This is a genomic window from Bradyrhizobium neotropicale (assembly GCF_001641695.1).
GTDB lineage: Bacteria > Pseudomonadota > Alphaproteobacteria > Rhizobiales > Xanthobacteraceae > Bradyrhizobium > Bradyrhizobium neotropicale.
The window spans coordinates 1-44,873 of sequence record NZ_LSEF01000125.1 but is presented as its reverse complement, the minus strand read 5'-3'; the positions used below and the strand labels follow the sequence as shown (position 1 = coordinate 44,873).

General features: G+C 63.6%; 48 protein-coding genes and 1 pseudogene. 24 read left to right on the top strand and 25 right to left on the bottom strand.

Translation table 11 applies throughout. The features are described from left to right. Window positions 1-11 precede the first annotated feature (11 nt). Entirely contained in the window at window positions 12-1,142 is a 1,131-nt protein-coding gene (locus AXW67_RS39920) for an IS630 family transposase (RefSeq protein WP_063675747.1), read from the bottom strand. A 38-nt stretch (window positions 1,143-1,180) separates the two neighbouring features. On the opposite strand from AXW67_RS39920, the gene AXW67_RS39915 reads away from it, so the two are divergent. Continuing rightward, window positions 1,181-1,462, top strand: a complete 282-nt coding sequence (locus AXW67_RS39915) for a LexA family protein (protein WP_063675745.1) — start codon at window positions 1,181-1,183, stop codon at window positions 1,460-1,462. 315 nt (window positions 1,463-1,777) lie between these two features. Continuing rightward, window positions 1,778-4,441 carry a bifunctional diguanylate cyclase/phosphodiesterase gene (locus tag AXW67_RS39910; protein WP_063682307.1) on the top strand — a complete coding sequence of 888 codons (2,664 nt, stop codon included), beginning with the start codon at window positions 1,778-1,780 and terminating at the stop codon, window positions 4,439-4,441. Window positions 4,442-4,629: 188 nt separating this feature from the next. On the opposite strand, the gene AXW67_RS43460 is transcribed toward AXW67_RS39910, so the two are convergent. Continuing rightward, the gene (locus AXW67_RS43460) at window positions 4,630-4,974 is read right to left on the bottom strand and encodes a hypothetical protein (RefSeq protein ID WP_198024803.1); all 345 of its coding nucleotides are present in this window, start codon (window positions 4,972-4,974) and stop codon (window positions 4,630-4,632) included. 341 nt (window positions 4,975-5,315) lie between these two features. On the opposite strand from AXW67_RS43460, the pseudogene AXW67_RS39900 reads away from it, so the two are divergent. The 3 genes and pseudogenes from AXW67_RS39900 (at window position 5,316) to AXW67_RS39890 (ending at window position 6,269) form a co-directional block, all read left to right on the top strand. After that, window positions 5,316-5,571 (top strand): annotated as a pseudogene (locus AXW67_RS39900) (hypothetical protein). Further along, the gene (locus AXW67_RS39895; protein WP_027554956.1) at window positions 5,564-5,860 is read left to right on the top strand and encodes a hypothetical protein; all 297 of its coding nucleotides are present in this window, start codon (window positions 5,564-5,566) and stop codon (window positions 5,858-5,860) included. The pseudogene AXW67_RS39900 and the gene AXW67_RS39895 overlap by 8 nt, the downstream one beginning before the upstream one ends. Before the next feature lie 130 nt (window positions 5,861-5,990). Further along, on the top strand, window positions 5,991-6,269 hold the full coding sequence (locus AXW67_RS39890; protein ID WP_063682306.1) for a DUF1488 family protein: 279 nt from the start codon (window positions 5,991-5,993) through the stop codon (window positions 6,267-6,269). A 247-nt stretch (window positions 6,270-6,516) separates the two neighbouring features. Here the strand turns inward: AXW67_RS39890 and rpsU are convergent, their stop codons facing one another. After that, on the bottom strand, window positions 6,517-6,792 hold the full coding sequence (gene rpsU, locus AXW67_RS39885) for a 30S ribosomal protein S21 (RefSeq protein WP_027554954.1): 276 nt from the start codon (window positions 6,790-6,792) through the stop codon (window positions 6,517-6,519). A gap of 437 nt (window positions 6,793-7,229) precedes the next feature. Here rpsU and AXW67_RS39880 point away from each other — a divergent pair, with 437 nt between their 5' ends. From AXW67_RS39880 to AXW67_RS44700, 3 genes are all read left to right on the top strand, one after another. Continuing rightward, window positions 7,230-7,439 (top strand): cold-shock protein, encoded by a 210-nt coding sequence (locus tag AXW67_RS39880; RefSeq protein WP_063682311.1) that lies wholly within the window; start codon window positions 7,230-7,232, stop codon window positions 7,437-7,439. Between the two features lie 97 nt (window positions 7,440-7,536). Then, a complete protein-coding gene (locus tag AXW67_RS44705; protein WP_082908239.1) occupies window positions 7,537-7,779 on the top strand; it encodes a transcriptional regulator in 243 nt (80 codons plus the stop codon). Between the two features lie 58 nt (window positions 7,780-7,837). After that, window positions 7,838-8,050, top strand: a complete 213-nt coding sequence (locus AXW67_RS44700) for a hypothetical protein (RefSeq protein ID WP_027554951.1) — start codon at window positions 7,838-7,840, stop codon at window positions 8,048-8,050. A 39-nt stretch (window positions 8,051-8,089) separates the two neighbouring features. On the opposite strand, the gene AXW67_RS45175 is transcribed toward AXW67_RS44700, so the two are convergent. Beyond that, window positions 8,090-8,305 (bottom strand): DUF6894 family protein, encoded by a 216-nt coding sequence (locus AXW67_RS45175; protein WP_430648755.1) that lies wholly within the window; start codon window positions 8,303-8,305, stop codon window positions 8,090-8,092. A 220-nt stretch (window positions 8,306-8,525) separates the two neighbouring features. Continuing rightward, complete coding sequence (locus AXW67_RS39865; protein WP_063682304.1) at window positions 8,526-8,735, bottom strand: hypothetical protein; 210 nt, start codon at window positions 8,733-8,735, stop codon at window positions 8,526-8,528. A 402-nt stretch (window positions 8,736-9,137) separates the two neighbouring features. Between AXW67_RS39865 and AXW67_RS43455 the strand changes: the two genes are divergently transcribed. Together AXW67_RS43455 and AXW67_RS42970 are read left to right on the top strand one after the other, a co-directional pair. Continuing rightward, window positions 9,138-9,308 carry a hypothetical protein gene (locus AXW67_RS43455; RefSeq protein WP_198024801.1) on the top strand — a complete coding sequence of 57 codons (171 nt, stop codon included), beginning with the start codon at window positions 9,138-9,140 and terminating at the stop codon, window positions 9,306-9,308. A 307-nt stretch (window positions 9,309-9,615) separates the two neighbouring features. Beyond that, complete coding sequence (locus tag AXW67_RS42970) at window positions 9,616-9,837, top strand: hypothetical protein (RefSeq protein ID WP_161491345.1); 222 nt, start codon at window positions 9,616-9,618, stop codon at window positions 9,835-9,837. Window positions 9,838-10,029: 192 nt separating this feature from the next. Here AXW67_RS42970 and AXW67_RS39850 read toward each other — a convergent pair whose 3' ends face one another. From AXW67_RS39850 to AXW67_RS39830, 5 genes are all read right to left on the bottom strand, one after another. Beyond that, entirely contained in the window at window positions 10,030-10,269 is a 240-nt protein-coding gene (locus AXW67_RS39850; RefSeq protein ID WP_145928179.1) for a hypothetical protein, read from the bottom strand. Window positions 10,270-10,380: 111 nt separating this feature from the next. After that, a complete protein-coding gene (locus tag AXW67_RS42565; protein ID WP_145928178.1) occupies window positions 10,381-10,626 on the bottom strand; it encodes a hypothetical protein in 246 nt (81 codons plus the stop codon). Window positions 10,627-10,999: 373 nt separating this feature from the next. Next, window positions 11,000-12,103 (bottom strand): transglycosylase SLT domain-containing protein, encoded by a 1,104-nt coding sequence (locus AXW67_RS39840; RefSeq protein WP_245315900.1) that lies wholly within the window; start codon window positions 12,101-12,103, stop codon window positions 11,000-11,002. 217 nt (window positions 12,104-12,320) lie between these two features. After that, window positions 12,321-13,010, bottom strand: coding sequence for a dienelactone hydrolase family protein (locus tag AXW67_RS39835; RefSeq protein ID WP_245315898.1), 690 nt, complete (start codon window positions 13,008-13,010; stop codon window positions 12,321-12,323). Window positions 13,011-13,488: 478 nt separating this feature from the next. Continuing rightward, a complete protein-coding gene (locus tag AXW67_RS39830) occupies window positions 13,489-14,244 on the bottom strand; it encodes a DUF4336 domain-containing protein (RefSeq protein WP_063682301.1) in 756 nt (251 codons plus the stop codon). A 267-nt stretch (window positions 14,245-14,511) separates the two neighbouring features. Here AXW67_RS39830 and AXW67_RS39825 point away from each other — a divergent pair, with 267 nt between their 5' ends. Both AXW67_RS39825 and AXW67_RS39820 read left to right on the top strand, forming a co-directional pair. Beyond that, window positions 14,512-14,973, top strand: a complete 462-nt coding sequence (locus AXW67_RS39825) for a nuclear transport factor 2 family protein (RefSeq protein ID WP_063682300.1) — start codon at window positions 14,512-14,514, stop codon at window positions 14,971-14,973. 35 nt (window positions 14,974-15,008) lie between these two features. Further along, complete coding sequence (locus tag AXW67_RS39820) at window positions 15,009-15,599, top strand: TetR/AcrR family transcriptional regulator (protein ID WP_063682299.1); 591 nt, start codon at window positions 15,009-15,011, stop codon at window positions 15,597-15,599. A gap of 237 nt (window positions 15,600-15,836) precedes the next feature. On the opposite strand, the gene AXW67_RS44840 is transcribed toward AXW67_RS39820, so the two are convergent. Continuing rightward, the gene (locus AXW67_RS44840) at window positions 15,837-15,959 is read right to left on the bottom strand and encodes a hypothetical protein (RefSeq protein ID WP_256380022.1); all 123 of its coding nucleotides are present in this window, start codon (window positions 15,957-15,959) and stop codon (window positions 15,837-15,839) included. 141 nt (window positions 15,960-16,100) lie between these two features. Between AXW67_RS44840 and AXW67_RS43450 the strand changes: the two genes are divergently transcribed. The 4 genes from AXW67_RS43450 to AXW67_RS39805 all read left to right on the top strand — a co-directional run bounded on the left by AXW67_RS43450 (window position 16,101) and on the right by AXW67_RS39805 (window position 19,022). After that, complete coding sequence (locus tag AXW67_RS43450) at window positions 16,101-16,286, top strand: hypothetical protein (RefSeq protein WP_201723775.1); 186 nt, start codon at window positions 16,101-16,103, stop codon at window positions 16,284-16,286. A gap of 105 nt (window positions 16,287-16,391) precedes the next feature. Further along, a complete protein-coding gene (locus AXW67_RS42960; RefSeq protein WP_161491343.1) occupies window positions 16,392-16,529 on the top strand; it encodes a hypothetical protein in 138 nt (45 codons plus the stop codon). 147 nt (window positions 16,530-16,676) lie between these two features. After that, complete coding sequence (locus AXW67_RS39810) at window positions 16,677-17,816, top strand: lactonase family protein (RefSeq protein WP_063682297.1); 1,140 nt, start codon at window positions 16,677-16,679, stop codon at window positions 17,814-17,816. A gap of 318 nt (window positions 17,817-18,134) precedes the next feature. Continuing rightward, window positions 18,135-19,022 (top strand): efflux RND transporter periplasmic adaptor subunit, encoded by an 888-nt coding sequence (locus AXW67_RS39805; protein ID WP_063682296.1) that lies wholly within the window; start codon window positions 18,135-18,137, stop codon window positions 19,020-19,022. Between the two features lie 113 nt (window positions 19,023-19,135). Here the strand turns inward: AXW67_RS39805 and AXW67_RS39800 are convergent, their stop codons facing one another. Continuing rightward, window positions 19,136-19,984 (bottom strand): caspase family protein, encoded by an 849-nt coding sequence (locus tag AXW67_RS39800; RefSeq protein ID WP_063682295.1) that lies wholly within the window; start codon window positions 19,982-19,984, stop codon window positions 19,136-19,138. Between the two features lie 428 nt (window positions 19,985-20,412). Between AXW67_RS39800 and AXW67_RS39795 the strand changes: the two genes are divergently transcribed. The 4 genes from AXW67_RS39795 to AXW67_RS39780 all read left to right on the top strand — a co-directional run bounded on the left by AXW67_RS39795 (window position 20,413) and on the right by AXW67_RS39780 (window position 26,640). Then, the gene (locus tag AXW67_RS39795; protein WP_063682294.1) at window positions 20,413-22,143 is read left to right on the top strand and encodes a hypothetical protein; all 1,731 of its coding nucleotides are present in this window, start codon (window positions 20,413-20,415) and stop codon (window positions 22,141-22,143) included. Between the two features lie 237 nt (window positions 22,144-22,380). Then, window positions 22,381-23,106, top strand: coding sequence for a thermonuclease family protein (locus tag AXW67_RS39790; RefSeq protein WP_063682293.1), 726 nt, complete (start codon window positions 22,381-22,383; stop codon window positions 23,104-23,106). A 106-nt stretch (window positions 23,107-23,212) separates the two neighbouring features. Next, window positions 23,213-24,400, top strand: coding sequence for a pyridoxal-phosphate-dependent aminotransferase family protein (locus AXW67_RS39785; RefSeq protein WP_063682292.1), 1,188 nt, complete (start codon window positions 23,213-23,215; stop codon window positions 24,398-24,400). 125 nt (window positions 24,401-24,525) lie between these two features. Further along, window positions 24,526-26,640 (top strand): S9 family peptidase, encoded by a 2,115-nt coding sequence (locus AXW67_RS39780; RefSeq protein ID WP_063682291.1) that lies wholly within the window; start codon window positions 24,526-24,528, stop codon window positions 26,638-26,640. A 96-nt stretch (window positions 26,641-26,736) separates the two neighbouring features. Here the strand turns inward: AXW67_RS39780 and AXW67_RS39775 are convergent, their stop codons facing one another. The 6 genes from AXW67_RS39775 to AXW67_RS39750 form a co-directional block, all read right to left on the bottom strand. Continuing rightward, the gene (locus AXW67_RS39775; RefSeq protein WP_063682290.1) at window positions 26,737-27,828 is read right to left on the bottom strand and encodes an SMP-30/gluconolactonase/LRE family protein; all 1,092 of its coding nucleotides are present in this window, start codon (window positions 27,826-27,828) and stop codon (window positions 26,737-26,739) included. Window positions 27,829-27,913: 85 nt separating this feature from the next. After that, window positions 27,914-28,633 carry a ribonuclease activity regulator RraA gene (locus AXW67_RS39770; protein WP_063682289.1) on the bottom strand — a complete coding sequence of 240 codons (720 nt, stop codon included), beginning with the start codon at window positions 28,631-28,633 and terminating at the stop codon, window positions 27,914-27,916. 132 nt (window positions 28,634-28,765) lie between these two features. Further along, window positions 28,766-30,505 (bottom strand): L-arabinonate dehydratase, encoded by a 1,740-nt coding sequence (araD, locus tag AXW67_RS39765; RefSeq protein ID WP_063682288.1) that lies wholly within the window; start codon window positions 30,503-30,505, stop codon window positions 28,766-28,768. Beyond that, window positions 30,502-31,365 carry an ABC transporter permease gene (locus tag AXW67_RS39760; RefSeq protein WP_063682287.1) on the bottom strand — a complete coding sequence of 288 codons (864 nt, stop codon included), beginning with the start codon at window positions 31,363-31,365 and terminating at the stop codon, window positions 30,502-30,504. The genes araD and AXW67_RS39760 overlap by 4 nt, the downstream gene beginning before the upstream one ends. Before the next feature lie 11 nt (window positions 31,366-31,376). Continuing rightward, on the bottom strand, window positions 31,377-32,138 hold the full coding sequence (locus tag AXW67_RS39755) for an ABC transporter ATP-binding protein (RefSeq protein ID WP_063682286.1): 762 nt from the start codon (window positions 32,136-32,138) through the stop codon (window positions 31,377-31,379). Further along, a complete protein-coding gene (locus AXW67_RS39750) occupies window positions 32,138-33,154 on the bottom strand; it encodes an ABC transporter substrate-binding protein (protein ID WP_063682285.1) in 1,017 nt (338 codons plus the stop codon). Before AXW67_RS39750 ends, AXW67_RS39755 begins: the two co-directional genes overlap by 1 nt. A gap of 96 nt (window positions 33,155-33,250) precedes the next feature. Between AXW67_RS39750 and AXW67_RS39745 the strand changes: the two genes are divergently transcribed. From AXW67_RS39745 to AXW67_RS39735, 3 genes are all read left to right on the top strand, one after another. After that, window positions 33,251-33,967: a GntR family transcriptional regulator gene (locus AXW67_RS39745; protein WP_063682284.1), complete on the top strand. Its 717-nt coding sequence runs from the start codon at window positions 33,251-33,253 to the stop codon at window positions 33,965-33,967. 217 nt (window positions 33,968-34,184) lie between these two features. After that, entirely contained in the window at window positions 34,185-34,337 is a 153-nt protein-coding gene (locus AXW67_RS39740) for a hypothetical protein (protein ID WP_245315896.1), read from the top strand. Further along, window positions 34,315-37,905 (top strand): PAS domain S-box protein, encoded by a 3,591-nt coding sequence (locus AXW67_RS39735; protein ID WP_063682283.1) that lies wholly within the window; start codon window positions 34,315-34,317, stop codon window positions 37,903-37,905. The genes AXW67_RS39740 and AXW67_RS39735 overlap by 23 nt, the downstream gene beginning before the upstream one ends. Window positions 37,906-38,069: 164 nt before the next feature. On the opposite strand, the gene AXW67_RS39730 is transcribed toward AXW67_RS39735, so the two are convergent. Then, window positions 38,070-38,705 (bottom strand): response regulator transcription factor, encoded by a 636-nt coding sequence (locus AXW67_RS39730; protein WP_027554932.1) that lies wholly within the window; start codon window positions 38,703-38,705, stop codon window positions 38,070-38,072. A 150-nt stretch (window positions 38,706-38,855) separates the two neighbouring features. Here AXW67_RS39730 and AXW67_RS39725 point away from each other — a divergent pair, with 150 nt between their 5' ends. Further along, window positions 38,856-39,185: a hypothetical protein gene (locus tag AXW67_RS39725; protein WP_063682282.1), complete on the top strand. Its 330-nt coding sequence runs from the start codon at window positions 38,856-38,858 to the stop codon at window positions 39,183-39,185. Between the two features lie 12 nt (window positions 39,186-39,197). On the opposite strand, the gene AXW67_RS39720 is transcribed toward AXW67_RS39725, so the two are convergent. The 6 genes from AXW67_RS39720 to AXW67_RS39695 all read right to left on the bottom strand — a co-directional run bounded on the left by AXW67_RS39720 (window position 39,198) and on the right by AXW67_RS39695 (window position 44,871). Continuing rightward, window positions 39,198-39,701 (bottom strand): response regulator, encoded by a 504-nt coding sequence (locus AXW67_RS39720; RefSeq protein WP_027554931.1) that lies wholly within the window; start codon window positions 39,699-39,701, stop codon window positions 39,198-39,200. A gap of 135 nt (window positions 39,702-39,836) precedes the next feature. Further along, window positions 39,837-40,154, bottom strand: a complete 318-nt coding sequence (locus tag AXW67_RS39715; protein ID WP_027554930.1) for a hypothetical protein — start codon at window positions 40,152-40,154, stop codon at window positions 39,837-39,839. A gap of 2 nt (window positions 40,155-40,156) precedes the next feature. Further along, the gene (locus AXW67_RS39710; protein ID WP_063682281.1) at window positions 40,157-41,038 is read right to left on the bottom strand and encodes a CheR family methyltransferase; all 882 of its coding nucleotides are present in this window, start codon (window positions 41,036-41,038) and stop codon (window positions 40,157-40,159) included. Between the two features lie 47 nt (window positions 41,039-41,085). Next, complete coding sequence (locus AXW67_RS39705) at window positions 41,086-41,472, bottom strand: response regulator (protein WP_027554928.1); 387 nt, start codon at window positions 41,470-41,472, stop codon at window positions 41,086-41,088. Between the two features lie 31 nt (window positions 41,473-41,503). After that, window positions 41,504-41,977: a chemotaxis protein CheW gene (locus tag AXW67_RS39700; protein ID WP_063682280.1), complete on the bottom strand. Its 474-nt coding sequence runs from the start codon at window positions 41,975-41,977 to the stop codon at window positions 41,504-41,506. An 80-nt stretch (window positions 41,978-42,057) separates the two neighbouring features. Then, complete coding sequence (locus tag AXW67_RS39695; protein WP_063678485.1) at window positions 42,058-44,871, bottom strand: hybrid sensor histidine kinase/response regulator; 2,814 nt, start codon at window positions 44,869-44,871, stop codon at window positions 42,058-42,060. Window positions 44,872-44,873 lie beyond the last annotated feature (2 nt).

Sequence of the window (44,873 nt, the reverse complement as noted above, 5' to 3'; positions counted from 1 at the left end):
CTAGTGGTTCATCACAGTGGTTTTGACTCTTTGGCGGCAACTGGATAGGCGCGACCGAGTTTGGCGCGGGCTTTGTCGGTTGTGAACATCCATTTGATGCGGTCTCGCGCCTTGTTTCGCTGCCGTTGCCATGCTGCGATTTCTTTTCGAAGCCTTTTGGGATCGTCGATGCGACGGCCGAGACACTGGCGCTGCAGCACGCTGATCTCGCACTCGACCATATTGAGCCAGCTGGCGTGTTTCGGGGTGTAGTGGAACTCGAGGCGGCGCAGGATGCGACGGGCCTCGGCAGGCGCAAATGCCTGATATAGCGCGCCGGCCGTATGAATCGACAGATTGTCCTGCACCACACGGATGCAGGCGGCATTGGGATAGTGGACGTCGACGAGTTCGCGCATGCAGTGCGCGTAGTCGACCGCGGCGCGGTGGTCTGTAACCTTGACATTGCGCCAGCCGCGATGCGGATCGAAGGTGACGAAGAGATTGACGGTACCGTTGCGGCGATATTCGTAATCGTAGCGCTCGCGCTGTCCCGGTTGGGCAGGGATCGGCTGGCGTACCTCGCCGATCAGCTGGACTGGGGTCTCGTCGAAGCAAACCAGGGGCCGCTCGGGATCCGGCGCCTCGGCGTAGAGATCGAGCACATCCTCCATCCGGGCGACGTATTCGCCGTCGACATGAGGAATGCACCACATATCCCGGCGCCACGGCTTGAGGTCGTTGTCGGCCAGCCGGCGGCGCACGGTCTCGCCCGACAGGCTGGCGTGATCGGTGAGCTTGACCATCGCGTCGGCCAGCAATGTCAGCGTCCAGCGTTTGCGGCCGGCGGGCGGCTTGGCGCATGCCGTCGCCACCAGCAGGGCCTCTTCCTTGCCTGTCAGCTTGCGTTCCGCGCCCGGACGCGGCTCCTCACTCAAGGCCCGCTCCAGATTGCCTTCTACGAAACGGCGTTTGGTCCGGCCGACGGTGGAAAGGCTGACCCGGACGGTTCGGGCAATCTCCGCGTCGCAGCTGCCTGAATCGGCCGCCAGCACAATCTGAGCCCGTTTGAGTTTGCGGGCGGAATGCGTGCCGCCGCCGAGCATTGCCGTCAGTTCGTCCCGCTCGGCTTGGCTCAATTCGACCCGATAACGTACATTCATGCTTCGCCTCCTTGTCGGAGGCCGGGACGAATCCAGCTATGAGTCAAAAATCAGGCGCGCACTTCACCGAGAAGCAGGGACACTATCTCGCTTTCATCCATACCTACTCGTACATGTTCGGACAGCCGCCCGCCGAGGCCGACATCCAGCGGCATTTCCGCGTCAGCCCGCCGTCAGTCCACCAGATGATCCTCACCCTCGAACGCAACGGGTTCATTCGTCGCCAGCCCGGCGTCGCTCGAAGCATCGAGATCCTCTTGCCACCCGAAAAGTTGCCTATCCTCGGATGGCTCGGTATCAAAACGTCAAAATCACTGTGATGAACCACTAGCCCTCGCCCGCCGACCCGCTCCCGCAAAATATCGAAAACAACCCCATGCAAAGTAGGGTGGGTTAGCGCGGCTGCGCGGAGCGCAGTCCGCTCGGCGTAACCCACCACTGTCCGTCTCCGCGGAAGCGAAAGAGGTGGGTTACGCCAGCGGACTGCGCTTCGCGCAGCCGCGGGCTAACCCACCCTACGGACCAGTCCGCCGGAACCAACCCTCTGATTCCGCTCCGATTCATACTTTCCTAACCGTTGCTAGTAACGGCCTCTTGTCGGTTTTGAGGCATCTTGCATCCCACGGGAGGGCTGCATGGGTACATCAATCCGATGGAGCGCGCGGATGCGCGCGCTGCTTCGCCGTTGGCGCGGCGCGCCGCTGACGTGGCTGATCATCGGTGGCTTCGTGCTGATGGCGGCAACTGCCCTCGGGACCGCCCTTACCGTCGATCGCTTCCGGCAGAACGCGATCGAGAGCGGCCGCGACAGCCTCGAAAGCGCGGTGCGACTGCTAGCCAGGCATTTCGACCGCGAATTCGAGGATTTCGCGGTGCTGCAGAAGAGCGTCATCGCCGAGCTCGAAAGCCACGGCATCCAATCCGCCGATGTGTTCCGCAGCGAGATGGGCACCCTTGCAATGCACGAGGTGCTGCGCAGCAAGGCCAGCGGCTGGTCCGACGTCGCCGGCGCCAACGTGTTCGATGCGAGCGGCGTGCTGATCAATTCCTCGAAGCACTGGCCGGTCGCCGATATCTCGATTGGCGACCGCGGCTATTTCAATCGGCTCAAGAATGATCCGGCCTCGCAGGAAGAGGTCGAGGTGGTGCCGGGACGGTTCGGCAACGGGCCGGCGATCGTGTTCGCGCGGCGCGTGTCCGGTCCGCACGGTGAATTCCTCGGCATGGTCTCGCGCGCGATCACGCCGGACCAGCTCGAATCCTTCTTCGGCTCGACCGGGCTCGGCGAGGAATCCTCGATCTCGATGCACCACCAGAACGGCCAGCTGCTCGCGCGCATTCCGCATGTCGACGGGATGATCGGGCAGAATTACCGCAACGGTCCGCCCGAGCAGATCGCCGTGTTCGAGCGCACCTTCGTCACGACGCAGCTCTCAAGCCCGATCGACGGCAAGGACCGCATCGTCGCCTCGCGTCTTCTGACCGGTGAGCCGCTGGTCGTGGTCGCGACCAAGTCGCTCGACGCGACGCTCGCGACCTGGCGCACGCAGACGAAGTTTTTCGTCGCGGTGGCAACGCTGTCGATCGCACTGCTCGTGCTCACGCTGTTCCTGATCTTCCGCCAAATGACGAACAGGCTCTCGCTGGAGAAGCAGCGGCTCGACACCGCGATGAACACCATGACACAGGGCCTCTTGATGTTCGACCAGGACGAGCGGCTCATCGTCTGTAACCGACGCTATGTCGAGATGTACCGGCTATCGACCGACGTGGTGAAGCCCGGCGCCTATTTCCGCGACGTGATCCAGCATCGCTACGACACCGGCTCGTTCCACGGTGACGTCGACACTTATTGCGACCACATCTTGAGCAATGCCGGACGCACCCAGAGCTCCATTGGGGAGACCTCCGACGGCCGCCTGATCGAGATCAAGAACCAGCCCGGCGCCGCCGGCGGCTGGCTCGCGACCCATGAAGACGTTACCGATCGCATCCGCGCCGACGAGCGCATCGCGCATATGGCGCACTACGACGCGCTGACCGACCTGCCGAACCGCGTGCTGATGCGGGGACATCTGGAACGCCGCGTGGCGGAGCTTGCCGAGGGCAAGCCGTTCGCGATCCTCTATATCGATGTCGACGAGTTCAAGGGCGTCAACGACGCGCTCGGCCACGAGGTCGGTGACGAGCTGCTCCGCCAGGTCGCGAACCGCCTGCGCGCCTGCGTCAGCGGCAACGATCTCGTCGCACGGCTCGGCGGCGACGAATTCGCCATCATCAAGGCCGGCACCAGCGACCAGGCCGAGCTGACCGCGCTGGCCGAGCAGATCCTCAAAGCCCTGCGTACGCCCGTGGACTGCAAGGGCCAGGAGGTCCCGACCGACGCCAGCATCGGCATCGCGATCGCGCCCGACCACGGCGACAATCTCGACGACCTGCTCAAGCGTGCCGACCTCGCGATGTATGCGGCGAAAACCGAGGGCCGCCGCACCTTCCGCTTCTTCGTGCCGGAATACGACGCCAAGGCCAGACAGCGCCGACAGCTCGAACTCGATCTGCGTCAGGCGCTCGCCCGCGGCGAGTTCGAGGTGCATTACCAGCCGCTGGTCGATCTCGCCGCCAATGTGGTGACCGGCTGCGAGGCGCTGCTGCGCTGGCGCCATCCGGAGCGCGGCATGGTTTCGCCGGCCGAGTTCATCCCCGTCGCCGAGGACACCGGCTTGATCGGCGAGATCGGCGAATGGGTGCTGAAGCAGGCCTGCCTCGAAGCCGCCGGCTGGCCCGGCCAGATCCACGTCGCGGTCAACGTCTCGCCGGTGCAGTTCCGATCCAAGACGCTGGCACTGAAGGTCGCCGCGGCGCTCGCGGAGTCAGGCCTTGCGCCCGAGCGGCTCGAACTCGAGATCACCGAAACCGTCCTGATCCGCGACGACGAGGAGGCGCTGACGATCCTGCAGCAGCTCCGCGAGCTCGGCGTGCGCATCGCGCTCGACGATTTCGGCACCGGCTATTCGTCGCTCAGCTATCTGCATCGCTTCCCCTTCGACAAGATCAAGATCGACCGCAGCTTCATCAGCGACATCGGCGAACCCGAGGATTCCTCCCCGATCGTCCAGGCGGTGGTGCACATGGCCGCCGCCCGCCACATGGCGACGACGGCGGAAGGCGTCGAGACCGAGGCGCAGCGCGAGGTGCTGCGGCAGCTCGGATGCAGCCAGATGCAGGGCTGGCTGTTCAGCCCGGCGGTGCCGGCATCCAAATTGAAGCAGTTGCTGTCGGCGCAGGCTGTGGCGGCCTAGTGCGCGTACTCGTCCCCAAGCCTCGATTAGCTGTATCCGCATCCCGTTAGGAAGCGGACATCGGCCTGTCCCTTCAGCTCGTCTGGCTTGGGCGAACAGGCGACATCGGAGCCGCCGGCTGAGAGTGCCAATTCAGGCGCGTTCGGCGCCTCGAACTCTCGCGTTGCCTGTTCGGCGTCGGCTCCTCGCTACTTCTTCTTCGCCGGTCCGAAATCCGGCTGCCAGGCGGCTTCCTTGCGGCTCGGGGCCGCGGCGATCACCTTGGCTTTTTCCTTCTTCGGCTTCTTGGCTTCGCGATTACTGCGTTGCTGGCCCTTCGCCATGTCGCTCTCCTTTGGTGCCTTGAGTTCGTCGAGTTCGTCCGATTGCAGCACGCGTCCGCGCGGGGTGCAGACGCGCACGTCCATGTAGCCTTCGCGCAGCAGTTTTCGCGCGAGGCGCAGCGCGACCGTCGCAGTGCCGCGGCCGAGATTGGAGCTGCCGTATTCGTTGGTCCCGCTGACCAGATACGGCACGCGTGTTGCCCTAGCCATTGCGGACAGCGGCTCCGCACACGAGAAGCAGAAGAAGCAGCGGAACGATCACCGGCGACACGACCCATTCCGAGATACAAAAACGCTCCTGCGAAGCTTTTGGCGGGAGCGCACGTGACCCTCAGTCACCGGTCGATGCCGTTGGAGATGCGGTGACAGCGGCAAGCCTACGCCTGCCTCACACCAATAGCGAGCGTTAAAGCGCCTCGTTTACGAGAGCCGTGCTGCGGCATCGTCGCGAGCCGGCACGGTGAGGATAGTGCTGGCTATTGCCGCGCCAAGGGCGCATGGTCGTCATAGCCGGCGTCGGTTGGGGCCCCACTTGCGAAAGGCAGGCGTGCATGACCATCCGCTCGCGTCGAGAAGCCATGACGTTCAGGCACCCGTTCCGCATCCGTGGCATCGAACGGCCTGCAGGCGCCTATGAGGTCGTCACCGACGAGGAGAAGATCGAGGCCCTGTCCTTCGCGCACTGGCGCCGCGTTGCCGCCATGATCAGTACCCAGCGAAGGCGTGCGCGGCTCAACGGAGCTGCTGTCGATCGGATCCGTCGACCTAGCGGTCCAACGCATGGATGCGAGTGTCGCTAATGACTGACCACACCGTCGATCTCGACAAGCACCGCGGCATGGCCGCGCAGAAGGCGACCGACCTGCGCCGCGCACTGGCCGAGGTCGAGACCCATGTCAGGGAGCTGCGCGAGCGCGAGGCCGATCTCGAAAACCGCATGATGACGGTGCCCGCCGCATCCTGGCCGGAGGCCGCGGTGAAGGCGCGCCATCTGCTGAACCTCTATGCTGCGAGCCTGCCCGCCGAGGACACGCGGCACCGCGCGCTCGTGGCAGCGCTGTTCGACGATTTCGCCCGGCTGTCGGGGGAGGGCTGAGGCGAACGACGGCCGCCTGCATTCTCAACACGTGCCATGCTCGGCGCGACCGGAAGCGGGTGGCCGGTCGCGGGGGCGATGAGTCGAGGGCGCGATCGTGCCAAGAAGCAATCACGTGAAGGAGTAAGCCATGACATTGACCAGCGGCCGCTTTATCGGTCACGAGTACGACCGGATGATCGTCCGGTTCTCGATGCATGACGGAGCCAGAGAGATTCCTTGCGCGATCTCGACCTCTGCGATGGACTATCTCGAGCGCGGCCAGCAAGTTGGGCCCGAGCAGCGGGAAGCTCAGTTCACTCGCCTGCGCGACCGCATCGAAGCATGCGCGGCAAGCAAATATCGCGCGACGGAGTTCGAAGGCACGCCGCCAGGGATCGTGCTACGAGGCATCGATTTCAGGCCATAGTGATGACAGCAACCGGCCAGCTAGATGCATAGCCGGCACGGGACCCGGTCGTCGTCCCGGTCCCATGATCGTAGCTAACAGCGCTGCTGTTCGTCGCGACCCGACTTCTGGCCGCCCTGACCGGGACTGTTCTGACTTCTGATCTGCGTCCTTTTTCGCTGCGTCACAAGTGACGCAACCACCATGGCGCTAGATCCGAGAGCATAACGTTCCTCGACGTGTGGCATTCTCCTGAACAAGGGACTCACTACTCTGCCCGTGCTTTGATCTCCGGCAAGGGCGGCTTGCGCTCAAAAGGCTTCTTTTTCGGCGGCGCGGGCAGCAATCCTTCTCGGATCGCCTGCTTCCGAGCGAGCTTGCGGGCCCGGCGAACAGCTTCAGATTTCTCGCGAGTCTTTTTTTCCGACGGCTTTTCATAGGAACGCCGCTGTTTCATTTCTCGGAAGACGCCCTCGCGTTGCATCTTTTTCTTGAGAACACGGAGTGCCTGCTCGACATTGTTGTCTCGCACAAGTACCTGCAATTGATCCTCCTCGATGGGGCTGCGAATTGCGACACGCCCTGCATGGCAGCCAATTGCGCAGGAGCTTCATTGCGATTTTGAGGATGGTGGCGGTGACATTCGTCGCCGGCTTCGGACAAACCGGTCTTGTCACAACGCTGCAACGTAGCGGTATCGACAGTGACCACTGTCGTGCGGCCCTGTCAATCGATAAAGCCCTGCTTGCACGTCGACGGCCCCAGTTGAAACCTCTCGATCGGGCACCACAGCAGCCTGGCTGAAACAAAAAGCTCCGTTCCTTGCAAAAACGTGAAGTTGATGTGTATATTGAGGAAGTTCGATTTGCCGCTGTGCCTTGTTGAATGCGCCCGCGGGCTCCTTTTCCAAAGACATCGACGAAGTTGAAGGGCACCGCGTGATTGTCGCGCGGCATACGCTTGTGCACTTTGGAGAAGAAAATGACGACAGGTACTGTTAAGTGGTTCAATGCCCAAAAGGGCTTTGGATTTATTCAGCCCGACGACGGCGGCAATGATGTATTCGTTCACATCAGCGCGGTCGAACGAGCCGGTCTTACGGGTCTTGGAGAGGATCAAAAGGTCAGTTTCGAGATCAAGACCGACAAGATGCGAGGGAAAGTCAGCGCCGAGAACCTCTCGCTGGCTTGATGTCGTGGCGCCGTTTCACGGATGTACTGAAACGGCCATTCTGCCCGCTCGATGCTCAGATTGAGCGGGTTTTGTCGGCTGCGAAGGGGGGTGAAGGATGAACGCCAAGAAAACGGCAGAGCCGTCACCCGAACACATCGCGCGTTCCGATCGTAAGCGCTTGGCCGCTGAAGAGGGAGCGCGGGCATTGGCGGACGTCGAGAGGCAGGCCATCGCGGTTCGCGCGAACATGACGCGGCTTCGAGAAGTGCGCGAAGCCAAGGAAGCGGCTGACGCAGCTCTTCGAACAACTTTGCCAGCGCACGCGCCCAAGAAACGCCCGAGAAAACCACCGCGATAGCCGTCTCAAAGTCGTAAACGGAACTTCGAGGGCCGTCACATTCTGGGGAGAGCGGGTCGTGCCTAGAGTCAAATCGGACGACGGAACCATCACTTTCTTTCTGGCGTTCGGCGCAAATCGACAGATGTGCCGGCTTACGACGACGTTTAACACGCAGAAGCAGGCCTTCAGCTACTTGCAGAAGCATCGAACGGAGTTCGAGCGTATGGCGCGAACGCGCCTTGCTTCAGGGGAGCTCGAAGACGGGATTGTCGTCCTTTCGATGCTCTAGTCAGACCTACCAAGTTGGCATGAGTAATTTCGGCGACGCTCAGTTGATCGGGCGAACTCTTTCGCAGACGAATGTCGCTCTCAAGATGAGACCGCTTGCGTCCCGAATTCCGATGGCCAAGCCATCGATGCTCGCGAACGTTTCAAGCTCTTTGGCAATGTCGGCTAAAGATAGTGCCGCCTCAAGCTCTGCGGCCCGTTGACTGGTCAAATCCAGGCCTTCTTCGTCTACGACGAGCGCCTTGCCGTCCCAGATATTAGAAATGCGACACCTAAGACGCCCTATCGGGTTGGCTTCGTCGTTCGATCGGGCTGGCTTCGTCGTTCGGCTTCTCTGGCCAACCGTTCAGCTTTCAGCCGTTCCCGATTTGCGTGGAAGGCTTGTTGCGCTTTTTCGTAGTCAGTCGTGGCTTTCTCTGCGACGCGCTTGAACAGATTGTTTGCCTCATTCACCGCAGGCGATCGGAAATGCTGTCTCATCGCTTGTCCTCGTTTGTCTTTGAAGTCGCGCGTGTTGGCGGCTTCTCGTTGCTCAGGTTATTTTGGATCGACTTGCCGCGCTTGGGCCGATCAATTCGCACGCGGTCGAACTCCGCGGGTCCATCGAGCAGATCCCGCTTGCGAGTTGCCCGATCATCTGCTGTCGCCGTTGTGTCGCCCATGCGGTCAATCGCATCGCCATCCATTTTGCGAGCGCGCCGCTTCTGTCGATCTTGATCGGCGCGCAGCGTAAGTCCCAGTTCGACGAGCGACTTATCGCCTCGGACAAGCTAGGCTTATCATTCTGGGAGCCATCCATGATACGATGGCTCTCAGCAGAGATTCCGAAGGTCGAAAGCCTGCAACTGGCGAGGGTGGAACGGCTTGCCGATTTTCTCATCGGGCCTTTCAGTTTGCAAACAGAATGTCGGTGGTGGCCCGCCCCTCGGCAGAAGTCTGAAGACCAACGGGCAGTCGCCCGATTGGTTCCGACCGACTAGGGAAGCAAGAGCTATTCTTTGGAATGGTGCGTGATGAGCGACCTTTAGGAACATCGGTGGTCAGCTCTGGTTGGCGGTTGAAGCTACCGCCCATTCGAGACCCCGACCATGTCAGCCGTGACGAACTTGCTTGCTCGACGGCAGCAATTGCTCAGGCAGCTTGAGAGCGGCCCAACAGGGATTGAGCGCGACGAAATTGAGCGTCAGCTTGCGCAAATAGATACCGCGCTGGACGTGTTGGAGTGGTTGGATACGAACAAGGGTCACAGCAAACCATGATGTCGATGCGACGCGCGTCGCCCTTTAGCAGAGCCGGTCAGTTCTTACGCGGCCTTACCGGACCGCCAGTTCTTCGATGGCGCGAGCGGCTATCTGTGCTGGTTCAATGATGCCGGTTTGCACGACTTTTATGACTTTCCTTGCGACCGCTTTGGGTTGAGGATCATCGCGATCCTTAATGCAGAGCATCCGCAGCCCCATTCGTAAGCCGCTGTGGCACAGCTGATCTGCTCCGGCTCCAGACCAGAGCCTTGAAGCAGCCGGTAAATGGCCGTCACAATTCTAGCTCGCTGAGGATATGGTCCCGGTGCGCCAGGTGCTGGGCTTGCAGCTCTCGGAAGGTCTTAAGCAGGTCTATGGCCTCGCCAGTATTGAGGCCAGCGCTACGCATATCTGCAATCCGCCGCTCTTGCGCCGCAATATGCCGTTCGCCTTGGGCCACATGCCGTTCAGCTTCCTCAAGGTGTCGCAGCTGCATTGCCCGGTCCATAACGCAGCCTACTCCCGAGCGGGCGCCGCGTCTCGTTAAAATGGAACCGTCTTCCCTAAACTCCAGGGCCGGATGCCCCCCCGGCGACATCATTCGGCCTTTTTTGCGCTTAACTGGCGCTGGCTCCCCGTCAAGCGCAGTGCTGGTGTCGACTACACGCCGTCGGTCTGATTGGGTTTCCAGTCGTACTTGGACCGTGCTCCACGCCAAACAGGCGCGCCCATCACCGGCTCAAGCCCGACTAAAGCCGTCCACCGCCAGCGTGATCTTGTGCGCGGTATGGTCAATGGTGATGCAGTTTATCTTCGTCAGGGCGCCGCTGGTCCTGAAGAACAGTTTGTGGTGGAGCTTTAGCTCGGCGTCGATTTGGTGGTGCCCTTTGATAAGCGTGCCGTCGAGGGTGGTCTGGCCCACTTCATCGCCGGCTTCGTTCACGATTGTTCGGATCATTTCGTCTTTGATGGGTTTCATCTCCGCCTCCTACAACGTTGCGCCGGTCGGGGCGTTCGAACCAGACGTACCCAAACACGATACGATGGGCGGGCGCATCAAGCTCTATGTGCAGGAGAACTTCCCGGAGGCTTAGAGCCTGACGGCCTGCACCGCTCCGGGCTCGCCTGACATGGCGCGCTGCGGACTACCGAACCGGTCTATCGTGATCCATTCGCGGTCAAATGTCGGCTCATACAAAGCGAAGCCGTCAGGACTGGACGTGACGACCAGCGTCTCCGGATCGAGCTTCTGCAGCTCATCTATTAGGTCTTTGATTTTCATGGCCGTGCTCGTTGCATGCGCCGCGGTGCCGGCGCGTTCGAGAGCCTTGGCCATTATAGCCTCGCAGTCCTGCGCTGTCAGGACAGTGCCCCAGTCCCGCAGCTTCTGCTGGAGGGCAGCGACCATCAGCCTCACGGCGCTCGTTGCGGCTTCCTCCCTCGAGAGAGACCGCCCAGAGAGAGCGAACCAAAGGGACGCTAGACGCAACTCACGGGTATCCCCGGGGCAGAAAATCACCCGCTGTCCCACCACCAAACCACTGCGGCACAAGTCCGCTTTACCCCGATAGGCGGACACCGCCGCGGGCCCTCAATGAGGTCTGCGTCGGGACACAAACCTACCCGGTGCCGGAAACTAGATTGCCGACACACCTTCTCGACGAAAAATGTGGGCCAGGACGTGTGCGTGCGGGCAGTCGCAAACCGTTCTATCTCGAGCGTTCGGCCGCCGCAGTTAGCACTGGATAGCGGGCATAGAGCGTGTCGACGCGATCCCGCCACATCGCCACGAACGCGCCCGAGGTGAGATTATCGACCGACTTCCATTCGCGTTTGACCGCCGGCAGCGTGTTGCCCCAGATGGCGCGCTTGCACCATCGCTCGCCCTTCGCCGAGCCCTCCTGGGTTGCGCACATCGACTTCCAGGCAATCCGCTGCGGATGGCTGATGTGTTCGGCGGCTCCTTCCCCGCCCTGCTGGTGGATCAGGTAGAGATCGGAAAACGTCGGCTGCTTGTGCGTCATGACTTCGAATAGCGCAGCCTCGGTGAGGAACTTGTAGGCGGCACCCATAGCGTTGTCGCGAGGATTGAGGATGTCGCCCGATCCGTATTTGCTGAATTCAAACTTGCTCAGCTGGAACAGACCGATATAGGAGCCGGTGCGTTGCCTGGGATTGAAATCGGATTCGATTTTGGCGACCGCCTTCATGAAATTGGCATCGACGCCGAACGCTTTGGCCGCGCGTTCGATCTCCTGGACGGGCGTTCCGAGCGGAACGCCGCTCAACGCCGACAAGGCAATCTTCGCGGGTTTCTCCGGCGGCGGAATTTCCGAGTAGACGTAGTACTTCAGATACGCCGGTTCGCCTTCGTCCGGATTGGGCGGAGCAGCGGGCGGACGGTCCTGCTGTGGCGCTGCCTCGTTCTCGGGCGGCGCTGCTTCAAGGCTGGCGACCTGCGACATTCGCCCTAGCCGCAGCGAACTGGTTACATCGGACGGCATCGCCGCGTCCGGCGCGGCGGCGCTGAATTCCGCCGCGACGATCGCATTAGCCGATGAGCTTGGATCGAATTTCGACTCAATGACCGGGGTCTGAAACGCTGCTTGGGCATTTGTCAGGACCATCGTCACATTCAGCGGGACGGCGCTGAATGCACCAGCAACTCTCGCATTCGGCGTTGCGACGCTCGGGCGCCATACCGCGATCTGATGAATCGCGGCAAGCGAAGTCGCGGTCAGCGCACCGGCAATGCAGCTTGCTCGCCAAATCTTCAATGTCGCCAGCCGCGCGGCCGCGGTTCCCCCATTCATGCCCCCAACTTGGCACACGAATTAAGGAGGCGAAGAGGAGACAATAGGGCGCACCTGTGGCGCAGGTGCGGTCAGTCTCGGCCGCCTCGCCAAGAGATCGCCTAAATTGGAAGTTGCGGTCTTGATGGGCCTCCGACCGAGGAAAAGGGCACCATGTCGCGCAACCACCGCTAAACAAGGCATCTTCGTGCATTAGCGTGTCGGCGGCCTGTTTTGCTTATTTTTGAAGGTTTGCGGCAAAGAACTTGGCTGCTTCGGCCTTCGCTTCCTGATCAGCTTTGGCGTCGTATCTGAGCGGCAAGTTGAACTTCTTGCCGAGTTCGGTGGCTTCGGGGTTCGTGAACGCGTGCACAGCACCGGGATACTCGATGATACGATAATCGGCCTTCGCTGCGTCGAAATCCTTCTTGAGCGCATCGTACTGCTCGCGCTTCACGAACGGGTCGTCCGCGCCGTTCAGAATGAGGATTTTCGCTTTGACGGCTCCCGGCGCCGGCGCGGGGGTGTTGAGACCAAGTGATGCGTGAAAGCCGGCAACGGCGGCGAGATCAGCGCCGGCGCGCGCCATGTTCAGCACCACCGCGCCGCCGAAGCAGTAACCAACGGCGCCGATCCGCCCGGGATTGACCGAGGCCTGCTTGGCGAGTTCTTGCCACGCGGCGTTGAAGCGCTGCTCCATCACCTTCGGGTTCTTCATCACTGATCCCGAGAGCGCGCCGGCATCCTTCGGGTTGTCGGCGGTCTTGCCGTCGCCGTACATATCCGCGATGAATGCAGCATAACCCTGCTGCGCGAATTTTCGTGCCTCGTTATGAATGTGATCGGTGATGCCCCACCATTCAGGCACCATCACGATCCCGGGCCGCTTCGCTTGACTAGCGTCATCGTATACGAGGAAGCCCTTCATCGTGGTTTCGCCGTCCGTATACGTGACCGGCTGTTCCTTTACAGCAGCGTTTGCGCTCGCGATGACCGCGACGGCGCACAGTGCTCCCACTATATTCGTTCGCATGTTGAACTCCTGCAGGTTTGGCACCGCACTACATTGGCATGCCAGCGATCCCTACGCTAGGCGGGGCAAGGGGTCCTTCGATTCGAAATCCGCAACGGAGTCGTTTGCCAACATTGCGCGAGCGACGGGGGATGGCGTCGAGACCGAGGCATAGCGCGGGATGCTGCTGCAGCTCGGATGCAGCCACATGCAGGGCTGGCTGTTCAGCCCGGCGGTACCGGCCGCCAAATTGAAGCAGTTGCTGTCGGCGCAAGCCGCGGCGGCTTAGCGCGCGTGTTCGTCCCCGGCGCCCGGCGCGCCGCCGACAAGCCTGATGACTTCGCGTCGTTTCATCGGAACATTGGCTCTCGGCGCGGCCGAACGAGTTTTACTTTCAAGGCGCCGGCTCGCCAAATATCCTTCTGATAACTTCGTTGCCATGAGACTCGAAACACCGGCCATGGCTGAGCACAATGCGCTCCGGCCGCCATGAGTGGATTTTTGCGAATGCTGCTTTAGCCTTTCGCTGCTGCAGCAATAGCGGCAGCCGCATGCCCAAGAATATTTGCCCGCGGGGATGGTACATCCCGCTGAGCTTTGTCGCGGTTCGCCAAGGCTCGGGCATCTTATCCAACTCGATGTTGATAATCGTGTCCGCGAGAACCAGCGTCTTCGATTTCTTGTGAAAGAAAATGAACTCTTTGAAGTACCCACCGGGAAATAGCGTCTGGTCGATGTCTTGCCGCCATTCTTCCGGGGGATTGAAGTCGAGGTCGCGCGCAAACGTGACGGCGATGTGCCGATCGCGCGCTCTTTGGCGTACACGCGGTGAGGCCCATGGGATCGCATCGGGAAAGGCTTTCGACCACTCCCCGATGTGAGCGTAGTGAAACTGGTTGGGTGACACGAGATGTCGGATTGTGCCCATCCGCTGCAGCTCGCCTGCCAGCCCCCCATCAAATTTGATCGGCGACTGCAGGAAGAGATCACCATTCGAGAGGCGCACCACCGTCATCCGCGTCGTGAAAGGTAGCGGTAACGTGACGCCACCCACGGTCAAGTACTCGAATGGCCCATCGACTATTCCGATGTCCGGCCCCATCGGCTTGAATGCGTTGATTGGTTCGTAGAGAGAGGCACCCACAGTCATCCACCGGATAGCTTCTTGGACGGAGTATTTCTGATCGCGGGATGTCTGCAACAGGTCTCACTTGCTGACATGGCAAGAGCGGCGGTCCACGTCCGGCTTGGGCCGTCAGGCGACGTCAGCGCGGTCCGAGTCATTTCAGTGCTTCGGTTGGGTGATCGGCTTCCGTGAAGTTGTCTGAACGCGCTTCAAGCGATCGTTATCGGACGCTGTTGACATACTGTACCGATCAGTCTAATTTGTACCTATCGGTACAACGGAGATGCAGACATGACTAAGATTGCCCCGCCCTTCACACTGGAAAGCGCCAAGCAGAAGGTCCGCCTCGCGGAAGATGGATGGAACAGCCGGGACCCGGAAAAGGTGTCCCTCGCGTACACGCCGGACAGCCAATGGCGGAATCGCGCCGAATTCGTCAGCGGGCGGGGTCCGATTGTCGCGTTCCTTTCCCGGAAGTGGGCGAAGGAACTGGACTACCGCCTGGTGAAGGAACTATTTGCCTTCACCGACAACCGAATTGCCGTCCGCTACGCTTATGAGTGGCATGACGACAGCGGCAACTGGTTTCGCTCATACGGCAACGAGAATTGGGAATACGATAGCGAGGGACTGATGCAGCGGCGCTTCTCCTGCATCAATGACGTCCCCATCAAGGAAGAAGATCGCAAGTTCGATTGGCCTCTCGGCCGCCGTCCGGATGACCATCCGGGACTGTCGGATTTGGGCCTCTAAACTAGATTTGGGCCTCTAAACCAGAAAGGCATCGCATGCGGACGCTCAATGAGCGCCCTGACGTCATCCCCCTCGTAGCCGAAGTCTTCCGGGAATTCGGCTACGAGGGCGCGTCATTGAGCCGGATCACTGAAAAAACCGGCCTGGGAAAGGGCAGCCTCTATCATTTCTTTCCCGGCGGCAAAGAAGACATGGCCAAGGCCGTGCTGGACGAAGTTGGTGCCTGGTTCGAGCGTGAAGTCTTCGCCCCCTTGCGCGACGACGCACCTGAGGCGGCCATCACTCGCATGTGGGATACCGTCATTTCATATTTCCGCTCAGGACGACGCATTTGTCTCGTCGGAGCATTTGCCCTCGACGGCACGCGCGATCGTTTTGCCGATGCAATTTCAAGGTATTTTGTCCGATGGATCGCATCATTGCGTGATGCACTCGTCCGACTGGGATGGGACCCTGCGGACGCCAACCAATCCGCCGAAGAAGTCGTACTTGGAATTCAGGGCGCCTTGGTGTTGGCACGCGCAACCAATGACGAGAGCCTTTTCGTGCGAACCATAGACCGGCTCAGGTTGCGTCTGGAGCCCCGAAAAGGAGCTCAACGGCCTCGAGCGCGCCGCGGTGCCTAGCCGTCCTTGAAAGACGCCGAGGCGAAGCCTCGGCTTTGGCGTAGCGCCGGGTGGGGCTCTCTCCACGCGGGGAGTGTCTCTATCGTGGAAGCACCCCCACCCGTAGCCGATGCTGCGCGTCGGCGTTCTTATTAAAGAACGGCGGGCGTAGGCCACCTCTCCCCCGCAAGCGGGAGAGGGAGCGCACCTCCTTCGTGGCAATCATCTTGCTCTAGGCGAGGTCCGGAAACGGGACGCTCACATCTGTCGTCGGGCGGCGTGCACCTCGACAAATTCGGAGTCGGGATGGCTGACGATGGTGGCGACCATGATGCCACTGATGATCAGCGACCAGGCGGTGTCCCAATAAATCCAAAACATGTCCCAGCCTCCGTTTCGACATCCTCAGCCAACGGGAATCAGGGTAACGGCAGAGCGCTGCCACCGTTCCCGGCGCAAGGCTCGGCACAGCGACGCGCGGGCGCAGCCCTATTTGTTGGTCGACGGGACATCACCGCCGGTTTGACCGGTGTGGCGCTTTGCCACGACATCCTCGTCGCGCTGCCCCTTTTGTGGGCGTGGCGACGATTTGGGCTGGCCGGCCTGACCGCCATGCTTGCAGCCCATGTCGGGCTTTCCTTCGAGATCATTTTCGTTGGGCATACCGCTTCAATGCGCTGGCACGGCATTGGTTCGCAATTTGCTTGAGCGGTGCCGGATGTGAACGATTTCATAGGGACGTTGCCGTTTGCGGTGCACGATCGCCAGCGCGCCTCTCGCGCATCACATCTTCGACGCACGGATTTTGGCTTGATGCGCAAGCAACTCGTCGCCTGGACCATCCTGACCTCCGCGCTGGTCGCGGTCGCCGTCTGGACCTTGCTTGGGCCGCCCGAACATCCGGGAGCGCCGAACCTGCCCTCGCGCAGTCTCCACGCGGCGGTGCGGTAGCGATCGCTCGCCCGCGCGCGGTGACCGCGACCGATACAATTTCGGCATCGATCAATCCCAATTGGAATTTGGTGCCGCCGCGCCCCGCCCGCTATCCTCCCGCAAAACGATAGCGCCGCATCCGGCACGACCGATCAGGAGGAGCCCATGTCCAGACCGAAATTCAGACTTGCCCGCCGCCCTGCGTTCGCAGCCCCACGCGCTGCGATCGCCAAAATCCTCGTCGCTTCCTTAAGCCTCATTTCCGGAGCCGGCGCCAGCATGGCCGACACCTACGCCTATATCGGCAATGCCGACAGCAACGACATCAGCGTGTTCAAGGCGACCGAGAACGGCGAGATGACGCCGGTGCAGACCGCCGCTTTCAAGGGCGTCGAGAAGCCCGGCTCGTCGACGCCGCTCGCGATCACGCCCGATCGACGCGTATTGATCGCTGGCGTGCGCTCGCAGCCCTACCTCGCGGTGAGCTTCGCGATCGATCCGAAGACCGGGCAGCTCAGCCACATCGGCAACGGACCGCTCGCCGACAGCATGGCCAACATCGCCATCGACCGCTCCGGGAAATTCCTGTTCAGCGCCTCCTATGGCGGCAACAAGGTCGCGCTCAATCCGCTGCTCGCGAACGGCGTCGTCGGCGAGCCGAAGCAGGTGATCCCGACCGGGCTGAACGCGCACGCCTTCCTGCCCTCGCCCGACAACCGCTTTGCGTTCGCGACCAATCTCGGCTCCGATCAGGTGCTGAGCTTCGCGTTCGATGCAGCGACCGGCGCGCTGGCGCCGAGCGAGCCGCCGGCGATCAAGGTGCCGGAAAAGTCGGGACCGCGGCACTTCGTATTCCATCCGAGCGGCAAGTTCGTCTATCTCGTCCACGAGCTGAACGGCGACGTTGCGGCGTTCGCGTATGAGGCAAAGAGTGGCGCATGGAGCGAGATCCAGCGCACCACTGCGCTGCCCGAAGGTTTTAACGGCAAACCCTGGGCCGCCGACATCCACATCACCCCGGACGGCCGCTTCCTCTACGCCTCCGAGCGCACCACCAATACGCTCGCCGCGTACAAGGTCGACGCGGCGACCGGCAAGCTGACCACGATCGGCAGCGTGCCGACCGAGAAGCAGCCGCGCGGCTTCAACATCGATCCCACCGGCCACTATCTCGCCGCCGTCGGCGAACTCTCCGACGGCATGACGGTCTATGCCATCGACCAGACCAGCGGCACGCTGAGCAAGCTGAAATCCTATCCCACCGGCAAGAAGCCGAACTGGGTGGAGTTTTTGAGCCTGCCGTGAGCTTACCCTCCCCTGGAGGGGGAGGGTAAGCTCATATTGAGCGCGGCGAAATATGAGACGGGGTGGGGTGACGGTCTCTCCGCATCGAACACTGCCCGAGTGGAGAGATCACCCCACCCCGCTCGCGCTTCGCGCGATCGACCCTCCCCCTCCAGGGGAGGGTGGGAAGCAGCGAACCTCCTCTTCATTCCGGTGACTAATTGAACGGCGGCATCGCGCCGCCGGCGCGGCCGCGGCAATCTCGTCACGGGGGCGGCCCATGGCCCGCCGTGCGTGCTTCTGCTATCGATGGGCGCCAACGCCCAACCGGAATGATCTATGCGTCCATTGCCTGCGCGTTCCTTTTCCAGAAAGCTCATAGCCCTCGCCGGACTGCTGGTGCTGTCCACCCAGGCCGCGCCGGCCGCCGATGACGATGCGCCCAAGGGACCGGCCGTCACGGTGCTGAAGGTGGCCAAATCCTGCTTCTCCGACATCGTCGAGGCCACCGGCACGATCATGGCGCGCGAGGAGACCTCGGTGCGGCCCGAACGTCCCGGGCTGAAGGTGACGGAGGTGATGGCGGAGGCCGGCGACACCATTACCGCCGGCCAGGTGATCGCACGTCTCGCGCTGCCCGAAGGCGGCACGGTTCAGGTCACCGCGCCGGTTGCCGGGGTGATCGCCACGTCAACCGCCCAGATCGGCGGGCTCGCCTCGGCCAAGGGCGAAGCGCTGTTCACGATCGTGGCGCGCGGCGAATACGATCTCGTCGCCCTGGTGGCCACCAGCGACATCAAGAAGCTCGCGGTCAGTCAGCCGGCGACGGTGAAGGTCGCCGGCGCCGGCGACCTCGACGGCAAGGTGCGCCGCATCGGGCCGACGGTCGAGCCGAACATCCAGCAGGGCATGGTCTATATCGGCATCTCGTCGCAAAAGCGGCTGTTGCTGAACGCGAGCGGGCGCGCGCTAATCAAGACCGGGCAGAGCTGCAACATCGCAGTGCCCCTGACCGCCGTGCAGTATTCCTCCGCCGGCACCGTGGTGCAGGTGATCCGGCGCAACCGCGTCGAGACCAAGCGTGTCGAGATCGGACTGATGTCGGGCGGCAATATCGAGGTCCGCGACGGCCTCAACGAAGGCGACATCGTCGTCGCCCGCGCCGGCGCGTTGCTGCGCGAAGGCGATCCCGTGCGCCCGGTGATGGCAAGCGCGGACGCGAAGTGACGAACTTCGTAGGGTGGGCAAAGCGAAGCGTGCCCACCTCTTCTATCGAAATCCGGGAAAGATGGTGGGCACGGCGCTTTTGCGCCTTTGCCCACCCTACAATTTTCTGAGAACTAGCCGCCGGCTTCGTTGAACTGAACGTCTTCGAGCAGCGACGAGGACACGGTCGGGACCTGATCGCCTTCGGAGGCGCGGGAGATGGCGACGCGAGTCTTGTTGAAGACGGCTTCGGCGCTCGCCTTCGTGTCGAGATTGTTGAGGAGCTCGCTGACCAGCACGCTGTGCTCGCCCTTGCCGTCGTCGGCGACCTTGCCGGGCGAGGCGGAGGAGAGGATCAGCGCATTGTCGGGCGCGCTGATCGGCGCAAGGCCGTGCGAGTAGGAGCGGAAGCGGCGCTCATAGGGGTTGCGGCGAGAGGCATCGACGACGACGAGCTTGGCCTTGGCGCCCTGCTCCTTCATCATCTCGATGACGCCATCGATGGAGACACCGTGGCGGCGAACGTCGCTCTCCTTCCAGATCACGGCATCGACCGGCAGCATGTAGCTCTCGCGGCCGGCCTGCACGCCATAGCCGCCGAAGAACAGCATGACGACGCTGTCGCGCTTGATCCTGGACTTCAGGCGGTTGACGGCGCGGACCATGTCGTCCTTGCTGGCGTCCTCCACCATGTCGACGTCAAAGCCGTTCTTGCGCAGGGCCGAGGACAGCGCGCGGGCGTCGTTGATCGACTGCGTCAGCGGCGCGCTGGCGTCGGGATAGTGACCATTGCCGATGACGAGCGCCAGGCGCGAGGTCTGGCCGATCGAGCCCGTGACCTGGTCGGTCGAGACTGCCTTGGCGGCGTCGAGCGAACGCATGTTGAGGGCAGCATGAGCGCCGATCACCAGCGACACCGTGCCGATGAGGGCTGCGGCGACCGCAATCGTGCGTCGGGAAATGTCGAGCTGCCTTACATTCATCTCGGTTCATTCCTGTCAGTGCCAAAGAGCGTCCAAGCGCGCGCACACCTGTTTGAGTAGCGCGATGGCGTCTTTAGGTTTGAGGGATTGGCCGGGGATGTGTCCCCGAATTGCGCGCAATTTGCGGCGCCGCACCAAACAAACCCTTAACCGGATATAGTCCTCCCGGCAATAGATTGCCAAAAATTTGAGCTAAGCCGCTGAGGGTGTTAGTTAATTTCAAGAGGCGGCTTGGCGCATTTTTTCACCGTCCGAGCCCTTCCAACGACTTGAACATGCATCCGCCGTGCCGGGCTTTTCCGTGACCTCCATCACATTTGTTTTTCCTGCGAATCCGGGTAGCTTTTTCAATCACTTGCAGGGGGTTTGGCGGGCGACTGGAGCGCGCTCGCCGAAAGCCCAGGTAAGGCCCGCGACCCAGGTATTTCATGAGCTTTCATTATTTTGCCGGCGCCGCCTGCCGGGCGCTGACGGCGCGAAAGGACGGTCCCTCGCTCTATGACGTCTGCGATCCCGTGCTGGCGGGGCCCGCCAGCGGCGATCCGCATCTGGCAAAATTCTACAAGACCGCGCTCGGCAATCCTGCACTACGGATCCTGCTCCGCCGCGCCGGCCTGCCTGAGCTCAGCGACGCGACCCGTCTCACCCGGCTCCGCGAAGCGCTCACCCGCGCCCGCGACGATGCCGAGCCCGACTGGGCTGCGCTCGGCCGGCCCCTCGCCGACCTCGTCGACACCATCCCGCTCGAGCATCCCAAGCCGCCGCCGGTGCCGTTCGCCGGCACCATGCCACGGCAAGCACAGATCGACGGTGCGATCCGCGACTGCGCGCAGCACCTGTTGCGCTCGTTCCGCCAGAACGGTTTTCTGCCGACCTATGCCGCCTTCAACCTGATCGGCGATCCCGACGTCCGCGGACGCGAATTGATCATGGCGCTGACCGGCCTGAATTCGCGCGGCTACAAGAATTCGTCGCTGCTGTTCAACCTCGCCCGCGTCTTCATCGCGCGATCGCAGGCGCGCGGTGTCATCAATCCGCCCTGGACCGGCATTGCCGAGCCGATGTGGGAGCCGGTGCAGATCCGGCACCGCTCGGCCTATTACGACGCGTTCTTCATCGAGGCGCTGCTGAGCTACGTCGAGACAGGCCTCGCCTCGTCGACTGATGCGACGGCTGCAAAGCGCGCGATCGCCGACATGGTCGATTTCTGCATCAACATCAGCCGCGAGGAGGTTCGCGGCACCGACGGCGCACGCTTCGACGTCATCACAGCGCTGGCGCCGGCGCCGCATCCGCGCTTTTCCCGCTTCTTCGCGCAAATCAAGCAGGATCTCGGCTTCGGCGTCTACGTGCCGGACTGCGACACCACGGCCTGCTCGATCTCCGCGGCGATGCAGGCAGGCAGCAATGATCCGATCCTCGACCAGCCGCTGCTGGATTTCTACGCCGGCTACCAGGTGCGCGCGGGCATCAACGAACCGCGCGTAACCGTGCCGCTCAACGACAATATCGACTACGAAGGCGGCGTTGCGACCTGGATCGACAATCTCAAGGGTGAGCGGCCCTATGGCAACGATCTCGATCCGACGCTCAATCTCGACATTCTCGAGGTGAGCTTCCGCAATCTGGCGCGCTGGAAGATTCTGGAGACGCCGGCGCGGCTCGCGACCGTCCATCGCATCATCGGCTTCCAGAAGCGGCTGGCCGCCAGCGGCGCCTTCGCCAATCCGCGCTCGCACATCTATTATCTGCCCGAGCTCTACAGCGCCTATTTCGGCCGCTGCTATGCGGCCTTCCTGTCGTTGCCGCTGGCCGCGCAGGCCGCGATCGATCCCGATGGCGATTTCGATTTCATCCGCCACCGCGTGCTCTCCTACGTCCAGGGCGAGCTGATGGCCGCCGAGATGAACGTGTTCGACGCCGCCCTGGCGCTGATCGCGCTCGGCCATCTCGGTGCCGATCCGCGCGCTTTTGCACCGGCGCTGAACGTCATCATCGCGCAGCTCGGCGAAGGCGGTCGTCGCGGCCCGTTCCGCGCCTATGAATGGAACAAGATGAAGACGCCGACGCGGATTCTGGTCGGCGGGCCGGAGGTGACGTCGGCGTTCGTGCTGATGGGACTGGCAGTGGCACGGCGGGCGATGGTGGGACGGGGGTGAGATATCGTGCCCCCGGGCAAAGAGGCGTAGGCTGGGCAAAGGCGCGCACTTCGCGCGCCGTGCCCACCATTCATCCGCGATGGACATGGCGGGCACGCTTCGCTTTGCCCACCCTGCGGGACCGAAACATGATGACAGGAAGTTGAAAGCCTATCTCTTAGGCAGACGCTGGCCGGACGGTCAAAAGCCGACCACAATTGCCCGGCCTATCGAAATTTTCCTCAAGCGCGGACCGGCATGTTGCGAAAATTCCTGATTGCATTGTCCCTGATCGTCATCCCGTCGCTGGCGCAAGCCGCCGACATCACCGGAACGGCAAAAGTCCGCGACGGCGATTCCATCCTGATCGGGAACACGCGGATCCGGCTCGGAGGCATCGACGCGCCCTCGTCCGACCAGCTCTGCCTCAACACCAAGGGCGAGCGCTGGACCTGCGGCGTTGCCGCGCGCGACGAGCTTGCCAAATACACCGAGGGCAAGAGCTGGGTCTGCCACAGCAGATCGGTGGACCGGCGCGGCCGCACGGTGGCGCGCTGCGAGGTCGGCGGCGAGGACATCCAGAAATGGCTGGTGCGCAGCGGCTGGGCGCTGGCCTACACCCGCATCTCGCACGACTATGATGCCGACGAGGCGGCGGCGCGCGAGGCCAGGGCCGGAATGTGGCAGGGCGCCTTCATCGCGCCCTGGGACTGGCGCGTACGTAACAAGAAGACCCCCATCCTGGGCGCCACCAAGCCGCCCGAGGGCGCGCATTCGGTGTTGCTCGCCTCAGCCTCGGGGCCGGTCGCGCCTTCGCCGGATTGCACCATCAAGGGCAACGTCAACACCGCGGGCGAATGCATCTACCATACCCCGACCAGCCGCTGGTACACCCAGATCAAGATGAAGATCAGCAAGGGCACCCGCTGGTTCTGCTCGGTCGAGGAAGCGGAAGCCGCCGGCTGCCGCGAAACCAAGAGATAAGAACCCCAGACCTGCATTTTACGTGCTTTTCCTCACTCCCTGCGGCGCGTAAAAGCGTGATCGAGCAACCCATCAGCCTGTTCTCAAGCAACAAGGACAAACGACAATGACCGTTCGCGCGGGCCGGGAATTTCTGGCCATCCCCGGGCCCACTTCAATGCCCGACGAGGTGCTGCGGGCGATGCACCGTCCGGCGATCGACATCTACTCCAAGCAGATGACGGATCTGACCGAAAGCCTGATCGGCGACCTCTCGAAGCTGTTTGCGACCAAGGGCAAGTCCTACATCTACATCTCCAACGGTCACGGCGCCTGGGAAGCGGCGCTCAGCAACGTGCTGTCGCGCGGCGACAAGGTGCTGGTGCTGGAAAGCGGCCGCTTCGCGGTCGGCTGGGGCAATGCCGCCGCGCTGATGGGCGCCGAGGTCGAGGTGCTCAAGGGCGACTGGCGCCGCGCGGTGCGCCCGCACGAGGTCGAGGAGCGCCTGCGCCGCGACAGGGAGCACACCATCAAGGCGGTCGTCGTCGTCCAGGTCGATACCGCTTCGGGCGTGCAGAACGACATCGAGGCGATCGGCAAGGCGATCAAGGCGAGCGGCCATCCTGCGCTGTACATGGTCGACACCGTCGCTTCCCTCGGCTGCATGCCGTTCGAGATGGACAAATGGGGCATCGACGTTGCGATGTCCGGCTCGCAGAAGGGCCTGATGACGCCGCCCGGCCTCGGCTTCGTCGCCGCCAACGATCGCGCGCTCGAGGCGCACAAGAAGGCCAATATGAGCACGCCCTATTGGAGCTGGAGCGAGCGCGAGGGCACCGAGCATTATCGCAAATATGCCGGCACCGCGCCGGTGCATCTGTTGTTCGCGCTGCGCCAGGCGATCGATCTGCTGCACGAGGAAGGGCTCGAGCACGCATTCCGCCGGCATAGCCTGCTCGGCGAAGCCGCGCGCCGCGCGGTGGCGTCATGGTCGGAAGGCCAGGTCCTCGGCTTCAACGTCACAGAGGCCAATGAACGCTCCAACACCGTGACCACGGTGACCATGGGTGGCGGCCATGATCCCGCGGTGCTGCAGCGCTATTGCAAGGACAAGTGCGGCGTGGTGCTCGGGACCGGCATCGGCGACCTCTCCGGCCAGGCCTTCCGCATCGCCCATATGGGCCATGTCAATGCACCGATGCTGCTTGGCACCCTCGGCGTGATCGAGATCGCGCTCAACGCGCTGAAGATCCCGCACGGCAAGGGCGGGCTCGAAGCGGCGGTTGCGTATCTGGGCCAGCAGGTGGAGGCGTAGCCTTCTTCGCCTCTCCCCGCCTGCGGGGAGAGGGAGCCGACCGCCGGTGCGCCGGCCCGTCTTTAAATCCCCCACCTTCGATCTGATATAGGTGCGAGACACCAAGCACGCGCACGAGGATCGATTTGCCCAAGACCACGAGCAAGACCGCCAGCAAGACCGAGACCGCGCCCGTCGCGCCGCGACGGCCGCACTCCTTTACCTGCCACGGCATCACCGTCACTGACGATTACGCCTGGCTGAAGGACGCGAACTGGCAGGAGGTGCTGCGCGATCCCGCGGTGCTCGATGGCGACATCCGCAAATATCTGGAAGAAGAGAACGGCTACACCGAGAGCCTGCTCGGCCACACGTCGCCGCTGCAGAAGACGCTGGTGCGCGAGATGCGCTCCCGGATCAAGGAGGACGATTCCAGCGTCCCCTCGCCCGACGGTTCCTTCGCCTATTTCCGCAAGTTTCGCGAGGGCGGGCAGCACGAGTTGTTCGGCCGCATGCCGCGCAACGGCGGCGAGGCCGATATCGTGCTCGACGGCGATGCGCTCGCCAAGGACCACAAATATTTCAAGTTCGGCGGCAGCAGGCACTCGCCCGACCACAAGCTTCAGGCCTGGAGCGCCGACACCAAGGGGTCCGAATATTTTTCGATCCGGGTGCGCGACTGGGCCACGGGCAAGGATTTCGACGACGTCGTCGAGGAGACCGACGGCGGCATCGTCTGGAGCAAGGACGCAAGAAGCTTTTTCTATGTGAAGCTCGATGACAATCACCGCCCGATGCAGGTGTGGCGCCACCGGCTCGGGACAAAGCAGGCCGACGACACCCTCGTCTATGAAGAGCAGGATGCGGGCTGGTTCACGCATCTGCATGAGAGCACCAGCGGCCGCTTCTGTGTGATCGCCGGCGGCGACCACGAGACCTCCGAGCAGCGACTGATCGATCTCGACAATCCCGAGGCGCCGCCGCGACTGGTCGCGGCGCGGCAGGAGGGCGTGCAATATTCGCTCGCCGACCGCGGCGACGAGCTCTTCATCCTCACCAATGCCGACGACGCCATCGACTTCAAGATCGTCACGGCGCCGCTGGCCTCGCCCGAGCGGGCAAACTGGCGCGATCTGATCCCGCATCGCGCGGGCATCTACGTCATCGACCTCGATCTCTATGCCGGCCATCTGGTGCGGCTGGAGCGCGCCAATGCGCTGCCGGCGATCATCATTCGCGATCTCGCCTCGAGCGAAGAGCACGCGATCGCCTTCGACGAGGCCGCCTATTCGCTCGACACGATGGGCTCCTACGAGTTCGAGACGACCAATCTGCGCTTCTCCTATTCGTCGATGACGACGCCGTCGGAGGTCTATGACTACGACATGGCAAAGCGCACGCGCGTCTTGCGCAAGCGCCAGGAGATTCCGTCCGGCCACGACGTTGCCGACTACGTCACCACGCGCATCATGGCGAAAGCCCATGACGGCGCCGAGGTGCCGGTCTCGATTCTCCATAAGCGCGGCTTGAGGCTCGACGGCGCGGCGCCGCTGCTGCTCTACGGCTACGGCTCCTATGGCATGGCCATGCCGGCCTCCTTCAGCGCCAATCGTCTCTCACTCGTCGATCGCGGTTTCGTCTACGCCATCGCCCATATCCGCGGCGGCGCCGACAAGGGCTGGGGCTGGTATCTCGACGGCAAGCGCGAGAAGAAGACCAACAGTTTCGATGATTTCGCCGCGAGCGCTCGCGCGCTGATCGAGGCGAAGTACACCAGCGCCAAGCGCATCGTCGGCCATGGCGGATCGGCCGGCGGCATGCTGATGGGCGCGGTCGCCAACCGCGCCGGCGAGCTGTTCGCCGGCATCGTCGCCGAAGTGCCGTTCGTCGACGTGCTCAACACCATGCTCGATGACTCGCTGCCGCTGACGCCGCCGGAATGGCCGGAATGGGGCAACCCGATCGAGAGCGAGAAGGATTTTCGGACGATCCTGTCCTACTCGCCCTACGACAATGTCGCGGCAAAGGAGTATCCGGCGATCCTGGCGATGGGCGGCTTGACCGATCCGCGCGTCACCTACTGGGAGCCAGCCAAATGGATCGCGCGCCTGCGTGCCACCATGAGCGGCGGCGGCCCGGTCCTGCTCCGCACCAACATGGGCGCCGGCCACGGCGGCGCCTCGGGGCGCTTCGACCGGCTGGATGAGGTTGCGATCGTCTATGCGTTTGCGCTGTGGGCGGCGGGCATGGCGGAGGCGTGATCTTCGCCTCTCCCCGCTTGCGGGGAGAGGCGAAGAGTCACCGGCTTCGTGCCTCGATCCGAGGCGACGGTCTGCGGTTGGAGATGGTCTCCCGCCTCACACCGCGCCGTGCGCTTCCACGTAGAGCGCATAGACGGAGTGGCAGCTTGCCATGTAGAGGCGGTTGTTCTTGGGGCCGCCAAAGCAGAGGTTGGCGCAGCGCTCGGGCAGCTTGATGAAAGCGAGCGGCTTGCCTTCGGGGTTGAACACCAACACGCCGTCGAGATCCTCCGGCTTGCCCCTGAGCTGGAACACCCTGCGGCCACCGACATCCGTCGGCTCGGCCTGCAGCGCGCCGTTCGAGCCCCAGCCGCACCACAGATTGCCGTCGCGATCGACACGGAAGCCGTCGAGCGAGCCCTGGTCGGCGGCGTCGATCAGCTTGGTCCTGCCGCTGAGGCTGCCATCGTCGCCGACGTTGTAGCTCCAGATGCTGCGATTGGGCGTGCCCTTCCATTCGACGATGTAAAGCTTCTTCTCGTCCGGCGAGAAGGCGAGCCCGTTCGGATTGACGAGATCGGTGAGCACCGCGCTGAGCTTGCCGTCCTTGGCGATGCGGTAGACGTTGGTGGTAGCCTGCTCGGGCTTTTCCTTCTTGCCCTCCCACTCGCCATTGATGCCGAAGGTCGGATCAGTGAACCAGATGCTGTCGTCGGACTTCACCACGATGTCGTTCGGCGCGTTCAGCCGCTTGCCCTCGAACTTGTCGGCGAGCACCGTGATCTTGCCGTCCTTCTCGGTACGGGTGATGCGGCGGGTGACGGAGTGCTCGCAGGTGACGAGGCGCCCCTGGCGGTCACGCGCATTGCCATTGGCGTAGTTGGCATTGCTGCGGAACACGCTGGTCTGTCCGGTCTTCTCGTCGAACTTCATGATCCGGTTGTTGGGGATGTCGGAGAACAGGAGATAGCCGCCCTCCGGGAAATAGGCCGGCCCTTCGGCCCAGCGCATGCCGGTTGCGACCTGCTCCAGCGTCGAGGAATAGAGCCGATATTTTGCGAAGCTTGGATCGAGGATCTGGACGGCGGGGTCCGGATAGCGCTGGTTGGGCATGAAGGGGAAAGACTGCGCACCCGCGCTGCGCGCCAGCAGCATCGAGGCCGCCGCCGCGCCAGCACCGGCGAAGAGATCGCGTCGTGACAAGTTCATTTGAGTTCCTCCCTGATTGATTTTGAGACCGGGCCCCCGCGTGGACCGGCCTCTCCGTGTCGATGCGGATTGATCCGATCCCGGATCAGCGGCCGTTCTTCTTCCGCCACGCCGCGAAATCGGTCATCGTCTGCGGATCGGTAGCCGGATAGAGACCGAAGATGCCGCGGCCCCTGCCGACTTCATCGGTGACGAAATCCTCGAACGCAGTCATCTCGAAAGTCTCGTTGGCGATCTCGTCGGCGAGATGCGCGGGGATCACGATGACGCCGTCGCTGTCGCCGAGGATGACGTCGCCGGGAAACACCGGCGCGTCGCCACAGCCGATCGGAACGTTGATCTCGATCGCCTGGTGCAGCGTCAGATTGGTCGGCGCGCTCGGGCGATGATGGAAGGCTGCGAAGCCGAGCTTTGCGATCTCGGCGGAATCGCGGAAGCCGCCATCGGTGACGACGCCGGCGACGCCGCGCTTCATCAGCCGCGTCACCAGGATCGCGCCGGCGGAGGCCGCGCGCGCGTCCTTGCGGCTGTCCATCACCAGCACTGCGCCGGGCGGGCAGTCCTCGACCGCCCTGCGCTGCGGATGAGAGTGGTCGCGGAACACGTCGATGGTGTTGAGGTCTTCGCGCGCCGGCATATAGCGCAGCGTGAAGGCCTCGCCGACCATGGTCGGCTGATCCGGACCGAGGGGATGCACGTCCTGGATCATCTGGATGCGCAGGCCGCGCTTGAACAGCGCGGTGGCGACGGTGGCTGTCGAGACGGTCTTGAGCTTGTTGCGGGTGGCGTCGCTGAGTTTTGACATTGTGCTCTCTCTCTTCTTCGTCATTCCGGGGCGCGCCACTTGGCGCGAGCCCGGAATCCATCGAGCAGCACGGACTGCGGAGCAATGGATCCCGGGCTCGCCGCTTTGCGGCGCCCCGGAATGACAGTTGCGCTAGTAAATCGACGGCTCGCCGATCGGCGCGCCGAAGCCGGTCTCCAGGAAATCGAAGTCGCAGCCGTCATTGGCCTGCATGATGTGCTTGGAGAACATCCAGCCATAGCCGCGCTCGAAGCGGCGCTCGGGCTGCTTCCAGGCGGCGCGGCGCTTGGCGAGCTCTGCCTCGGGCACGTCGAGATTGATGGTGCGCGCTTCGACATCGAGCGTGATGCGGTCGCCGTTCTGCACCAGCGCCAGCGGGCCACCGACATAGGATTCGGGTGCGACATGCAGGATGCAGGCGCCGTAGCTGGTGCCGCTCATGCGCGCATCCGAAATGCGCACCATGTCGCGCACGCCCTGCTTCACGAGTTTTGTCGGGATCGGCAGCATGCCCCATTCCGGCATGCCCGGCCCGCCCTGCGGCCCCGCATTGCGCAGGATGAGAATGTGCTCCTCGGTGACATCGAGGTTGGGATCGTCGACCGCCTTCTTCATCGACGGATAATCGTCGAACACCAGGGCCGGTCCCGTATGCTTGAGGAAGCGCGGCGCGCAGGCACTCGGCTTGATGACACAGCCGTCGGGCGCGAGATTGCCCTTCAGCACGGCGAGCGCGCCTTCCTTGTAGATGGGATTGTCGATCGAGCGGATCACGTCGTCATTGTGGACTTCGGCGCCGTCGATGTTCTCGCCGAGTGTCCGGCCGGTCACCGTGATGCAGTCGAGATGCAGATGCGGCTTGATCTGGCCCATCAACGCCGGCAGGCCGCCGGCATAGAAGAAATCCTCCATCAGATAGGCATCGCCGCTCGGCCGAACATTGGCGATCACGGGCACCTCGCGGCTCGCCTTCTCGAAATCGTCGAGCCCGATATCCTGGCCGGCACGGCGCCCCTGCGCGATCAGATGGATGATCGCATTGGTCGAGCAGCCCATCGCCATCGCTACTGCAATCGCGTTCTCGAAAGCCTTGCGGGTCTGGATCGTCTTCGGCGTCAGATCCTCCCACACCATCTCGACGATGCGGCGGCCGCATTCGCTAGCCAAGCGAATGTGGTTGGCATCGGCCGCCGGAATCGAGGAGGCGCCCGGCAGCGTCATGCCGATCGCTTCCGCAATCGCAGTCATGGTCGAGGCCGTGCCCATGGTCATGCAGGTGCCGTAGCTGCGGGCGATGCCGGCTTCGATGTCGACCCAGTCCTTGTCGGAGATTTTTCCCGCCCGCCGCTCGTCCCAGTACTTCCAGCCGTCGGAGCCGGAGCCGAGCGTCTTGCCCTTCCAGTTGCCGCGCAGCATGGGACCTGCCGGAAGATAAATCGCGGGAATGTTCATCGAGGTGGCACCTAACAGCAGCGCCGGGGTGGTCTTGTCGCAGCCACCCATCAGCACCACGCCGTCGACGGGATGGCTACGCAGCAACTCCTCCGCGTCCATCGCCAGCAGATTGCGGTAGAGCATGGTGGTCGGCTTGAGCAGCGATTCCGACAGCGACAGCGCCGGCAGCTCGAGCGGCAGGCCGCCGGCCATCAGGATGCCGCGCTTGACGTCGTCGACGCGCGACTTGAAGTGCATGTGACAGGGCTGGGCGTCAGACCAGGTGTTGAGGATCGCGATGATCGGGCGGTCCTTCCACTCTTCCGGCGCGTAGCCCATCTGCATGGTGCGGGAGCGGTGGCCGAACGAGCGGAGATCGTCAGGCGCGAACCAGCGCGCGCTGCGGAGCTGGCCGGGCGTCTTTTTCTTCTTGGTCATGATTGGGTGCCCCATTTCTGGACGGTGTTCCGCTCGATCGCGCGGAAGATCAGGTTCTCGACAAAGAGCCCAATGATAATCACGGTCAATAGTCCTGCGAAGACGGCGGGGATGTCGAGCAGGTTGCGGTTCTCGAAGATGAACCAGCCGAGCCCGCCCTGCCCCGACGACACGCCGAACACGAGCTCGGCCGCGATCAGGGTGCGCCAGGCGAACGCCCAGCCGATCTTCAGGCCGGTGAGGATCGAGCCGAAGGCGGCCGGGATCAGGATCTTCGCGACATAGGGCAGCCCGCGCAGGCCATAATTGCGGCCGACCATGCGCAGCGTGTTCGACACGCTCTTGAAGCCGGAATGCGTGTTGAGCGCGACCGGCCACAGCACCGAATGGATCAGCACGAAGACGAGGCTGCCATTGCCGAGCCCGAACCAGATCAGGGCCAGCGGCAACAGCGCAATCGCCGGCAGCGGATTGAACATCGCCGTCACCGTCTCCAGGAAGTCGGTGCCGATACGGGTCGAGATCGCGAGCACGGTGAAAATGGCGGCAAGCGCGATGCCGGCCGAATAGCCCATGAACAGCACTTTCAGCGAGGTCCAGGCCCGCATCGGAATGGTGCCGTCCTTGATCCGCTCGAACAGCGTGATCAAGGTGTCGTGCAGCGTCGGGAACAGAAGCGGATTGTCGAGATAGACGCCGTAGGCTTCCCAGATCGCGGCCAGAACAAGGATGATGACGGTCTTGCGAACGAAGCCGTCGTTCCAGAGCAGCTCGAGCACGCCGAGCTTGCGCTCGACTTCGCCGGCACCGGCGATTGTAGCGGCCGGCGCGGTCCGCAGCAGAATTCTCGCTTCGCCCATGGCAGGCTCCCTCAATGCGCCGTTTCGGCTTGCGCAAACAGGAGATCGTGGATCTCCTTCTCCAGCCGGCCGGCGCTGCCGTCCTCGTTCGAGACCCGATCGACATCGACGACCTCGGCCTTGACGCGGCCGGGATGCGGCGACAGCAGCAGGATGCGATTGCCGATCCGGATCGCCTCCGCGATCGAATGGGTCACAAACAGCACGGTGAATTTGGTCTCGCTCCAGAGCTGGAGCAGCTCGTCCTGGCAGGTTCTGCGTGTCAGCGCATCGAGCGCTGCGAACGGCTCGTCCATCAGGAGAATATCCGGCTCCATCGCCATGCCACGCGCGATCGCGACGCGCTGCTTCATGCCGCCGGACAGCGTGTGCGGATAGGCATCGATCACGCGGGTGAGCCCGACCTTCTCGATATAGGCCCGCGCGCGTGCCTCAGCCTCCTTGCGCGGCAATCGCCGCGCCGTCAGAAGCGGAAACATCACGTTCGCAAGCACGCTCTTCCAGGGCAGGAGCTGATCGAACTCCTGGAAGATCATCATGCGGTCGGCGCCGGGGCCGTGGATCTCGCGATCGTTGATCGCCATGCGGCCCTCGCTCGGCAGCATGTAGCCGCCGACGGCCTTGAGCAGGGTCGACTTGCCGCAGCCGGACGGCCCGAGCAGCACGAAGCGGTCGGACTTGTCGACGGTGAAGGAGACCTTTTCGGTGGCGGTGACGACGGCGCTGGACGTCTTGTAGCGCAGCGTCACCCCGCTGACATCGAGCAGCGCCATCAGTTGCCCTTCAGATCGTGCGCGACCGGCAAATAATAGTCCGTCCACGCCTTGGGCTGCGTCTTCAGCGTACCGGTCCGAAACAGATGCGCGGCGAATTTCATCGTGCCCTGCGGCTCGAGATTCCACTCCATCATGCCCGGCTCCTTCAGGAGATCGAGCAGCTCCTCCACCGAGGTCTTGTCGCCGGTGATCTCCTTGTAGATCTCGACGGCCTGCCTGGTGTCGCTGCGGATCAGGTCCTGCGCTTCCTTGGTCGCGTCGCGCACCGCCTGGATGATCTTGGGGTTGGCGTCGGCGAATTTGGTCGTGGTGAAGAACTGCGCCTGGCTGAGCGGCCCGCCCATCACGTCGGGCGAGTTCAGCACGACATGCGCTCCCGGAACATTCTTCAGCTCCAGGAAGGTGAAGGGCGGGATCGAGAAGTGGTTGTGCACCTCGTGCTTGGGATTGGACAGCGCCGCATAGGCGTCGGGGTGACCGAGCTGCACCGTGTTGGCATCGAGCTTCGACCACTGGTCGGCGCCGAACGCTTCGGCGGCTGCGATCTGCAGCACGATCGCCTGCGTGGAGACTTTCACCGTCGGCACCGCGATCTTGTCGGCCGGACCAAAATCCTTGATCGACTTGATGTTGGGATCCCGGCTGATCAGCGTCATCGGCTGCGCCGAGGTCGCGACGATGCCCTTGACCCCGCCGCGGGTACGATCCCACAGCAGCAGAAGATTGCCGGTACCGGTGTTGAGGATATCGACGCCGCCCGCGAGCAGCGCGTCGGTCTGCGCGCCGCCGCCCGAGAAGGTGATCCATTTGGTGGTGACACTGGGCACGCCGAGCGCCGTGGCGTGCTTCTCGATCAGCTTCCGCTTCTCCATGATGTGGCTCGGCATGTAGAAAATGCCGGGCTGACGCGACAGCGCGATCTCGGATTTCTGCTGCGCCTGCACTGGGGCGGACGCGAACAGGCCTGCGAGCACGGCGGCCGCGGCAAGGCTGTGACGGAGATGGCTGATCATTGTTGTGCGTTTCCTTCCCGGGAGGCGGCGGCGTTCGTTGACCGCCCTGATGCACTAATATATTAGTGCATCAAAGGCAAGTCCGCGGGAGCCACCATGGAACACCCCCACACCGCGCCTCGCTCGGTGCTGCGCCCCGGCGCACGGCTCGATCGGGCCCGCCAGGCCGCGCCGCAAGTGTTCGAGCGGCTGCGCAATGCAATCATCGCCCTGGAACTGCCGCCGGGCTCGCCGCTGTCGCGCGCGGAGCTCGCCGGCCAATTCGGCGTCAGCTCGACACCGGTTCGCGATGCCCTGATGCGGCTCGAGGAAGAAGGGCTGGTCGACGTGTTTCCGCAGCACGCGACCGTCGTCAGCCGGGTCGATGTCGGTCGCGCCCAGCAGGCGCATTTCCTGCGCCAGGCGCTCGAGCTCGAGATCGTGCGGCTGCTCGCGGAGCATCATGACAAGGCCCTGATCAGTCGGCTCGACCACATGATTGCGCAGCAGCAGCAATCCGCGAAGGCCGGCGACTACGAAGGCTTCATGGCTGGAGACAACGAATTCCATGCGCAGCTCTATGCTGCCGCGGACAAGCAGGACCTCTGGGGGCTGGTGCGCAGCCGCAGCGGGCATATCGAGCGGCTGCGCCGGCTGCATCTGCCCTCACCGGGCAAGGCCCAGAACATTTTGCGACACCATAGACTGATCACACGCGCGATCGAGGCAGCCGATGCCAATGCCGCGCAGCAGCATTTGCGCACGCATTTGTCGGGCACCCTCAGCGAGCTGGACAAGATCCGCGCCCGTTATCCGGAATATCTGACCGACTGAAGCCGCTGCGCGCCGGGCCCTTGGTCTTGGCATACCGCGCTGTGCACGCGAGCGTGCACATACGGGACGAAGGTCTGGTCCCGGGTCGCACCACAGGAGGAGCTGTTTCGGTCGCGAAGCGCTTGCGGGCCGGACAGAATCCGCGCAACAATTTCGTATTGATGCGTCGATTCCAACGATCGAGTTGGACCTCCCATCGGGCTTGGAGGACGGGAATTTGGCCTACATCCTCCTGAAGATGGCGACCGAGCTCGGCGTGGTGGCGAGCTTGCAGAAGCCGTTCCGGCCCGAGGCGCTGCTCGCGGCGGTCGACGACTGCCTGACGACGGCCCGGCCAGAGGCTCGCGATGTCAGCGCCGGCCGCCGATGACAAAGACCGCCTTTCTGGTCAGAAACGGCGCGGCTATTCGGGAAGCAATGCGAATAGTCCCATGACGCTTGCGACACGGCTGGCTATCGCGATGATCCTGCTGGTGGCGGTGACCGTGGCCGCAGTCGGCTGGCTGGGCTATCGCAACCTCACGCAAGCCGTGATTCCGCGGGTCCTGGAGCGGGTCGAGGCCCAATCACGCCTGCTGGCAAGCAATCTTGAATCCTACGTTGCCGGAGCCCGCGGCGATCTACTCGGCTATCGCTCCGCTGCGGCCATCAACGGCCTGATCCGTGCTCACATTGGTGGAGGCATCGACGCCCTCGACGGCGTTTCGGAGCAGATCTGGCGCGAGCGCATCGCGGAGCGGCTGGCGGCCGAGATCGAGGCCAAGCCCAGCTATGGCCAGTTTCGAGTCATCGGCATTGATGACGACCAGCGCGAGCTGGTCCGCGTCGATCGTTCCGGCCCGAATGGAGCGGCACGTATCGTTCCCAACGGCGAACTGGAGCGCAAGAGCGAGCGAACCTACTTTCAGGAAACGATTCGACTGGCGCCGGGCGAGATTTACGTTTCGCCCATCGATCTCGCGACCCGGGCGGGGGGGACCACGACCCCTCACATTCCGACTCTGCGTGTCGCGACGCCGCTGTTCACGGCGGACGGCAAGCCGTTCGGTATCATCATCGCCAATATCGACATGCGCCCGGCACTCGACCACGTCCGCTCGACCGCGGGCTTGGGAGGCGAGATCTACGTCGTGAATTCGCGCGGCGACTATCTCGTCCATCCCGATCGCGCGCGGGAATTCGGCTCATTGCACGACCACCCCGCCAACTGGCGCAACGACTTTCCATTTTTTGCGGCCCTGGCCGGCACGCCGGACGTTTCCACGGAGCTCATGACCGACAAGGCGGGCCGGCCGAGCGGCGTGGCAATCGCACCGGCGCTGCTGGCAGGCAAGGAATGGGTCGCAATCATCGCGACCGTCCCCCCGTCGGTGTTCGCCCGCGTGCCGGCGGCCATTCAAAAAACCTCCCTGCTGGTCGGCGTGCTTGCCATTCTCGCCGCGGCAGTGCTCGCGGTGCTGCTGGCGCGCTCATTGACGCGCCCGATCGGGCGCCTGACTGCGGCGGTGGAGGCAATCGGCAGCGGACGACCGGCGGAAATTCCTGTCGATGCCAGCGGCGAGACGGGCGTGCTGGCGCGGGCCTTTGCCCAGATGGTCGAGGAGACGCGGGCGAAAACAGCCGCTCTCGAACGCGAGATCCAGGAGCATCGGCGCACCGAGGCCGCGCGAAGCCATCATGCCGCGCGCGAGCGCTTGTTCAGCGCCGCCGTCGAATCATCCGACGACGCGATCGTGATGCAAACGCTCGATGCCATCATCACGGGCTGGAATCCCGCCGCCGAGCGCCTCTATGGCTATTCGGCGGATGAGGCGATCGGGAAATCCACCTCGATCATCGTCCCGCCCGACCGCCGCGCGCAAGGCAAGGACTATTTGAGCCGGATCGCCCGGGGCGATCCGATCGAACGTTTCGAGACGGTGCGCCTGCGCAAGGACGGCAGGCCGGTCGAAATCTCGCTCGGCCTGTCGCCGATCAGGGGGCCGTCGGGCGAGATCATCGGCGCCTCCGGCTCGGCCCGCAGCCTCACCGAGGCACGACGGACCGAGCGGGCGCTCCAGCAGCAGCTCGAGGAACGGCGGCAGCTTTTCGACGCCTCGCAGGACCTGATCCTGATCATGAATTCGCGTGGTCGCATCGTGCAGATCAGCCCGAGCAGCGAGATCATTCTCGGCTACAGGCCGGACGAGATGATCGGTCGCAGCGGGGCAGATTTCATCCACCCCGACCATCTCGAGCAGTCCCGCGAGGAGATGCGAGTGCTCCGGCGCGGCAAGCACCCCAAGCTCGCCGACACCCGCTGCCTGCACAAGGACGGACGCGAGGTCTGGCTGTCCTGGCTGGGCAATTGGTCGGACCAGGCCAGGCGTTTCTTTTTCGTCGGGCGCGACATGACCGAGGCGCGGCACGCGGAGGAATCCCTGCGCGAGAGCGAGCAGCTTGCGCGCAACATCGTCGACACCGCGCTCGACGCCTTCGTCCAGACTGACGAGGCCGGCAACATCCTGAACTGGAACTCGCAGGCGGAGCAGCTGTTCGGCTGGCACCGCGACGAGGCGCTGGGCAGGAGCACGATCGATCTGATCATCGCCGAGAGCGATCGCGAGAGGATCCGGGCCGGGTTGAAACGCTTCCTGGAATCCGGCGACGGCAAGACGCTCGACCGCCGCCGCGAGCTGATGTGCCGGCGCCGCGACGGCAAGGAGTTCAAGGCCGAGCTGAGCGTCACGGCGCTGAAGCGCCGCGAGGGCCTCCTATTCAACGTCTTCTACCGCGACCTCACCGACAAGATCGCGGCCGAGGAACGCATCCGCCATGCGGAGAAGATGGAGGCAGTCGGCCAGCTCACCGGCGGCGTGGCGCACGACTTCAACAACATCCTCACGGTGATCACCGGAACGATCGAGATCCTGGCGGAGGCGGTGGAGAAGGATCCGCAGCTCGCGGCCATCACCCGAATGATCGACGAGGCGGCCGCCCGCGGCGCGGAGCTGACGCAGCACCTGCTCGCCTTCGCGCGCAAGCAACCGCTGCAACCGCGCGAGATCGACATCAACTCACTGATCATCGACACCGCAAAACTGCTGCGGCCGACGCTGGGCGAGCAGATCCAGATCGAATCCGTGTTCGAGGACGAGAGCTGCGTGGGGATCGTCGATCCCAATCAGCTCACCACCGCTCTCCTCAATCTCGCGCTCAACGCCCGCGACGCCATGCCAAACGGCGGCAAGCTGATCCTGGAGACCGGCGGCGCCTATCTCGACGAGATCTATGCCAGCGTCAACGACGTGCGGCCCGGGCACTATGTGCTGATCGCGGTGAGCGACACCGGCACCGGTATCCCTGCGAACATACTGGCGAGGGTGTTCGATCCCTTCTTCACCTCGAAGGGACCCGGCAAAGGCACCGGCCTCGGGCTCTCCATGGTCTACGGTTTCATCAAGCAGTCCGCAGGCCACATCAAGATCTACAGCGAGGAGGGCCACGGCACCACGATCAAGATGTATCTGCCGCCCGGCAAGACCGCCACGACGGTCGGCGAAGGCGTGACGCCGGCGACCATCGAAGGCGGGCACGAGACCATTCTCGTGGTCGAAGACGATCGGCTGGTGCGCGACTACGTGCTGGCGCAGCTACATTCGCTCGGTTACGTGACGCTGCAGGCGGCAAATGCCGCGGAGGCGCTCGCAATCGTCGCAGCCGGAAAGCCGTTCGATCTGCTCTTCACCGACGTGATCATGCCGGGCAAGCTGAACGGACGGCAGCTCGCCGACGAACTATCGAAGACGCGGCCCGATCTCAGGGTGGTGTATACGTCCGGCTATACCGAGAATGCGATCATCCATCACGGACGGCTGGATTCAGGCGTCCTGCTGCTGGCCAAACCCTATCGCAAATCGGATCTCGCACGGATCCTGCGCAAGGCGCTGGAGGGGTGAGACCCTCTCGTGTCCCGGACGCGCGAAGCGCGAGCACAGGGACCCAGAACGTCATGCTCCGAATTGAGAGATAGGCCCTGGCTCGGCAGCCGCATCCCCATAGTGCGTCGAAGACGCGCTTATGGTGACGCGCTGCGTCCGGGGCACGAGAGAAGCGCGAGCGTCTACGACGCGCGCTGGGCCGCGGTCATCACGATGCGGATCAGATCGGCGGCATTGCGCGCGCCGAGCTTCTTCATGATGTTGGCCCGGTGGTCCTCGATCGTGCGCGGGCTTATCCCGAGCGTACGGCCGGCTTCTTTGTTGGAAGCGCCGGAGGCGAACTGCTCGAGCACCTCGCGCTCCCGACGCGTCAACGGCTCGCGTCCGGGGAAATGCAGCTGGCCGAATTTTGGCGATGCATTCTCCGCCTGCCGCCGTGCATAGGCGCCGATCGCTTCTTCGAGCCGGCTCACGATCTCGCTGCCGCGGAACGGTTTCTCGATGAAGTCGAGCGCGCCGTTCTTGATCGCGCTCACGGCCATGGCGATGTCGCCTTGACCGGAGATCATGAAGATCGGTGCCGGATAATCCTCGCCATGCAGTTCTCTGAGGATGTCGAGGCCCGACTTTCCGGGAATGTGCACGTCGAGCAGGATCGCAGCCGGTGTTCGGCTTCGCGCGACGGAGAGCAAAGCTGCGCCGTCCGCGAAACAGATCACCTCATAGCCCGCCGCCTTCAACACCATCGACAAGGTGTCGCGAACGGCAGGGTCGTCGTCGACCACGAAGATCTCGCTACGAGAGGTTTGTTCGGCCATGTGCCACGTCCATTTGGCATTAAGCGACTCGCGTCCGCGCCAACGTTTATGGCGTTCGGCACGGATTCGGCCCACCCGTATTTGTACGGGACATGGACTTAACGCACAAGTAGCGGCATGGAGCCTATTTGCAGAAGACGGAGAATATCCATGCTAAATTCTGCGAGCGCGCCCCCGGTCACGATGTCCGAAATCGACAGCCGTCAGTTGATCGCTGCCGACCTTCGCTCTTTGATCGCACGGATCGAGAGCAGCATGCGCCTGATCGACGCAGCCATGGCTGAGGAGGATGACGGCGATCCCGCGGGTTCCGCCGACGTTTTCGTGCTGGACGACATCACTCCGCGCTATGCCACGGCGAGCGCCGCCCTCAACGCCTGCCGGGCGGGGCTCGACCAGGCGCTGCAATGCCTGTCGGAGACCGGCGCGCCGGCGGAGATCGCGGTCAGCGCGGCGGATCTGCTGCATCTGACCGCATAGCGGTTCCGCGTATCAGGCTCGGTGGCGCCCCACGATCGCATCAGTGGCGACGCCGCCCCAGGTGTGGATCGCCGGCAGGCCCATCGCGGTCTTGCCGAGATTGGCGAGGCTGATGCGCAGAGCGGCGAGATCCAACGGCTTTGGCAGGCTCTGGAGCTCGATGCCGACGGAGCGGGCAAAGCTGCGGGCGGCGCTGCGGCGCTTGCCGTCCATGCCGCTCACGACGATCACGGAGCCCGAGAACTTCGCCTCCGCCATCTCGCGCAGCACGTCGATGCCGTCGCCATCCTCCAGCACGAGATCGAGCGTCACGCAGTCGAAGCGCGCGGACCGCAGTTTCTGGATCGCCTCCGCGACCGACGGCGCCACGGTGACCTCATGGCCGGCCTGCTTGGCGGCGACCGCGATCAGGCTGCGCTGTGTGGCGTCGTCGTCGACGACCAGCAGCTGAAGCGCGCGCCGCTCGGCAACATCGGGCAGATTTGACGGGATGGGGGAGAGAGAGCTTCTTGGCATTTCCGTACCCTGCGATTGAGACCGACACTTGATACACGGTCCGCGCTTAGGCCACGTAAAGCCACTGCGGCGAATTCAATCGGATGTTTTAGCAAATGTGAAGCAACGTATCGGGAAAGGGAGGGCGGGCAGGCGTCAGGCCACCGCGTCATGGCCGCTGGTCGCGCCACGCTTCTTCCTGTTCTTGCCGCGCAGGAACTGGATATCCATTTCGGCACCGTTGACGCGCACCAGTTCGCAGCGGCGATAGGCCAGTCCCGTCGACGACAGCAGCAGGAAGAACTCCTTCAGATTCAATCCCTGGATCGAGCCTTCAACCGTGAGGATGGCGTCGGTGTCGGAAATCGCATTGAGTTTGCAGTCGCGGCGCCAAGTGCCGTCGATGGCCATGATGCAGACATCATAGCCGCGGCTGAACGTGACGCGCTCCGCACCTTTTCCATCCTCGGCCATCTCTAGAGTCCTGCTATCGCCGCCATGCGCGGCACGGCGCCCGCGAGCACCGGCTTGCCGGCCACGGCACGCGCGTCATTCGGCTTGTAGAGACCGCGCCGCTCGGCGATCGGCCGGAAGGCATCGGTCAGTCCGACCACGGTTTCGGCGGCGCCCAGCACCAGGAAGCCGTCTCCTTCGATCTGGCGGGCAAGGCGGTTGAAGATGTTGATCTTGGTGTCCTGGTCGAAATAGATCAGCACGTTGCGGCAGAAGATGACGTCGAACGTGCCGAGCTGCGCGAAATCGTGCAGCAGGTTGAGCTGCCGGTGCTGGATCATCGCACGCAGCTCGGGATTGATCTGCCAGGTCTCGCCGGTCTGCTTGAAGTACTTGACCAGCATCTGGATCGGCAGGCCGCGCTGCACTTCGAACTGGCTGTAGACGCCGGCCTTGGCCTTCTCCAGCACCTCCTGCGACAGGTCGGTCGCAATGATCTCGACGCGCCAGCCCGTGAGTGCCGCGCCCATCTCCTTCAGGCACATTGCCAGCGAATAGGGCTCCTGCCCGGTCGAGCCGGCCGCGCACCAGATCCGCACGCTGCGGCGGCCCGCGCGCGCCTTCAGCACTTCCGGCATGATGGTGTCGCGGAAATGGTCGAACGGGACCTTGTCGCGGAAGAAGAAGGTCTCGTTGGTGGTCATGGCCTCGACCACGCTCGTCGCGAGCACACTCGATCCAAGGCCCTGCAGCTTCTGCACGAGTTCGGTGATGCCCGAGAGCCCGGTCTTGCGGGCGAGCGGCAGCAGGCGGCTCTCGATCAGATATTGCTTGTCCGCAGACAGGTCGAGACCGGAATGGTCCCTCAGGAACTTGCGCAGATACTCATACTCGGTCGGGGTCACGGATAGCCTCTCGCACGCTTTACTGGGAACAGTCAGGCCAGTGATATTCAGGCAAAGGCTTGTCCGACCGGGATCAAGCCGACTTCGGCGAACTTGTCGGCGATGATGTCCTTGTCGAACGGCTTCATGATGTATTCGTTGGCACCGCCGCTGAGCGCCTGGGCGATATGGGCCACGTTGTTCTCGGTGGTGCAGAACACGACCTTGGGCTGATCGCCGCCGGGCAGGCGGCGCATGTGGCCCATGAACTCGAAGCCGTCCATGACCGGCATGTTCCAGTCGAGCAGCACCGCATCCGGCAGCTTCTGCTGGCAGATCTCGAGTGCCTTCGAGCCGTCTTCGGCCTCGGTGACTTCGAATTCCAGACCTTCCAGGATGCGGCGCGCGATCTTGCGCACGACGCTGGAATCATCGACGACCAAACATGTCTTCATTTTGGTTCTCCGGCTTCGATGTGTTTGGGGTTCACGCAGCCATTTGCACTTTGGTTTCGAGCTCGAGGACGCGATCGACGTCGAGGACGACCATGAGCTGTCCGTCGAGGCGGTGGACGCCGCCGGCGAGCTTGGCCATGCGGGGATCGAGGTTGACGGGATTTTCCTCTTTGCCGTCCTCGGGCAGGCGCAGCACCTCGCCGATCTGGTCGATCAGCAGGCCATAGGATTCCCCGCGGAGGTCGACGCCGACCGCCATCGGCACCTTGCCGTCCTCGGCCTTGGGCAGGCCGAGCCGGGCGCGCATGTCGACCACGGTGACGATGCGGCCGCGCAGATTGAGCACGCCGGCGATCTCGCGGGAGGCCAGCGGCACGCGGGTGACGCGTTCGGGCATGAACACGTCCTGGACGCGGGAGATCGGCAGGCCGAACAGCTGGCCGCCGATCATCGCGGTGACGTATTCGACCATGGCGCCTTCGGTGGTCTGGGTCTTGGTGCTCATTGACGTATCTCCTTCCCGCCCGCGTTTTGTTTGAGCATGATCTCGTCGGAAAACCGCTTCACACTTTGCCGGATCATGCTCTAGGCCGCCGCCCGGCTCAGCTCGGAGGCGCCGGCGGCGCCCGCGGTCTGTTCCTTCAGCGCCGCGATCAGGCCGGGACGGTCGAACTTGGCAACATAGTCGTGGAAGCCGGCCTGCCGGCCGCGCTCGATCGCCGCCGGCGAGACCAGCGCCGACAGGCCGATGATCGGGATCGCACCGAGATTGTTGTCCGAGCGCAGCGCCTCGGCGAACTCGAACCCGTTCATGTCGGGCATCTCGATGTCGGTCAGCACCACGTCGAAGTTCTGGCCCGCGCGGAGCGTGGCGAGCGCCTCCTGCGCGCCTCCCGCGGTGCGGACCCGGTAGCCGGCCGCCTTGAGGACGGGGGCCAGCATGTTGCGGAAGAAGGCGGAGTCGTCGACCAGGAGCACCGACTGCGCGTGCATCGACGGCTTCATCTCCTTGCGGGTGAACCAGTCGGCGAACGCCATCGGCAGGAAGTGGCCGACGTCGATCACCTCGGTGGCCTGGCCCTTGATCACGGCCGAGCCCAGGATGCCGGCCGAGGAGCCGCCGACCTCGATGTTGAGCCGTTCCTCGACGATGTCGATGATCTCGTCGACGACGAGGCCCATGGAGCGGCCGTCGTCGGCAAACACCAGGATCGGCTGCGCGCCCTGGCTCGCGATGGTGACGCTCTCCATGGCGACCAGCGGCATCAGCTGCTCGCGGTACTGCACCATGTAGCGGCCGTTACTGAACTCGATCTTGTCGGCGGGCAGCTCTTCCAGGCGGGTGACGAGGCCGAGCGGGACCGCCTTGGGCTGGCTGGAGCCGGCGCGGAACACCAGGAGCGAGGTGGTCTGCTCGCCGCTTCCGATGTGATGGCCGGAGGCTTCATCGGCCATGTCATGGGCCGAGGAGCCGGAGGCGCCGAGCGCTTTCGCAATGCCGTTGGGGTCGATGATCATGATGACCGCGCCATCGCCCAGGATCGTGTTGCCCGAGAACATGTCGATGTGGCGCAGCTTGGTCGACATCGGCTTGACCACGATCTCTTCGGTGTGGAACACGCCGTCGACGACGATGCCGAAGGTCTGGCTGCCGACCTGCGTCACCACGATGAAGCCGTTCTCGGGATCGCTGGCGGCGCCGTCGTCGATCTTCAAGAGCTTCTTCAGATGGATCAGCGGCAGCAGCTTGTTGCGCAGGCGCAGCACCGCGGTGTCCTTGATGCGCTCGATGCGGTGCTCGGAGTTGGCGCGGGCCCGCACCAGCTCGACGACCGAGAGCTGGGGAATGGCAAAGCGGTCGCCGGCGGCCTCCACGATCAGCGCCGAGACGATCGCCAAGGTCAGCGGGATCTTGATGGTGACGGACGAGCCTTCGCCGGCGACCGACTTGATGTCGATGGTGCCGCCGATCTGGTCGATATTGGTGCGCACCACGTCCATGCCGACGCCGCGCCCCGACACCGAGGTGATGGCGGCCGCGGTCGAGAAGCCCGGCGCGAAGATGAACTTGTGGATCTGGGCTTCGCTCATCTTCTCGAGCTCGGCCTCGGTGACGAGACCGCTGGAGAGCGCCTTGGCCTTGATCTTCTCGGTGTTGAGGCCTCTTCCGTTGTCGGCGATGCAGATGATGATGTGGCCGCCCTCGTGATAGGCGGACAGGCGAATGGTGCCCTGCTCGCCCTTGCCGCTGGCGAGGCGCTCGGCCGGGGTCTCCAGGCCATGATCGGCGGAGTTGCGCACCATGTGGGTGAGCGGGTCCTTGATCAGGTCGAGCACCTGGCGGTCGAGCTCGGTGTCGGCGCCGTGCATCTCCAGCTCGATCTGCTTGCCGAGTTCGCTCGACAGGTCGCGCACGATGCGGGGCAGCTTCTGCCAGGCGTTGCCGATCGGCTGCATGCGCGTCTTCATGACGCCCTCCTGCAGCTCGGCGGTGACGTTGGAGAGGCGCTGCAACGGCACCTTGAACTCGGTGTCCTCGTTGCGGCGGGAGATCTCCAACAGCTGGTTGCGGGTCAAGACCAGCTCGGAGACCATGGTCATCAGATGCTCCAGCGTATCCACGTTGACGCGGATCGACTGGTTGGCGACGCGGTCGCCCTCGGCGGCGGTCTCGTCGGCCATCGACTTCTTGGGCGCGGCCTTGGCGGCGGGCTTTGCGCTCTCCTTGGCCGTTTCCTTGGCGGCAGGCGCCGGAGCGGCCGGCGCCGGCTCGGCCTTGATCTCGGCCTTGGCCACCGGCGCCGGCACTTCGATCGCGGTCTCGCGGAAGGCGCGCTCGAGCTCGTCGAGCGACACCTCGCCCGGGCGCAAGGGGCGCTCCAGCGTCTGGTCGACCAGCGAGCCCGTGGCCATCTCCTTTGCCGGCGCGGCGGCGGGGGCGTCCGGCGCGAGCGGCGGCGCTTCAGTGACGGGCGCGGCACCTGCGGCCGGCATCGGCTGCGCCGAGCCGGACATCGCCGCCATGCCCTGCTCGACCATCGCTTCCAGCTTGTCGATCAGGTCACGGTCGGTCCCTTCGGGCTCGGCTTCGGTGGCCTCGAGCCCGGCCAGAATCTCCTTGATGCGGTCGATCGAGGACAGGATCACCGTCACCGCCTGCCCCGTCACCGGCATGCCGTCGCGGAATTTGCCCATCAAGGTCTCGCCGGCATGCGCCAGCGCTTCCAGACGCGGCAATCCCAAAAAGCCGCACGTGCCCTTGATGGTGTGGACCAGGCGGAAGATGTTATCCAGGATCTTGGCGTTGTTCGGCTCCTGCTCGAACTTCACCAATTGATTGTCGACGGTGTCCAGGCTCTCGCTGGTCTCCGTCAAAAACTCCCGCAACAGATCATCCATGA

Excerpts from the sequence above, each read along its gene's own strand:
- AXW67_RS39920 (WP_063675747.1), bottom strand. The coding sequence starts at position 1,142 with ATGAATGTACGTTATCGGGTCGAATTGAGCCAAGCCGAGCGGGACGAA.
- AXW67_RS39915 (WP_063675745.1), top strand. The coding sequence starts at position 1,181 with ATGAGTCAAAAATCAGGCGCGCACTTCACCGAGAAGCAGGGACACTAT.
- AXW67_RS39910 (WP_063682307.1), top strand. The coding sequence starts at position 1,778 with ATGGGTACATCAATCCGATGGAGCGCGCGGATGCGCGCGCTGCTTCGC.
- AXW67_RS43460 (WP_198024803.1), bottom strand. The coding sequence starts at position 4,974 with ATGGCTAGGGCAACACGCGTGCCGTATCTGGTCAGCGGGACCAACGAA.
- AXW67_RS39895 (WP_027554956.1), top strand. The coding sequence starts at position 5,564 with ATGACTGACCACACCGTCGATCTCGACAAGCACCGCGGCATGGCCGCG.
- AXW67_RS39890 (WP_063682306.1), top strand. The coding sequence starts at position 5,991 with ATGACATTGACCAGCGGCCGCTTTATCGGTCACGAGTACGACCGGATG.
- AXW67_RS39880 (WP_063682311.1), top strand. The coding sequence starts at position 7,230 with ATGACGACAGGTACTGTTAAGTGGTTCAATGCCCAAAAGGGCTTTGGA.
- AXW67_RS44705 (WP_082908239.1), top strand. The coding sequence starts at position 7,537 with ATGAACGCCAAGAAAACGGCAGAGCCGTCACCCGAACACATCGCGCGT.
- AXW67_RS39865 (WP_063682304.1), bottom strand. The coding sequence starts at position 8,735 with ATGGATGGCGATGCGATTGACCGCATGGGCGACACAACGGCGACAGCA.
- AXW67_RS43455 (WP_198024801.1), top strand. The coding sequence starts at position 9,138 with ATGTCAGCCGTGACGAACTTGCTTGCTCGACGGCAGCAATTGCTCAGG.
- AXW67_RS39850 (WP_145928179.1), bottom strand. The coding sequence starts at position 10,269 with ATGAAACCCATCAAAGACGAAATGATCCGAACAATCGTGAACGAAGCC.
- AXW67_RS42565 (WP_145928178.1), bottom strand. The coding sequence starts at position 10,626 with ATGGCCAAGGCTCTCGAACGCGCCGGCACCGCGGCGCATGCAACGAGC.
- AXW67_RS39840 (WP_245315900.1), bottom strand. The coding sequence starts at position 12,103 with ATGAATGGGGGAACCGCGGCCGCGCGGCTGGCGACATTGAAGATTTGG.
- AXW67_RS39835 (WP_245315898.1), bottom strand. The coding sequence starts at position 13,010 with ATGAAGGGCTTCCTCGTATACGATGACGCTAGTCAAGCGAAGCGGCCC.
- AXW67_RS39830 (WP_063682301.1), bottom strand. The coding sequence starts at position 14,244 with ATGACTGTGGGTGCCTCTCTCTACGAACCAATCAACGCATTCAAGCCG.
- AXW67_RS39825 (WP_063682300.1), top strand. The coding sequence starts at position 14,512 with ATGACTAAGATTGCCCCGCCCTTCACACTGGAAAGCGCCAAGCAGAAG.
- AXW67_RS39820 (WP_063682299.1), top strand. The coding sequence starts at position 15,009 with ATGCGGACGCTCAATGAGCGCCCTGACGTCATCCCCCTCGTAGCCGAA.
- AXW67_RS44840 (WP_256380022.1), bottom strand. The coding sequence starts at position 15,959 with ATGTTTTGGATTTATTGGGACACCGCCTGGTCGCTGATCATCAGTGGC.
- AXW67_RS42960 (WP_161491343.1), top strand. The coding sequence starts at position 16,392 with ATGCGCAAGCAACTCGTCGCCTGGACCATCCTGACCTCCGCGCTGGTC.
- AXW67_RS39810 (WP_063682297.1), top strand. The coding sequence starts at position 16,677 with ATGTCCAGACCGAAATTCAGACTTGCCCGCCGCCCTGCGTTCGCAGCC.
- AXW67_RS39805 (WP_063682296.1), top strand. The coding sequence starts at position 18,135 with ATGCGTCCATTGCCTGCGCGTTCCTTTTCCAGAAAGCTCATAGCCCTC.
- AXW67_RS39800 (WP_063682295.1), bottom strand. The coding sequence starts at position 19,984 with ATGAATGTAAGGCAGCTCGACATTTCCCGACGCACGATTGCGGTCGCC.
- AXW67_RS39795 (WP_063682294.1), top strand. The coding sequence starts at position 20,413 with ATGAGCTTTCATTATTTTGCCGGCGCCGCCTGCCGGGCGCTGACGGCG.
- AXW67_RS39790 (WP_063682293.1), top strand. The coding sequence starts at position 22,381 with ATGTTGCGAAAATTCCTGATTGCATTGTCCCTGATCGTCATCCCGTCG.
- AXW67_RS39785 (WP_063682292.1), top strand. The coding sequence starts at position 23,213 with ATGACCGTTCGCGCGGGCCGGGAATTTCTGGCCATCCCCGGGCCCACT.
- AXW67_RS39775 (WP_063682290.1), bottom strand. The coding sequence starts at position 27,828 with ATGAACTTGTCACGACGCGATCTCTTCGCCGGTGCTGGCGCGGCGGCG.
- AXW67_RS39770 (WP_063682289.1), bottom strand. The coding sequence starts at position 28,633 with ATGTCAAAACTCAGCGACGCCACCCGCAACAAGCTCAAGACCGTCTCG.
- araD (WP_063682288.1), bottom strand. The coding sequence starts at position 30,505 with ATGACCAAGAAGAAAAAGACGCCCGGCCAGCTCCGCAGCGCGCGCTGG.
- AXW67_RS39760 (WP_063682287.1), bottom strand. The coding sequence starts at position 31,365 with ATGGGCGAAGCGAGAATTCTGCTGCGGACCGCGCCGGCCGCTACAATC.
- AXW67_RS39755 (WP_063682286.1), bottom strand. The coding sequence starts at position 32,138 with ATGGCGCTGCTCGATGTCAGCGGGGTGACGCTGCGCTACAAGACGTCC.
- AXW67_RS39750 (WP_063682285.1), bottom strand. The coding sequence starts at position 33,154 with ATGATCAGCCATCTCCGTCACAGCCTTGCCGCGGCCGCCGTGCTCGCA.
- AXW67_RS39745 (WP_063682284.1), top strand. The coding sequence starts at position 33,251 with ATGGAACACCCCCACACCGCGCCTCGCTCGGTGCTGCGCCCCGGCGCA.
- AXW67_RS39735 (WP_063682283.1), top strand. The coding sequence starts at position 34,315 with ATGTCAGCGCCGGCCGCCGATGACAAAGACCGCCTTTCTGGTCAGAAA.
- AXW67_RS39730 (WP_027554932.1), bottom strand. The coding sequence starts at position 38,705 with ATGGCCGAACAAACCTCTCGTAGCGAGATCTTCGTGGTCGACGACGAC.
- AXW67_RS39725 (WP_063682282.1), top strand. The coding sequence starts at position 38,856 with ATGCTAAATTCTGCGAGCGCGCCCCCGGTCACGATGTCCGAAATCGAC.
- AXW67_RS39720 (WP_027554931.1), bottom strand. The coding sequence starts at position 39,701 with ATGCCAAGAAGCTCTCTCTCCCCCATCCCGTCAAATCTGCCCGATGTT.
- AXW67_RS39715 (WP_027554930.1), bottom strand. The coding sequence starts at position 40,154 with ATGGCCGAGGATGGAAAAGGTGCGGAGCGCGTCACGTTCAGCCGCGGC.
- AXW67_RS39705 (WP_027554928.1), bottom strand. The coding sequence starts at position 41,472 with ATGAAGACATGTTTGGTCGTCGATGATTCCAGCGTCGTGCGCAAGATC.
- AXW67_RS39700 (WP_063682280.1), bottom strand. The coding sequence starts at position 41,977 with ATGAGCACCAAGACCCAGACCACCGAAGGCGCCATGGTCGAATACGTC.
- AXW67_RS39695 (WP_063678485.1), bottom strand. The coding sequence starts at position 44,871 with ATGGATGATCTGTTGCGGGAGTTTTTGACGGAGACCAGCGAGAGCCTG.